This is a genomic window from Streptomyces lacaronensis (assembly GCF_047337785.1).
GTDB lineage: Bacteria > Actinomycetota > Actinomycetes > Streptomycetales > Streptomycetaceae > Streptomyces > Streptomyces lycopersici.
Map to the genome: position 1 here is coordinate 1881155 of NZ_JBLHDK010000003.1, position 56039 is coordinate 1937193.

Genomic DNA, 56039 nt, shown 5'->3' on the forward strand with positions numbered 1-56039 from the left:
GCCTCGCTCGTGTCGAACGTCGTGGTCAAGTGGACCGTGGAACGCAAGCGTCCGGTCCTGGACTCGGTGCCCCTGGTGCGCCGGCTGCGCCGACAGCCGTGGACCAGTTCCTTCCCCTCCGGGCACTCGGCCTCGGCCGCCGCCTTCGCCACCGGAGTGGCCCTGGAGTCCTCCCGGTACGGCCTGCTGGTCGCCCCGCTCGCCGCCGCCGTCGCCGCCTCCCGGGTGTACGTGGGCGTCCACTACCCCAGCGATGTGCTGGCCGGTATCGCCCTCGGCACCGGGGCCGCCGCGCTGACCTGCCGCTACTGGCCGCCGCGCCCCGAGGTTCCGGCGCAGGCCCGGCCGCGGATCTCGGCGCCCGCGCTGCCCAAGGGCGACGGTCTGGTCGTCATGGTCAACCAGCGGGCCGGTACGGGAACCCCCACCGGCGCGTTCACGGTCGCCGAGCAGCTGCGGGTGCTGCTGCCCGCCGCGGACATCGTGGAGTGCGGGCCCGACGACGACTTCATGGGCCTGCTCCGGCAGGCCGCCCAGCGCGCCGCCGAGCGGGCCGGGGCGCTGGGCATCTGCGGCGGGGACGGCAGCGTCAACGCGGCCGCCGCGATCGCGGCCGAACGCGGGCTGCCGCTCGCCGTGTTCCCCGGCGGCACCCTCGACCACTTCGCGCTGGACCTCGGCGTACCGGCCCTCGAGGACACCGCGCACGCCGTGACCGAGGGCGACGCGGTGGCCGTGGACCTCGGCCGTGCCACGCCCCTCGTCGGCGGCGGCGAGACCAGCCACTTCGTCAACACCTTCAGCCTCGGCTTCTACCCGGAGCTGGTGCGGATCCGGGAGAGCCTGCAAGGCCGGCTCGGCAAGTGGCCCGCGGCCGCCGTCGCGCTCACCCGGGTGCTGCGCACCGCCCGTCCCATGGAGGTCGAGGTCAACGGGCGGACGCGGCGGCTGTGGATGCTGTTCGCCGGCAACGGCGTCTACTCTCCGGAGGGTTTCGCGCCCGCCTACCGTCAGCAGCTCGACGACGGGCTGCTCGATGTGCGGGCGATCGACGGCGAGGAGCGGCTGGCCCGCACCCGGCTGCTGATCGCGGCGCTCACCGGCACGCTCGGCCGGTCACATGTCTATACGACGCGGCGAATGCGCCAACTGCGCCTGTCCGGCCTCCACAGCGTGGACAGCCGTGCCTACGATGGAGAGGTGGCCGCCGACCCCGCGGAGAAGCTGCTCATCGACAAGTGGCCGGGGGCGCTCACCGTCTACCGCCCCGCCGAGCCGCAGAACGAGTTGCTCCAAAGGGCCCGTACGGCGGCCGCCAAGGCACCCCATCGGTGGAGGGCCTACTACGCAAGTAGTACGCACAAGTCTGTGCTCAAGGACGACGACGGGGGCACACCCCACCGTCAAGGATGAGGGCATGGACGAAGACCGATCGGCCCAGGGGGCCGCGACGTGACCTCCCTCGCGCTGTCTGTGCTGCTGGCCCTGGCCTCGGCGGTCTGCTACGCCGCCGGAGCCATACTCCAGGAGCATGTCGCGGCCACGACGCCGCGCCTCGCGTCCGCTCCGCTGCGGCGCGGGAGTTGGTGGACCGCGGTGACCCTCAACGGGACGGGCGCGGTCCTCCATGTGATCGCCCTGGCCTACGGCCCGCTGAGCGTGGTGCAACCCCTAGGGGCTCTCACGATCGTCTTCGCCCTGCCGATGGCGGCCGTGTTCGTCCGCCGCCGGGTCGGCGCGGCCGGCTGGCGGGGCGCGCTGCTCGCCACCGTGGGGCTCGCCGGGCTGCTCTCGCTGACCGGCTCCTCGCGGGCCCAGGCACTGGCCGAGCGGGACGGCTTCTGGCTGATCGTGATCACGGTCTCCGCCATCGCCGTGCTGATCGGGGCGGCCCGTGTGATGCGGTCGCCCGGGATCCGCAGTGTGCTGCTGGCGGCGGCCGCGGGGACGGCCTTCGGCGTCTCGTCGGTGGTCACCAAGAACGTGGCCGTGGAGTGGACCTGGGACGCGTGGCAGGACGCCCTGCCCGGCCTGGTCACGATCGGGCTGCTGGCCTCGGGCGGGGTACTGCTGTCCCAGGCGTCGTACCGGGGCGCCGGACTGGCCTCGCCGCTGGCGACGGCGACCGTGGTCAACCCCGTGGTCGCCACCGCCGTCGGCCTCGCCGCGCTGGGCGAGCACTTCCGGCACGGCGCGCCCGGCACGCTGCTCGCGCTGGTGGCGGCCCTCGTCGCGAGCACCGGCCTGGTGATGCTGACGGTGCACAACGCCGAGGCGGAGGCCGAAGCGGAGGCGGCGGCCAAGGGCGCCGAGGCCGCGGTCATGGAGCAGCCGGACGCCCACGGCCACGACGGGCATGATGCCGCGGGTGGAGCCGGTGGAACCGGCGGGCCGGAGGTTCCGGAGGGGCCCGGCGGACCCGGCCCGCACGAGGTGCCGGTCGGCCCCGACGTGCCCGCCGAGCCCGGCCCCTCGCTCCGTCTCCCCCACCCGATCCCCCGCCAGCCCACGGGCGACGAGGAGTCCGACCCCCACCTGTCCGACCCCCACCTGTCCAACCCCCACCTGTCCGACCCTCGTCTGCCCGACCGCGGCGAGGCCGTCCTTCAGCACCACGCCTAGCGGGCGTCCGGCGGACCACGCGGCGGAGCCGCGGATCGGCGCTTTCCCCTCCCCGCCCCTTCCCGATACCAAGGGCTCCGCCCCTGGACCCCGGGGTCCGGGGCGGAGCCCCCACCCGGCGGAGCCGCGAATCGATGCTGTCAGCCGGCCTCGCCCGCCTCCTGGCCGCTGAAGGCGCCGCCCTGACGGTCGATGACATCACCCCGGACAGGCGGAGGATCGACGATGAGCTCGGCGCCGGCTGGCGGGCGCCCACCGTCAACGGCCTGCTGGAGACGGCGCAACGCCTCGGCCAGACCCCGGCACAGGCGGCCGACGAGCCGGCCGCCCGCCGCCCGAGCGCCGCCTCGCCCCCGGTCGGCCCACCCGCACCGGGCGGTCGATGACGCTGGTCACCAGGGCGCGCCGGGCCGTCCCTGTCCGAGCAGTTCCACCAGTCCCGAGAGGCCCTCATGGCCATGTCCGTCGGCGACCCGGCGGGCCATGAGGTGGCCGATCGGGGCGATCAGTTCGGGGCTGATGCCCTGGTCCCGCGCGGAGCCGGTGAAGTTGACGAACGCGGCCGACTGCATGGCGAGGCTGGAGACCACCCCCACGGCGTGGTCACCGGAGTCGATCTGCCGCGCGTAGCCGTCCACCGCGCCGGACATGGCGGTCAGCCAGCGCCCCACCAGTGGGGCGACATCGGTCGCCGCCACACCGTCCGACCGTACGAGGGCGTAGGCGTGCAGCACGCCGGAGAACATCCCGTACATCGCGCTGAGCAGGGCGATGTCGTACAGCGGGGCACGGCCGGGGTCGTCGCCGAGGTGATGGCTCTCGCCGAAGAGGTCCAGCACACCCCGGTGGTCCGCGAAGGCGGCGGGCGAGCCGCTGTAGAGGAGGAAGGCGGCGGGCGTCCCGATCACCGGCGGGACGGCCATGATGCCGCCGTCGAGGTACTGGGCACCGTGTCCGGCCGCCCACGCGGCCAGCTCACGGGCCTGCCGCGGAGTGCCGTTGGTGAGGTTGACGACGGCCTTGCCGGACAGGGCGTCCCCGAGGGGGGCCAGCACCTGCCGTACGGAGTCGTAGTCGAGCAGACAGACCACCACCAGGGGGCTCGCCGCGACGGCCTCACCGGCCGTGGCGGCGGTCAGCGCGCCCTCGGCGGCGAGCGCCTCGGCCTTGGCCGCCGTACGGTTCCACACCGTCGTCCGGTGCCCGGCCCGCAGAAGGGCGCGGGCCAGGGCGGTGCCCATGTCGCCGAGGCCCAGCACCGTCACGGGGGATTGGCTCATTTCGATTGCTCCAGGGGGTTCGATACCGCTTGGTCGTAGGGGTCCGGCGCGCCGATCACAGGCTCGTTCGCCAGCGGTAGTGTGGGCAAGTACGCACTAAATAGTGCGTACTTACCTTGAGGTCAGTGGGGGCGGGCGGGGCTTTGGGAAAGCAGCCTTATGTCTGCGGTCTGGACGCGGCCGTGGATGTGATCGACGGGAAGTGGAAAGTCCTGATCATCTGGGCGCTCAATCACCAACGGTGCCGCTTCGGGGAGCTGCGGCGGCTGGTTCCGGGGGTGACCGAGAAGGTGCTGACGCAGCAGCTGAGGGAGTTGGAGGCGGACGGGATCGTCCACCGGGAGAGCTACGACGTGAAGCCGCCGAAGGTGGAGTACTCGCTGACCGAGCTGGGCGACGAGCTGAATACGGCGCTGGGCCCGCTGGGCGCGTGGGGCAGGCGACGGATGGCGGCGCTGGAGGAGGCGCGGCAGGGCTGACTGCCCTGCGGAAACTCTTTTCCAACCGGCCCTCCGCGGGGTAGGGGTGTGGAGTTCACCCCGCTCACTTGGAGGCCCCGTGACCGACAGCGCTCCCCGGAGCCAACCACGCACTCCCTGGCGAGCCGTCTTCGGCGGCTCGATCGGAAATCTCGTCGAGTGGTACGACTGGTTCGTCTACGCCAGTTTCGCCACCTACTTCGCCGGAGCCTTCTTCCCCAAGGGCAACGACACGGCGCAACTCCTCAACACCGCCGGGATCTTCGCGGTGGGCTTCTTCATGCGTCCCGTCGGCGGCTGGCTACTGGGCCGGTTCGCCGACCGGCGCGGCCGCAAGGCGGCGCTCACCCTGACGGTGACGCTGATGTCGGCCAGCGCGCTGCTCATCGCCATCGCCCCGACCTATGACCAGGTCGGCTACTTCGGCGCGTTCGTGCTGCTGGTGGCGCGGCTGCTGCAAGGACTGTCGGTGGGCGGTGAGTACGCGGCCAGCGCCACCTATCTCACCGAGGCGTCCCGGCCCGGCGGCCGCGGTTTCGTCTCCAGCTTCCAGTATGTGTCGATGACGGCGGGTCAGCTGATCGGCCTCGGTCTGCAGATCCTGCTGCAGCACACCATGTCCGATGACGCGCTGCACTCCTACGGCTGGCGCATTCCGTTCGTCGTCGGCGCCGTGGGCGCGGCCGTGGTCTTCTGGCTGCGGCGCAATCTGCTGGAGACCGAGGTCTACACCGAGGAGGAGGACCACCAGGACCAGGCGCGGGGGACGATCGCCGAGCTGCTGCGCCACCGCAAGGAGGCGGCGCTGGTCATCGCGCTGACCATGGGCGGCACGGTCGCGTACTACACGTACACCACCTATCTCACCAAGTACCTGTCGAACACGGCAGGGATGAGCAAGTCCGACGCCTCGCTGGTGAGCTTCTGTGCTCTGTTCCTGTTCATGCTGTTGCAGCCGCTGGCCGGATCGCTCTCGGACCGGATCGGGCGCCGTCCGCTGCTGATCACCTTCGGCATCGGCTCGATGCTCGGCACCGTCCCCATCATGACCGCGCTCTCGCACGCCGACAGCTTCGCCGGGGCGCTGCTGCTCTCGCTCGCGGCGCTGGTCATCGTCACCGGCTACACCTCGATCAACGCCGTGGTGAAGGCGGAGCTGTTCCCCACCCATGTCCGGGCGCTCGGGGTGGCCCTGCCGTACGCCCTGGCCAACGCGCTGTTCGGCGGCACGGCCGAGTATGTGGCGCTGTGGTTCAAGAAGGGCGGTGTGGAGTCCGGGTACTACTGGTACGTCTCGGCGTGTGCCGCGGTCTCGCTCGTCGTCTACCTCACCATGCGGGAGACCCGGGACGCCGCCCTCTCCCGTAGCCGCGCCGACGACCCGGCCGCCCCGGGGAAGCAGCGTACGACGGCGGTGTGACGGGCCGAGGGGCCGGTCCCGGCGTCAACGGCCGACGGTCACGCTCATCTGGGCCCAGACCACCCGTCCGCCGTTCACGCCCGGCCGGTCCCCCCACGCGTCGGCCAGGGCGCGGACCAGCGCGAGTCCGCGCCCGCACTCATCCTCCAGACCGGCCTCCCGCGGCGTGGGGACGGCCGGTCCGCCGCCCTGGTCGGCGACCTCGATATAGAGCATCCGCCGCTCATGGGCGCGCAGCACACAGAGGATCTGCTCGCTTCCGGTGTGCACCAGGGCATTGGTGAACAGTTCGGACACCACCAGCTCGGCGGCCTCGCAGACATCCTCCGTAAAGCCCCACTCCGGCGCCCGGGACCGCACCCGGTGCCGGGCGATCGCGACCGAGGCACCTCTGGCGGGCAGCTGGAACCTCTCCTGACGGAGGGCGGAGTCAACGCTCCCGGAGCTCGGGTGGTGGGCCATCGTCGAGCGCTGACGCAATGCCACGGCCATGTGCCTTCCGTCCGTCCTACCTGTGGGGCGTGAATGCCGTACGTGAATGCCGCAAGTGCGCGACACAGCAGCCACGTTGGACTGGTCACACCTGTCACTATCGTTGTTGCGAGCATCAGTTGGCAAGGCGCGATCTGCAAAATGCAGAATAGCCAGAGCACTCTGTTGCCCTCATCTCGTACGTGGCACACTGATCCTGACAAGACCGTCCCAGGAGGTACGACGTGGGTGAAGCGCGATCTGCCCCGACCGTCGGGCAGATGGTCCTCGGCATGCGGCTGAGGGACCTTCGCGAAAAAGCCGGCGTCAGTTACGACGTGGCTGCCAGGGCGCTGCACGTCAACCAGACCACGGTGCGCAGGATGGAGAAGGCCGAAGTCGGCCTGAAACTCCCCTACGTCGAGAAGCTGCTGCAGACCTACGGCGCCGAGCAGCAGGAGATCGACTCCTTCCTCGCACTCGCCGAGGAGGCCAACCGGCCAGGCTGGTGGCACCGGTTCCGCGATGTGCTGCCGGACTGGTTCAGCCTCTATGTGAGCCTCGAGGGCGCCGCGAGCCGGATCCGCGCCTATGAGCCGCACTTCATACCCGGACTGCTGCAGACCGAGGACTACGCCCGCGCGCTGCTCTCCATCGGCTTCCCGCACGGATCCGACCAGGAGATCGAGCGCCGGGTGGCGCTGCGGATGGAGCGCCAGGAGCTGCTCAGCCGCCCGGACGCACCGCATCTGTGGGTCGTGATGGACGAGACGGTGCTCCGTCTGTCCATCGGCGGTCCCGCGGTGATGCGCGCCCAGGTCGACCGTCTGATCGAAGCGGCGCAAAGACCGAACATCACCCTTCAGGTGGTGCCGTTCTCCGCCGGCCCTCACCCGGGCATGGGCGGACCCTTCCAGCTCTTCCGGTTCCAGATCCCGGAACTGCCGGACATCGTCTATGCCGAGGGCCTGACCGGCGCCGGCTATCTCGACCAACGTTCCGATGTGGTCGCCTATCTGGAAGCCCTGGACCGCATGGGCACCCAGGCCACACCGGCGCGGCGGACGGAGAACTTTCTCCGTGGGATTCGCAAGGAGCTCTGACTGTGGATCAGGTACATGTGTACAACGGCATGCCCGCCAAACATCTGGGAACCGAAGGCTGGGCCAAGCCCTGGAGCGGCCCCAACGGCGGTGCCTGCGTGGAGGTCATGCGGCTGAACGACGGGCGGGTGGCCTTGCGTCAGTCGACCGATCCGGACGGCCCCGCCCTGATCTACACCCATCACGAAATCGAGAAGTTCATCCAGGGCGCCAAGGCCGGCGCCGCGGACTTCCTGCTCACACGCCCAGAAAACCTGACCACCTCGGCGGGTACCGCACCGGAACGGAGGGCCGCGTGACCGACAACGGGCTCGCCCCTGACCAGATCGACACCACCAAGCCGCACCCGGCTCGGATGTACGACTTCTACCTCAACGGCAAGGACCACTACGAGGTCGACGCGGAGGCCGCCGGGCGGGTTCTGGAGGTCTATCCGACCGTCCGGCTCAACGCCACCGTCAACCGGGCCTTCATCCACCGCGCCACCCGCTGGCTGGCCCGGGAGGCCGGGATCCGGCAGTTCCTCGACATAGGCACCGGCATACCCACCGAGCCCAACCTCCACCAGGTGGCTCAGGCGGTCGCCCCGGAGGCCCGGGTGGTCTACACCGACTACGACCCCATCGTGCTGGCCTACGCGCAGGCGCTGCTCGTCGGCACCCCCGAGGGCCGTACGGCCTATGTGCAGTCGGATGTGCGCGATCCCCAGCGGATCATGAGCGCTCCCGAGCTGCATGAGACGCTGGACCTGGACCAGCCGGTGGCGATCTCCGTGAACGCGCTCTTCCACTTCATTCCGGAGGAGGACAAGCCGTACGAGATCATCCGCGAGCTGATGGCGCCGCTGGTCCCGGGCAGCTTTCTGATGCTGACCCACTCCACGCATGACTTCTCCGAGGAGACCTGGCGGAACGTCATCCAGGTCTACAAGGAGAGCGGGATCTCCTTCACCACCCGCTCCCAGAGCGAGGTCAGGGCCTTCTTCGACGGTCTGGAGCTGATCGACCCGGGTGTGTCGGAGCCCCACCACTGGAATCCGGACCCCGAGGACCGGCCGGAGGACATCCGCAGCGCGGACATCAACATGTGGGCGGGAGTGGCCCGCAAGCCGTGACGCCCGCGGCGGGGTGTTCGCCGGTGCGGGTGTCCACGACGACGGTCGGCTCGTCGGCCCCGGGTCCAGGGGCGGAGCCGCGCGGCCGCCGGGCACCCCGTAGCGGCGGCGGCACGCAGGATGGCCGGGGCTCGTGGCGTGGTGTCATGGCGCCTCGGTGGCCTCGCCGACCGTGAAACCCAGTATCGCGCCCCCGCCCGGACGCGGCCGGGCGAAGACGGTGCCGCCGTGTGCGAGGGCGACCTCGCGCACGATGGCCAGGCCCAGCCCCGAACCGGGCAGGCTACGGGCGCCGGGCGCGCGGTAGAAGCGGTCGAAGACCCGTCCGCGGTCCTCCTCGGCGATGCCCGGACCCCGGTCGAGGACCTCCACCCGGCGGCCGCTGATCACCACCTCGACGGGCTCGGTACCGCCCTGGTCGAACTTGGCGGCGTTCTCCACCAGGTTGGAGACCGCGCGCTGCAGGGTGGCCGGGTGACCCGTGAGCCGGGTGTCGCCCTCGGCCCGTACGGTGATCTCCCGGCCGGTCCGGCGCCGGGCGAGGGTCACGGCGGTGGTGGCCACCTCCTCCAGCGAGACCTCGGTACGGGGTTCGTCGTCCCGCTGCCCGGCCGCCAGGTCCACCAGCTCGTTGACGAGATCGGTCAGCTCCCGGGTCTCCCCCGCCAGATCGGCCAGCAGATCCTCGCGCGCGGGCCCCGGCAGCTCCTCGAAGCGGCGCAGCAGGGAGATGTTGGTGCGCAGCGAGGTGAGCGGGGTGCGCAGCTCGTGCCCGGCGTCCTGGACCAGCCGCCGCTGGTCGTCCTTGGAGCGCGCGAGCTGTCCGAGCATGCCGTCGAAGGCCCGGCCGAGGCGGCCCACCTCGTCGTCCCCGGCGACCGGCACCGCCACCTCCATCCGGCCGGTGGCGGCCACGCTCTCGGCGACCCGGGTCAGCCGCACCAGCCGCCGGGTGATCCGCCCGGCCAGCCACCAGCCGGCCAGTCCGGCGGCCAGGATGACGGCGACCACGAACAGCGCGGTGCGCTTCTGGAGCTCGCGCAGCAGATCCTCGGTGTCACTGATCTGCTGGGCCACCTGGATCGCGCCGGTGCCGTCGCCCACCGCGACCGTGGCCATCCGGTACTGCTCCCCGCCGATGCCGATCTCGCGCCGTACGACGGTGCCCGGGGTGCCGGAGGCGGCGGTCGTCCGGTCGTCGTCGACGACCGGCAGCGGGGGCTTGCCCGCGTCGTAGACCGTGCCCCGGCCGTTGATCACCTGGACGTCCATCCGGCTGATCCGGCGCAGATCGTCCCGCAGGTCGTACGGTACGGGCACGACGGACTCCGAGGGGTACTGCCGCAGGATCACCTTCTCGCTGCGGACCTCGCCGCGCAGATCGCGGATGATGTCGTCGAACGCCGACTGCTGGTCCACCCGCACCAGCCCGGCGGCCGCGTCATAGCTGAGCCCGCCGACCAGGAGGGTGACCACGGTGGCCGCCGCCGAGAACGACAGGGCGAAGGTGGTCCGCAGACTGGGCCGGCCACGGCGGAGCGGGGGGAGCCGCACCATCACTCCTCCCGCAGGCTGTATCCGACCCCGCGCACCGTGTGGATCAGCGGGGCGCGCCCCTCCGGATCGACCTTGCGGCGCAGATAGCCGATGTAGACGGCAAGGTTCTTCGAGCCGGGGCCGAAGTCGTAGCCCCAGATGCGGGCGTAGATGGTGGTGTGGTCCAGGACGATGCCCGCGTTGCGGGCCAGCAGCTCCAGCAGGTCGAACTCGGTGCGGGTCAGCTCCAGCTCCGTACCGCCGCGCCAGACCCGCCGGGCCGAGGAGTCCAGGCGCAGATCGGCGACCTCCAGCACCCCGTCGATGGCGGTGTCCTCCGGCGCGGCCGGTTCGGCGGGGGCGGCACGGCGCAGCAGCGCGCGCAGCCGGGCGAAGACCTCCTCGATCTCGAAGGGCTTGGCCACATAGTCGTCCGCGCCGGCGTCCAGCCCCTCGATCCGCTCGGCGGTCTCGACCCGCGCGGTGAGCATGAGGATGGGGGTGCGGTCCCCCTCGGCGCGCAGCACCCGGCACACCTGGAGCCCGTCCACGCCCGGCATCATCACGTCCAGCACGACCACGTCCGGGCGCTCTCGGTGGATGGCCGCCAGCGCCTCTATCCCGTCGGACACGGCGGTGACGCGGTACCCCTCCAGGGTCAGGGCGCGTTCCAGGGCCTGGCGGATGGCACGGTCGTCCTCGGCGAGCAGCACGGTGTTGGTCACACCCCGAGTCTGCCAAGGCCACAGCGGTGCCCGCGGCGGGCGGGGGTCCTGAGCGGGGCTTCTTACCCCGCTCTCACCTTCTTCACGCGGTGGACTTACCGGGCCTCGACAAGGTGTCGAGCAGCTTCCGGGGGAAACTCGCCCCGGGGACGCACCCGGCCGGAGAAAATACCGCATGAAGATCGCATTCCTGCTGCACAACGCCTACGGGATCGGCGGAACGATCCGGACGACCATGAACCTCGCGACGGCGCTCGCCGACCGCCATGAGGTCGAGATCGTCTCGATGATGCGGCACCGCGAGACGCCCCGATTCGCCCTCGACCCGCGGGTGCGGCTGATCCCCCTGGTGGACACGCGTCCGGAGAGCGCGGACGCGAAGGACCCGCTGTTCTTCGAGGCCAGCCGGGACTTTCCGGCCGCCGAGAAGCGGATCAAGCAGTACAACCGGCTGATGGACACGCGGGCCGCGGAGTATCTGCGCGGCTGCGACGCCGATGTGATCGTCGGCACCCGGCCGGGGGTGAACGTCTACATCTCCCGCTTCGCCCCGCGTCGCGCCCTGCGCATCGCCCAGGAGCATCTGCGGTACGAGGCGCACAGCAAGAAGCTGCGGGCGGAGCTGGCCCCGTTCTACCGGGTGCTGGACGCCGTGGTCACCACGACGGAGGCGGACGCCGCGGTCTACCGCAAGAAGATGCCGATGCCGGGGGTGCGGACCCTGGCGATACCCAACAGCGTCCCCGAGCCCGACGTGGCCCCCTCCGAGGGCACCGAGCCGGTGATCGCCGCGGCCGGGCGGCTGGTCCGCGGCAAGCGCTTCGACCTGCTTCTCGACGCCTTCGCCGAGATCTCGGCGAAGTTCCCGGCCTGGCGGCTGCGGATCTACGGCGGGGGCGCGGAGAAGGAGCGGCTCGCGGAGCATATCGAGCGGCTGGGCCTGTCCGGGAGCGCGGAGCTGATGGGGCCCCGCTCCCCCATCGAGGCGGAGTTCGCCAGGGCGTCGCTGGTCGCGGTCGCCTCGGACGCCGAGTCGTTCGGGATGACGATCGTGGAGGCCATGCGCTGCGGGGTGCCGGTGGTGAGCACCGACTGCCCGCTCGGCCCCGCCGAGATCATCAAGGACGGGGTCACCGGGCGGCTCGTCCCCACCGGGGACAAGCACGCGCTGGCGAGCGCCCTGATGGAGCTGATGGGCGACGCCCCGGCCCGGCGGGCGATGGGCGCGGCCGCCCTGGAGCGCTCCCGGATCTATGACCCGGAGCCGATCGCGCGGCGCTACGACCAGCTCTTCGAGGAACTGCGCGCGAGCCGGTTCGCCCGCTTCTGGGAGCGCTACCGGACCGCCGCCCGCGCCCGCCTGCGGCGGCTGGCCCGGCGCTTCGGCTTCTCGCCCGGCCGCCGCACCCCGGCGGCGGGCCACAAGGCGAGCGCCTGACCCCGGGCCGGACCGCGGGGGCGGGGCGCTGGGGTGCGCGCCCCGCCGCCCGGCAGTGCCCCGTCGTCACCAGGACGTCGGGGCGTAGTCCTTGAGGAAGCAGCCGAAGAGGTCCTCGCCCTGCTCGCCCCGGACGATCGGGTCGTAGACCCGCGCGGCGCCGTCCACCAGGTCGAGGGGGGCGTGGAAGCCCTCGGCCGCCAGCCGCATCTTGTCCGGGTGCGGGCGCTCGTCGGTGATCCACCCGGTGTCGACGCTCGTCATCAGGATGGCGTCGGACTCGAACATCTCGCGTGCGCTGGTGCGGGTCAGCATGTTCAGCGCGGCCTTGGCCATATTGGTGTGCGGATGGCCCGCGCCCTTGTAGCCCCGGCCGAACTTGCCCTCCATCGCGGAGACGTTGACCACGTACTTGCGCCGGGCGGGCGAGGCGGCCATCGCCGGGCGCAACCGGCTCACCAGGATGAACGGCGCCGTCTCATTGCACAGCTGGACCTCGAGCATCTCGACCGGGTCCACCTCGTTGACCCGCTGCACCCAGGTGTTGCTCGGGTCCAGGTCCGGCACCAGCCCGCCCGCGTCGATCGCGGTCCCGGCCTCGATCCGGGCCGGTGAGGCGGAGCCACGGTTGAGGGCGAGGGCGGTGAGGTCCTGCGGGGTGAGGGCGCCGTCCCGGGGCGCGCGGGGCGCCGGCAGGCCCGCCTGGGCTCCGCTGCCGAAGGCGCCGAGGACCATGGACTCGGGGAGCTCACCGGCGGGGAGCGGCGCCGACTCGCCCGCTATCAGCTCCGCGTACGCCTGCGGGGTGCGGCGGACGGTCTGGGCGGCGTTGTTGATCAGTACGTCCAGCGGGCCCGCGGCGCTCACCGCGTCGGCCAGCGCGATGACCTGGGCCGGGTCGCGCAGATCGAGGCCGACGACCTTGAGCCGGTGCAGCCACTCCCCGCTGTCCGGCATGGCCTTGAAGCGGCGGATGGCGTCGACCGGGAAGCGGGTGGTGATGGTGGTGTGCGCGCCGTCACGCAGCAGCCGCAGCGCGATATACATGCCGATCTTCGCCCGGCCGCCGGTGAGCAGGGCACGGCGCCCGGTGAGATCGGTGCGGGCGTCGCGGCGGGCCCGGTTCTCGGCGGCGCAGTCGCGGCACAGCTGGTGGTAGAAGGCGTCGACCTCGACATACCGGGTCTTGCAGACGTAGCAGGAGCGGGGGCGCTTCAGGATGCCCGCGATCTCCGTGGTGACGGAGCTGGTGAGCGCGCGGCCCAGCGTCTCGTCGTCGATCCGGTCGGCGGCGCCGGTGGCGGTGGCCTCGGTCACGGCCTTGTCGTTCGCGGTCTTCGCGGCCCGGCGCTCCTGGCGCCTGCGCTGCTTCACGCTGCGATAGATCCCGGAGGTGGCCCGGCGGACCATGATCGCGTCGGGGTGGTCGACCGGCAGCCGGTCGAGTTCCGCGAGGACGCTCAGACAGGTCGCCAGCCGCTCCGGGTCGATGCCCGGCTCCTCGGCCGGGGCACGCTCGGCCCGGCCTTCGTCAATCACCGTCATCGCCGCTGCCGCTTTCTGGTTCGCCTGTTCCCCTGGACAACGGCGAAACTTTACGGAAGCGGGAGCGTATGCGCCAAACCGCGCCCGGCCTCACCCTCCGGGCTTGCGGTACGCATAGCCGCCGGTCGGCGGCGAGGTGCCCGCTCCGGCCGGGTGCCCGGGGTCCGTTGTCAGCGCGCGGATCACACCGTGGTCCGGGGAGAGCGCACAGGCCGGATCGGTGCGGGCGGCGTCGCCAGTCAGGGCGTACGCCTGGCAGCGGCAGCCGCCGAAGTCCTCCGCGCGGCGGGAGCAGGTACGGCAGGGCTCGCGCATCCAGTCCTCGCCCCGGTAGCGGTTGAAGGCGCCCGAGTGGTCCCAGATCCACTCCAGGGGGTGGTCGCGGACGTTGGGCGGGTCCAGGTCCGGCAGGCTCGCGGCGGCGGGGCAGGGCAGCACGGTGCCGTCGGGCGCGACGGTCAGCGAGACCGCGCCCCACCCGCCCATGCAGGGCTTGGCCACGCCGTCGAAGTAGTCGGGCACGACCCACACCAGGTCGGTGGCGCCGCCCAGCCGGTCCCGCCACCGCTGGACCGTGTCCCGCGCCCGGCCGAGCTGGTCGCGGGTGGGCAGCAGGGCCTCCCGGTTGCGCAGCGCCCAGCCGTAGAACTGGGTGTTGGCCAGCTCGATCCGGTCGGCGCCCCAGTCCAGGCCGCGTCGGATGATGGCGTCGAGCGCGTCGAGGTTGTCGCGGTGCAGGACGACGTTGATCCCGAGCGGCAGTCCGGCCGCGCGCACCAGCGCGGCGGCCCGTTCCTTGGCGGCGTACGAGCGGTGTCCGGCGATCCGGTCGGAGGCGGCCGGGTCGGCGTGTTGCAGGGACAGCTGGACACTGCGCAGCCCGGCGGCGGTCAGCGTGGCCAGCCGGGCGCCGTCCAGGCCCACTCCGCTGGTGACGAGCTGGGTGTAGATCCCGGCGGACTCGGCGGCGGTGACGATCTCGGCGAGATCGCCGCGCAACAGCGGTTCCCCGCCGGAGAGATGGGTGTGCACCACGCCCAGCTCCCCCGCCTGGCGCAGCACCTCCGTCCACTCGGCGGTGGACAGCTCACGGGAGCGGCGGACCAGCTCCAGCGGGTTGGAGCAGTAGGGGCAGTGCAGCGGGCAGCCGTGGGTGAGCTCGGCGAGCAGGGCCCAGGGGCGGGGCGCGGCGGTCATCGGACCCAGCCCTCCCCGCGCATCCGGTCGAGGAAGGCGGGGACGTCCTCGGCGACGGGCGCGCCGGGGAAGCGGCTCTGAAGTTCCGCCACGATGGCGTCCAGGTCGCGGTCGCCGTCGCACAGCCGCAGGATCTTCGCGGCACTGCCGCGCAGCACCACCACCCGCTCGGGCAGCACCAGCAGATCGGCGTCCCGCACCCGGTCGTGGCGCAGGCTCACGGCGGGGGACAGCGCGGGCCGCCATCCGGCCGGGGTGGGCGGGGTGCCGGGGCCGGTCATGCGCCCTCCCCGGGGCCGTCCTTGGCGTCGCCTCCCAGGCCGTCCTTGGTGTCGGCGTGGTCGACCGCGTCCAGCAGCGACCACAGCACATCGCATTTGAAGGCGAGCGCCGCCACCGCGCGGTCCTCGTCCTCGGGGGTCCGTGCCCAGGTCAGGACCAGGTCGAGGGCCTCGGTGCTGTCCCGGCGCCCCTGGTCGACCCGGTTGCGGAAGTAGGCCAGGCCCTCGCGCTCGATCCAGGGGTAGTACCGCTCGAAGGCGTCGATCCGGGTGAGCATGATGCCGGGCGCGGACAGCTCGGTGAGCGAGGCCGCGACGGCTTCCAGGGGCCCGCGCAGCCGGCAGAAGTTGACATAGCCGTCGACCGCGAGCCGTACCCCTGGCACCACTTCATCACCCGACAGCAGCCGGTCCCGGTGCAGCCCCGCGGCCTCGCCGAGCCGCAGCCATCGCTCGATGCCGCCCTCGCCGTCGGTGGCGCCGTCGTGGTCCTGGATGCGCCGCAGCCACATCCGGCGCAGCCGTGAGGTGTCGAGCTTGGCGGTGATCAGCGCGTCCTTGACGGGGATATGGCGCTGGTAGTGGAAGCGGTTGAGGATCCAGCGGCGCAGTTCGGCGGGGGAGAGCTCGCCCGCGTGCATCCGTACGTTGAAGGGGTGGCGGTCGTGGTAGCGCTCCTGCGCGACCGCGCGCAACCGCTCCTCGAGCCGTGTCCGTGGGGTGCTCACAGGTCGATCACCATTCCGTCGGCGGCCACCTCGACGCCCAGCCTCGCCAAGCCCGAGTGCTGGGGCGCGGCCGGGTCGTTGAGGGGGTTGGTGTTGTTGAGGTGGGTGTACAGGGTGCGCGCTCCGAGTGCGGCGAGCCGGTGCGCCGTGCCATCCGGTCCATCGATCGGCAGATGGCCCATGGCGGTGGCGGTACGCGAGCCGAAGCCGCTGGTCAGGGGCTCGTCATCGGACCAGAAGGTGCCGTCGACGATCACGCAGTCGGCTTCTTCGGCGGCGAGTCGGAAGGCGTCGGGCCAGGCGGCGAGCGCGGGGGCGTAGAGGAGGGAGCGGCCGGTGGCGCGGTCGGTCAGCCGGAGGGCGACCACCCAGGCGTCGTCGTCCGGGGCGCCCCGTCCGGCCGCGTAGCGGGGGCGTTTGGCGGAGACGGGGACGGCGCCGACGGCGATGGGTGAGCCCTCGGCGAGCGGCCGGTCCCCCGGGCCGAGCGGGCGCCAGTCCAGCCGGGCGTAGGGGGTGAGGATCTCGCCCAGGTGGAGCCCGGTCAGCAGGGCGTGCCGCACCGGGGCGGTGGCCACGATCTCGATGCCGTCCGCCTCGCGCAGCCGGGCGATGCCGAGGGTGTGGTCGAGTTCGGCGTCGGTGAGGATCACCCCGGCCAGCGGGGTCCGGCGCGGTTCGGGCCCGGGGTGCAGTTCGGGACAGTCCTCGACCTGGTCGCCGAGGTCGGGGGTGGCGTTGACCAGATACCAGCGGCCTTCGTCGGCCTGGACGGCGAGCGAGGCATGGCGGCGGCGCCGCCCCGGGTGGGCGCGTGCCCCGGAGCATCCGGGGCACGCGCAGTTCCACTGGGGTACGCCGCCACCCGCCGCGGTGCCGAGCACGCGCACGCGCATGGCGGGGAGCTCAGCGGGCGTTCAGCGAGTAGGCGGTGACCTCCAGCGCGGTCTCCACGACCACGTAGTCGGGAGTCTGCCAGGCGGTCTCGCCGGCCTCCGTACGGGTGCGGTCCGCCGCCTCGGGCGCCGTGCGCGGTGTGGTGTCGTTCATGGCTTCGGCCTGCCTTCCATCTCGGTGGGGGATGAATCAACGGGACGGGGCGGACGGGCCGTCAGCGGGCGGTCCGGATCCGCGGTGCCCCGCCGTCGGTGGTGGTGCGGCCGCTCCCGGGGTAGGAGGATCCGACCCGCACCTCGTCCAGCAGCAGCTTGCGATAGTGCTTGGTGTCGGTGGCCGCGGCCCAGGTGCTGTTCACCGTGAGCCGGACATAGCGCTTGGTGGTGGCGGGGATGTCGATGAACCGCACACCGCGGGCGCTGGGCAGCGTTCCGGAGGCGACCGGGCTGCCCCAGTCGCGTCCGTTGTCGGAGACGTGCACCTGGTAGTCGCGGATGCGGGCGGACTGCTCGGTGTCGGAGCGGGCGTAGGAGACCGACCACTCCCGCTGGTTCACGGCCAGATAGCGGATGCTCTTGGCGGAGCGCAGATCGAGGGTGACCGAGGCGGGCAGGGTGGTGTCGTTGTCCCAGTACGTCCGCGGATCGCCGTCGAGTACGGCGGAGGCGGGGTGGCCGCTCGCGGAGACGCTGGCGCTCGCGGTGAGGGAGCCCGGCGGGACGATGCCCTGACGGCCGTCGGTGCGGACCGCGAGGACGGTGTCGTACGGATCCCAGTCGGTGATGCCGGAGATGGTGATCCGGCCGTCGCCCTGGCGGAAGTCGAGCTTCTTCCCGGTGCGGTAGTCGGTGACGCCGGTCGCCTTGTAACCGTTGTCCCGCAACGTCAGCGTGGCGCCCGAGGGCCGGGTGAGGACGTGGACGAAGTGGCGGTCGGGGTCGGTCGTGCTCACCGTGGTCACCCCGTGGGCGCCGTCGTTCCAGGCGCCGGGCTGGAGCCCGCCGTAGGAGTAGCCACCGCCCTCGGTGCCGCCCAGCGAGCCCCAGATTTTGTCGAGATAGGTCTTGGCGTAGTTGTTGAACGCCTCCTGTTTGCTGGGGAAGCGCCCGTTCACCTGGGCGGTCTCGGCCATGAGGGATTTGACGGAGGATCCGGAGTCGCTGATCAGCCGGCCGAGGGTGAGTCCCTGGTCCACCGCCGAATCGGTGCCGCTGTACCACCAGGCCCCGCTGCTGGGCAGCTTGAAGCAGGCCTCGGTGAGCCGGGGCTGTGGGGCCCAGATGGCCTGGGGGTAGTCATAGGCCGGGGTCATCCCGGTCTTCTGCTCATTGCTGACCGTGTCCATGATCGGCGTGTCTTCGTTGTTGTTGCTCAGCAGCCAGCCGGGGCGGTCGGCGCGGATCTTCTCGTAGAGCCCGTGGTCGATCCAGTAGTCGTTGTCGTTGTCGATCCAGAACCCGGACAGCTCGGGGTACTTCCGCATCACTTCCACGAAGTTGTCGTAGGAGTACTCGCCGAAGCCTTCGCGCGTGGTCAGGTCGACGTCATGGCCCTTGTGGGCCGAGTAGGCGGCCGAGTCGAGCCATTCATGGCCGCCCTCGGCGTGCCACTGGGGATCGTCGGTCATATAGAGCATGACCTTCAGCCCCTGGGCGCTCGCCGCGTCGATCAGCTCGCCGAGGAAGTCCCGCTTGGTGGAGCAGCTTCCGGGGATCGCGGACGGCCAGGCCCGCGCATAGCCCAGACGGCTGTGGAAGGAGGCGAGCACCAGATAGGAGGCGTGCAGCTTCTTGGCCTCGGCCACCCAGTAGTCGGCGTTCCAGCCACCGTCGGTGACCGCCTTCTCCCAGGCGGAGCAGCTGGTGTAGCCGGGCGAGGTGCGCATGCCCCAGTGCAGGAAGAGCCCCGCCTGGGACTGGCGCAGCCACTGCTGCCGGGGGTTGGTGACCTCGGCCCGCGCCGGGGTGGGACCGGTGAGGGCGAGGGTGACGACGGCCGACAGCACGGCGGTCAGCCAGGCGCCGGGGCGGCGGCGCGATCTGCGGCCCATGAGGGCTCCTTCTCGGGGGCGTACGGTCATGTGCCGTTCTGTTGCAGCGTCACCGGCTGTTGGTGTCCGGTCAATAAGCGTGCGTCAAAAATCCTCCGATCTCTCCAGCCGTACATTCTCTGTGCGATGCCCAGAAAAAAGGGGAATCCGCTGGCAGTTGGCCATTTTTCGCCGACCGCCACCCATGCCACCACCTCTTTGGTCCACACCATTCCTTGACTCATCGCGCCACACCTCCTACCTTCCGCGATGCACTGTCCGCGTTCAAAGGAGATGGTCATGCAAAGATCCACACGATCACGCAGTCTTCGCTCCTGCCTCGCGGCCGTCACCGCGGCCACCACGGTCGCCGCCGGCGCCCTCACCGTGAGCATCACCACCGCGGCGCCGCAGGCCGTCGCACTGGACAACGGCCTGGCCCGTACGCCCCCCATGGGCTTCAACAACTGGAACGCCACGCACTGCGACGCCTCGTTCAACGAGTCCATGGTCAAAGGCGTCGCCGACGCGTTCATCTCACTCGGCCTCAAGGACGTGGGCTACACCTACGTCAACATCGACGACTGCTGGGCCGAGCCCAGCCGGGACGCGAGCGGCAATCTGGTGCCCAACCGCACCCGCTTCCCGAACGGCATCAAGGCCGTGGCGGACTATGTGCACGCCAAGGGGCTGAAGTTCGGGATCTACACCAGCGCCGGCACCAAGACCTGCAACGCGGCGAACGGATTCCCGGGCGGACTGGACCACGAGAAGCAGGACGCCAAGCAGTTCGCCTCCTGGGGCGTGGACTACCTCAAGTACGACAACTGCAACAACCAGGGCGTCGACGCCCAGAAGCGCTACAAGGCCATGCGCGACGCGCTCGCCGCCACCGGCCGCCCGATCCTCTACTCGCTGTGCGAATGGGGCCAGACCACTCCCAAGGTATGGACCTGGGGCGAGCCGGTCGGCAACTCCTGGCGCACCACCGGCGACATCAGCGACAAGTGGTCCAGCATGATCGACAAGCTGCACATCAACGACGACCTGGCGCAGTACGCGGGCCCCGGCCACTGGAACGACCCCGACATGCTGGAGGTCGGCAACGGCGGGATGACGGCCACCGAGTACCGCACCCACTTCAGCCTGTGGGCGATGATGGCGGCGCCACTGCTGATCGGCAGCGACGTCCGGAACGCCTCCGCGACCACCCAGTCGATCCTGAAGAACACTGACATCATCGCGCTCGACCAGGACACTCTGGGCAAACAGGCCACCATCGTCTCCTCCAGTGGCGGGAAGACCGTGTACACCAAGCAACTGGCGAACGGCGACCGCGCGGTGGCACTGCTCAACGAGAACTCGTCCAGCAAGACGATCTCGACGACGGCGAGCGCGATCGGCCTCGGCGGCTCGTCCTCGTACCGCCTGAAGGACCTGTGGTCGAAGGCCACCTCCACCACGAGCGGCTCGATCAGCGCCTCGGTGCCCGCGCACGGCACGGTCGTCTACCGGGTCTCCCGTGGCTGACCTGTTGACGCATTAGGAAGCCTTCCTTACAGTCCCCCCATGTGAACAAGGATCAGACAGGAGAATCCTTGATGGAGCGTTCACCGCTCTTACCGCGCACCGCCCTCGCTCTCTCGGCGACGGCCGCGCTGATCGCCCCGGCCGCGGTCGCCTACGGTGCCGAGCGGTCCCCGCAGGCGCCGGCCGCGTCCTGGAGCCTGAAGTGGAGCCCCGCATCGGGGGCGAGCGTCGCCGACGCCTTCGAGGGCGCCGAGGACGACCGCGCCGACTCCCATCCCGGTGTCACCCATATCTACCCCTACGAGGGCGGTTTCCGTACCGACATCCACTACCCCAAGGACGTCGACACCAGCACCGACCGTCAGCGCCAAGAGGTCAGGGGCATGGAGCAGAACGGCTCCGCCGTCAAGATCCTCAAGAACGAGACCTGGCGGATCCAGTACCAGATGTATGTGCCGGACACCCTCGACGCGACCACCAGTTTCACCCACATCATGCAGATCAAGGTGGGGGACGTGGCCGCCCCGCTGTTCACCATGTCGCTGCACCAGCACAGCGACGGCCCGAAGGTCGAGATCCGGACCTCGGACGACGACGGCAACCTCACCGAGGCCGGGGCCGCCGACATGAAGCCGCTCCAGGGCAAGTGGAGCGATGTGTCGGTCGAGGTCAAGGCGGCCGACTCGGGCGCGTACGCCGACTGGTCGGTGACCACCGACGGCAGACAAGTCGCCTCGTACCGGCGCACCGGCCTGGACCTGTGGCGCGGCAAGAACTATCTGCGGCCCAAGTGGGGCATCTACCGGAGCCTGAACAGCACCGGTCTCCAGACCACGTACCTGCTCACCCGGAACTTCAAGGCATACAAGCTCCAGTAGGAGGGCGCGCGATGAAGAGCTATCGGAACACCCTGGTGGCCGCGGCCGCCACCACCGCACTCGCCGCGGGGCTGCTGCTCACTCAGACCGGCACCGGCAGCGCCGCGACCTCGGCGGCCGACTCGGCCCCGTCGGACATCAAGACCGTCTCGTCCGGCTGGAGCATCCCCTGGGGGCTCAGCTGGCTGCCCGACGGGTCGGCTCTGATCACCGAGCGCGACTCGTTCAAGCTCTACAAGCTCACTCAGTCGGGCACCAAGACCCAGGTGGGCACGGTGCCCAATGTGGTGACCACCGGCGGTGAGGGCGGGCTGCTGGGCATCGCGGTCTCCCCGAACTGGAACACCGACCACGCCATCTACCTGATGCACACCGCGTCCGACGGCAACCGCATCGCCCGGATGACCTACGACGGCTCCTCGCTCGGCGGCTACAAGGCGCTCGTCACCGGCATCAAGAAGAACAAGTACCACAACGGCGGACGCCTCAAGTTCGGCCCGGACGGCTATCTCTACGCCACCACCGGCGAGGCGCAGACACCCGACCTCGCCCAGGACAAGAACTCCCTCAACGGGAAGATCCTGCGGATGACCACGGACGGCAAACCCGCCCCGGGCAATCCGTTCGGCACGCTCGTCTACTCCTACGGCCACCGCAATCCGCAGGGCATCACCTGGGACCCCCAGGGCCGGCTGTGGGAGGCCGAGTTCGGCAACAGCAAGTACGACGAGCTCAACCTCATCGAACCGGGCAAGAACTACGGCTGGCCGATCTGCGAGGGCGAGTGCTCCACCTCGGGGATGACCAGCCCCAAGCGCCAGTGGGCGACCGGCGACGCCTCGCCCAGCGGGGTCACCTACGCCGACGGCGCGATGTACCTGGCCGCGCTGCGCGGTGAGCGGCTGTGGCGGATCCCGGTCGACGGCACGAGCGCGGGCACCCCGAAGGCGTACTACACCAGCTCCTACGGGCGGCTGCGCACCGTGGAGACCGTACCGGGCAAGAACACGCTGTGGCTGTCCACGACGAACGCGGACAACAACGGCGGGGAGCCGGACGGCGCGGACAAGGTGTTCCAGGTCGAGCTGAAGTAGCGCCTTCGCGGGCGCGGGTGCGTACGGTCGCGGTCCGCCGGACCGCGACCGTACGCCCGGGTCAGTGCGCGAGCCGCTCGTTCATCAGCAGGAAGGCGCCCAGACCGTGGAGGTCGTTCGTATTGCGCTTGCGGCCGAGGTAGTAGGCCAGGTCCCCGACGTTGGTGCCCTCGCTGATGTCGGTGATGTCCGTCAGCCCGTCGGAGCCGACCGACACCTTCTTCAGCACGCCCTGATAGCCCCTGCGGGCCGCCGAGGCGTAGCCGCCGCCGCTGATCCAGCCGTGTTCCAGGGCGGCGTCCAGCATCAGGGTGTACATGCTGGAGGCGGAGGTCTCGGTCCAGTTGCCGGGGTCGCTCGCCTTGTCGACGACCTGGAACCAGCGGCCGGTGGCCGGGTCCTGGTAGCGCGCGAAGCCCTTCGCCAAGTGCCGTACGTTGTCGATCAGTTCGGCGCGGCGCGGGTGTTCCGCGGGAAGCAGTTCCAGCACCTCGACATGGGTCATCGCGGTCCAGCCGATGGCCCGTGCCCAGAAGTGGGCGGAGGTGCCGGTGGTGGGGTCGGGCTTCCAGGGGGCGTCGCCGTCGGCGTCGTAGGCGTGGTAGATCAGCCCGTTGGCCGCCTTGAGGTGGCGGAAGTACACCGAGAGGTTCCTGGTGACCTCCTCGTAAGCGAACGTCTCGTCGCCGTAGGCGATGCCGTAGCGCAGCAGGAACGGCTGGGCCATGAAGACCCCGTCGCCCCACAGTTCGTTGGTCTTGCCGGTGGCGTGCCACATCCCGCCGTCGGCGGTGCGCGGATAGGTGGTGATCCGGTCCCGGATCTGGTCGGCGGCGGTCCGGTAGCGCGGATCGCCGGTCTCCTGGTGGAGGATCAGCAGCAGATTGCCGGACTGCATCGCGTCCAGGTTGTCGAAGCTCCGGCTCATATGGCCGTCGGCGTCGACGAAGTTGTCCACCCACCCCTTGATGTACGCCAGGTAGGAGGGCTCCTTGACCCGCTGGTAGACGCGGTAGGCGCCCAGCAGGAAGAGCCCTTGGGTATAGCCCCAGCCGCCGAGGGTCTTGGGGTCCGGTTTGCGGGCGATGGTGGAGTCCACCACCGCCCGGGACCAGTCGGCGGGCGCCGCGTCGGCGCCCGCCGTCGGGAGGAGAAGGCCGCCGGTGATGCCCAGTGTGCTCGTGAGCAGGGTTCTGCGACTGACCACTGCAAGCTCCCCTTTTCTTTAGCGCTCGGTTCGCCTCCGGGGCGCCTGTGCCTCCCCCAGCTACCGCTGGGAGGTGCCCCCTGTCGACGGTCGACGTGCTCGGTCGCCCACGCGGCGGAGCCGCATATCGATCACGGCCCTCGCTCCCTGTGCGCGACTCCCTTTCGACAGCGACGCGCCCCTTCGGCTCACTCGCGACGGGTGTCGCGTACACGCCAAGAGTACCGCGAATACCGACGAACGCTCCGTACCGGGGCGAAAGTGGAGGAAAGTTGAGGATCCGCCGTCCCCGTCAGCAGTCCGGCCACCAGTCGGCCGGTGGCGGGCGCGAGCATCAGCCCGAGCATGTTGTGGCCGGTGGCCAGCAGTACCCGGGGATGGCCGGGCACCGGGCCGATCAGCGGCAGCCCGTCGGGGGTCATGGGCCGCGGCCCCACCCACTCCTCCTGGCGGTCGTCCCAGTCGGCATGGCGCAGATACGGGCGCGCGGCGGCCACGATGGCCTCGACGCGCCGCTGCCGGAACCGGTCGGCGTCGCGCTCGAACTCCATCGTCCCGGCGACCCGGACCCGCTTGCCCATCGGCGTGAGCACCACCTTTGCCGCGCCGAGGTGGACCAGGCGGGAGGGCGGCGGTTCGGCCGCCACCGAGAAGCTGTAGCCCTTGCCCGCCACCAGGTCGATGTCCCCGCCGAGCCCCCGCACCAGCTCCCGCGAGCCGATGCCCGCCGCGATGACCACCGTGTCGGCGCGGAAGGTGCCCGCCGAGGTCCTGACCTCGGTCCGGCCGGAGCGGTCCACGACGGCTGAGACACGCGCGCCCGCGACCAGCTCCACCCCGTCGCTCCGCAGCCGCTCGGCGAGCCGGTCCACGAAGAGCGAGGGGTCCAGGGACCACTGACGCTCCACCACGAACCCCGCCCGCGCGCCCTCGGTGAGCGAGGGCTCCGCCGCCGCGAGGCGGGCCCCCTCCAGCACACCGCCGGGCGCGATGGGCGCGCCCAGCCGGCGGAAGGCGGCGAGCGCCTCGGCGGCGTGCTCCCGGGAGGGGAAGGCGAACAGGAAGCCGTCCTAGTGCGCCTCCCCGTCCACACCGGCCGCCTCCAGCTCCTCGAAGAGCCCGAAGGTGCCCCTCGCGAGCGCGCCGAGGGCGGCGGCCCCCCGCGCGTAGTGCCGCGAGGTGGCCCGCATCCCGAACCCGACCAGGAACCGCAGCAGTTCGGCACCGGCCGGGGGTGGATCGCCAGCGCGCCGTCCCGGCGGTGCAGCCCGCGCAGCGCCGTACCGATGACACCGGGCGCGGCCAGCGGTTCGACCAGGTCGGGGCAGACCTCCCCGGCGTTGCCGCGGGACGCGCCGCTGCCCAGCCGGTCGCGTTCGAGGACGGTGACCCGCAGCCCGGCGCCACTGAGGTAGTGGGCACAGGCCAGGCCGACGACTCCGCCGCCGACGATCGTGACCGTGGAGGGCGGGGTGTCCGGAAAGGTCATGAGGGCTCCTTCACCGCGGGGGACGGTGGGGTCGAAGAGGTCTCACGGCGGGCGCTCAGCCGCCCGCGGCGGCCGTGGTCCGTATCCGCCGCACTGGCGTCGGCGAGGGTGAGGCCGCTGGTCTCCGGGGCGAGGACGTACGACGTTCCCCAGCCGATGGCGCAGATCACCGCGCCGAGGAGCATGGCCAGCCGGGTGCTGTGGCCGAGGACGACGGGCGCTCCCCAGGTGCCGAGCGCGGCGCCGACGCGGCTGATGCCGGTGGCGAACCCGTTGGCGGTGGCCCGGACCCCGGTCGGGAACAGCTCGGAGGGGTAGATGGCCTGGAGGCACTGGCTGGAGAAGCACGCCACGCCGAAGGCCGCGAAGAGGACGATCACCACGGCCGGTGAGGGGTGGGCGAGGGCGGCGAGGCCGAGCAGGGGGACCGCGGAGAGGCCGAAGCTCCACAGGAGCAGGGTGCGCCGCCCCTTGTTGATGACCAGGATCCCCGAGAGCGAGCCGAGCACGGAGAAGATCTGCACCACGACCGAACCGAGGTAGGAGTCGTCGCCGTCGGCCAGTCCGAAGGAGGACGGTGTCGGCCTCCAGGTCGTCCAGGCTCGCGTCCGGGCCGAGCATCTGCTTCAGCACGGCCTCCGCCTCCTGGCCCCGGCCCTTGCTGAGCAGCCAGCGCGGTGACTCGGGGGTGCCGAAGCGCAGCAGGAGGATGAGGACGGCGGGTATCGCACTGCTCGCGAGCATCCAGCGCCAGTCGTCGTGGCCGGAGGACAGCATCGCCCAGCCGACGACGTACGCGACGGCCGCGCCGACCGACCACATGGTGACCATGATGACCAGCAGCGGTCCCCGGGAGTTTCGCGGCGCGAACTCGGAGGCGATGGTGCCCGCGATCGCGAAGTCGGCACCGATGGCGATGCCCATGAGGAAGCGCAGCGCGGTGAGCTGCCAGGGATCGGTGACGAAGAACTGGGCCGCGGAGAGCAGGATGAAGGCGGCGATGTCGAAGAGATAGACCTTCTGCCGCCCGACCCGGTCGGTGACATAGCCGAAGACCAGGCCACCGGCGAACATGCCGAGTACTGATCACCGATCCCGGGGCCGTCGTCATCGGCTGTGGCGACCTGGCGCGCGTCGGCACCGTCCACGAGGCGTCCCTGGAGGTGGTGCGCACCGGGCGGCCCGCCACCCACAGCGCCGAGCAGGCGGGCCGGATGCGGGGCGTACGGCCCGGGATGAGCCTGCCGATCACCGTCGGGGAGGAGGTGATCGGCACCGTCTGTCTGACCGGAGTGCCCGAGGAGGTGCACCGCTTCGGCCTGGTGGTGCGGCGGCAGACCGAGATCCTGCTGGAGGAGGCGGCGCTGCTGCGCTCGCGGATGCTCCATGAGCGGGCGGTCGACGACTTCGTCCGGGACATCGCGCTCTACGACCCCGAGGTGGTCGGCCCGGAGGCGGTGGCCGCCCGCGCGGTCGAGCTGGGGCTCTCGCCCGGGGTGGCCCGGAGCGCGGTGCTGCTGGAGGTGCGCTCGGCGGGCGCACCGGACCGGGCGGACGAGGGCCCCGCGCCGGTGTCCCGGCTGACGGTGCTGCGGACGGTGCGGGAGGTGTTCCGCGACCGCCAGGACGTGGCGGGCGAGCAGACCGCGGGGCGGTACGCGGTGCTGGCCGCCGCGTACGAGGGGCGCGCGGCCCCGGAGCGGCTTCCCGAACGGTGCGAGCATCTGCTCGCGCTGCTGGCGGAGCGCCATGGACTGGACGGCCGGATGGCCGTCGGCGGGCCGGCGACCGGGGCGGCCGGGATGCACGACTCCTATCGCGACGCGGCGACGGCGCTGCGCACCGGACCGGCGGTCTTCCCCGGCGAGCGGGTCTTCATCGCCTCGGAGCTGCGGGTGCCGCATCTGCTCGGGTCGATACCGCCCCACGACCGGACCCGGTTCACCGAGTGCGTACTGGGACGGCTGCGCGAGCAGCCGGACTGGCCGACGCTCCGGGAGACGCTGATCGGCTGGGCGGAAGGCGGTCTGTCGCTGGTCCGGGTCGCCGAACGGCTGCACATCCACCGGAACACCCTGCTGTACCGGCTGGAGAAGATCGGGAAGTTGTCGGGCCGCCGGGTGCGCGAGCCCGGCCAGGCCATCGAGATGTATCTCGCCTCCCTCGCCGACACCCTTCGGGAGGGGGCCAGGTGACGTAGGCGGTCTCCGCTACGTGGCCGAAACCGGACGCCTCGGCGGGCGGGCCGACCCCCTCGACGCCCCCGCCGGTCGTGTCAACCACCGACCGGCATAAGCCACCGTCACACCCCGTATGCGATCGGGACAACGCGTCACCACAAGACGGTCCGCAGGCAATAGTCTCGGCGTACAGGACGTGGCCGAGGAGGCGCCCATGGGGACCGGGGAACGCGAGCAGGCATACGCACGAGCACGGCAGGAGGCCGAGCGGCTCACCGCGAACGGCATCCAGGCCATCGCGCTGACCTGGGTGGACAACGCGGGCCTGACCCGGGTGAAGTCCGTGCCCACAGCGCGGCTGCCCCATGCCGCGCGGCGCGGGGTCGGGATGTCCCCCGTCTTCGACGTCTATCTCGTGGACGACTCCATGACCACCAGCCGCCATGTCGGCGGCCCGGACGGGGATCTGCGGCTCCTCCCCGACCTGGACCGGCTCACCCCGCTGGCCGCGCAGCCCGGCTGGGCCTGGGCCCCGGTCGACCGGTACGACCAGCGGGGCCGGGCGCACCCCGTCTGCCAGCGGCTGTTCGCCCGGCGGATGGCCGAGCGGGCGCGGGAGCGGGGGCTGACCGTGCGCATGGGGTTCGAGACCGAGTGGGTCGTCACCACGGGCGACCCGGACCAGGACCCGCCGCGGTACCCCACCGCGGGCCCGGCCTACGGCATGGCGCGGGTGGTCGACCTCGCCGACTACCTCGCCGATCTGCTCGGCGCGCTGGACGCGCAGCAGGCCGAGGTGCACCAGCTCCACCCCGAGTACTCCCCCGGGCAGTTCGAGGTGTCCCTGGCGCCCGCCGATCCGGTCGGCGCCGCCGATCTGGCCGTACTGGTGCGGGAGACGATCCGGGCGTGCTCCGGGCGCGCCGGTCTCAACCCGATGTTCGGCCCGGTGGTGGACCCGGGTGGGGTCGGCAACGGGGCCCATCTCCATATGAGCCTGTGGCAGGGCGACCGCAATCTGTGCCGGGACGGCGACGGGCCCAACGGCATGACCGCGACGGCCGAGGCGTTCCTCGCCGGGGTGCTGCGCGAGCTGCCCGCACTGCTCGCCATCGGCGCCCCCACCCCCGCGAGCTACCTCCGGCTCGAACCCTCCCGCTGGGCCGGGGCGTACCAGTGCTGGGGCCTGGAGAACCGGGAGGCCGCGGTGCGCTTCATCACCGGCGCGCCGGACGACCCGGGCGCCTCCAACGCCGAGATCAAGTCCTTCGATCCGGCGGCCAACCCCTATCTGGTGGCGGGCGCGGTCATCGCCGCGGGCCTCGGCGGGATGGACTCCGGGCTCTCGCTGCCCCCTCCCGTCTCCGGGGACCCGGCCGTCGAGGGGCGTGAGCGGCGGCTGCCCACCTCGCTGCTGACGGCGCTGGAGCACTTCGAGGACTCGACCGTGCTGCGTGAGGCGCTGGGCGATCCGCTCTTCGAGTCCATCGCCGCGGTGCGCCGGGCGGAGTCCGCCCTGTTCGAGAAGTCGTCCCCGCGCGAGATCGCCATCGCGACCCGGAGGCGGTACTGACCGATGGAGGCCGCCGAGCAGACGGATCCGACCGAGCCGCCGCTGCCGCCCCTGGTGGACCACCACTGCCATGGGGTGGCCCGCGCCGAGCTGGGCTCGGCCGAATTCGAGGCGTTCCTGACCGAATCCGACGCGCCCGCCGCGCTCGGCACCACCTTCTTCGACAGCCAGCTGGGGTTCGCGGTGCGCCGCTGGTGTCCGCCGCTGCTGGACCTCGAGCCGCACTGCCCGCCCGCCCCCTACCTCGCCCGGCGGCGCGAGCTGGGCGCGCGGGAGGTGAACCGGCGGCTGCTGAGCGCCGCCGGGATCAGCGAGTTCCTGGTGGACACCGGGCTGCCGGGCAATCTGACCACCCCTCAGGAGCTGGCCCTCGCGGCGGGCGGCACCGCCCATGAGATCGTCCGGCTGGAGCAGCTGGCGGAACGGATCGCGGACACCTCGCTGACCGCCGATGACTTCCTGGCGGGGATGGCGGACGGCCTCCGGGAGGCGGCCCGTACGGCGGCCGGTTTCAAGTCGGTGGCCGCCTACCGCTACGGCCTGCACTTCGAGCCCGATCCGCCGGGCCCCGGCGCCGTCCACACCGCCGCCGAACACTGGCTCGCCCGGCGCGCCCAGGGCGGCACCGCCGCCGCCCGGGTCAGCGACCCCGTGCTGCTGCGCCATCTGCTGTGGTCGGCCGCGTACACCGGGCTGCCGCTGCAACTGCACACCGGGTTCGGCGATCCCGATCTGCGGCTGGACCGCTGCGATCCGCTCGCCCTCACCGACTTCATCCGCGCCGTGCGCCCCACGGGCTGCACGCTGATCCTGCTGCACGGCTATCCGTACCACCGCGGCGCCGCCTATCTGGCCGCCGTCTTCCCGCATGTGTACGCCGATGTGGGGCTGGCCCTGTCGCACACCGGGGCGCGGGCCGGGGCCGTACTCGCCGAGATGCTGGAGCTCGCCCCGTTCGGCAAGGTGCTCTTCTCGACCGACGCCTACGGGCTGCCCGAACTGTATGTGGTGGGGGCGCGGCTCTTCCGGGAGGCGCTGACCGGGCTGCTGACCCACTGGGTGGCGGAGGGCGCCTGGTCGCGCCGCGACGCCCGCCGGGTGGCCGCACTGCTGGGCGCGGACAACGCCCGCCGCGTCTACGGCCTGGGCACCCCGGCCCCCCGCAAGGGATAGCCGACCCAGCCCTCACACCCCACCACAACGGCCCGCCCGGCCTTGCCCCCGAGCACAACGGGACACCGCCCTTCGCGGGTGCGGGGTCAGACGCCCATTCGCCCGGCCCCGCCCCGCGTCCAGACCGCGACGCGCCCAAAGGCCCCGCCCCCGCCCGGCGGCCGACCGGGCGCGCACCCGTACGCGCCCGAAGGCAGGGCCCAGAACGCGGCAGCCAACGCGAGCGACGCGTGGCACTCCGTCACCTGGCACATTACGGGGCCAGAGCCCCGGCTCCGCCGCCTCACCAGCACACTTCCGGCAACCGACCGGGCGCCGGCGCGCACGTCCGGGGCTAGCGGCCGACGCGAGACGCGGGGGACGCCCGGTCCCGGGGCGCCGCGCGCGTACGTGGCGGACCGGGGCCTATGCCGAGCGCTGAGCGCATACGCAGTACCGTGCCCGGAACGTACTCGACCGTAACCGGAGGAGATCGCATGCGGATCGCCGGCACCACCGTCCTGCTCACCGGGGCCACCGGCGGCATCGGCCAGACACTGGCCCGCGCGTTCGCGGCCAAGGGCGCCAAGCTGCTGCTCACCGGGCGCCGTGAGGAGGTGCTGCGGCCGCTGGCCGAGCGGCTGGGCGGCCGGGCGATCGTCGCCGATCTGGCCGAACGGTCCGATGTGGAGCGGCTCGTCGAGGAGGCGGCGGAGGCCCGGATCGTCATCGCCAACGCCGCGCTGCCCTCCAGCGGCCCGGTCCTGGACTACCGGCCCGAGGAGCTGGACCGCGCCCTCGACGTCAATCTGCGCGCGCCGATCCTGCTGTCGCGGCTGATGGCGCCGCGCATGGTGGAGGCGGGCTCCGGCCATCTGGTGATGATCGGCTCGCTGTCGGGCCGTACGGCCTCCCCCGGCGCGGCGCTCTACAACGCGGCCAAGTTCGGGCTGCGCGGCTTCACCCTCGGGCTGCGGCAGGATCTGCACGGCACGGGGGTCGGGGTCTCGCTGGTGCAGCCCGGATTCGTGGGCGACGCCGGGATGTTCGCCGACGCGGGCACGTCCCTGCCCACCGGGGTCCGTACGATCTCCTCCCGGCGGGTGGCGGCCGCGACGATCCGGGCGATCGAGCGGAACCGTGCCGAGGTGAACGTGGCCCCGCTGGAGCTGCGCCTGGGCAGCGCCATCGGCGGGCTGTTCCCGAGCATCGCCGAGCGGGCCCAGCGGGGCGCGGGCGCGGGCGAGACGTCCCGTCAGCTCGCCGACGGGCAGCGCGACAAGCGATAGCTCGCCGGCGGGCAGCGCGACAAGCGACAGCGCCCCGCGCGCGCCCGCACGCCACGGCCCTGTGCGCGGGCGGTGTCCTTGGCCGGTCCGTCAATGACCCGCCCGCGCACGGGTCATTGACACCGCCCACCCCTCGTGTCAAAGTTTCGCGACCCTGGTCGACAACGTTGTCAGACGGAGGTGCGTCCCATGCGGTCGCTGATCGGTGGAATCCGTGCGCGCGCTGCGGGCACGGTCGCGGGCGTGATGGCGGCGGCGCTGCTGGGCGGCGGTCTGCTGGGCCCACCGGGCGCCGCGGCCGCCCCCTCGGCCGCGTCCCCTCCGGCCGACCCCACCTCGCTGGTCCATCCGTTCGTGGGCACCGAGAACTTCGGCAACACCTTCCCCGGGGCGAGCGCACCGTTCGGCATGGTCCAGGTCAGCCCGGACACCGGCGGCCAGGGCGGCTACGACTACGACCAGAACACCATCCACGGCTTCAGCCAGACCCATCTGTCGGGGGTCGGCTGCGGGGTGGCGGGCGAGCTGCCCATCATGCCCACGACCGGCGCGGTCAGCGACGTCGACCCGGACCACTACCGCTCCACCTACAGCCATGACGACGAGGAGGCCACCCCGGGCTACTACCGGGTGGGCCTGAAGTCCTACGGCGTCGACGCGGAGCTGACCGCCACTCAGCGCACCGGCTGGCAGCGCTACACCTTCCCGGCCACCGGCGCGGCCAATGTGCTGTTCAACACCGGCAAGGCCAATCAGAAGGTCTTCGGCTCCGAGGTCCGCGTGGTCGGTGACCGGACCGTCGAGGGCCGGGTGGAGGCCGGGAACTTCTGCGCCGGGAAGGACCGGCACACCGTCTACTTCACCGCCACCTTCGACCGCCCCTTCGCCTCCTACGGCACCTGGCGCGGCACCACCCCCTCCCCCGGCTCCCGCGAGGCGGCCGGCGAGGGCGGCAACGGCGCCTGGGCCACCTTCGACGCGACCCAGGACCGGGATGTCGTGGTCAAGGTCGGGCTGTCGTACACCGGCCCCGAGGGCGCCCGCAAGAACCTCACGGCCGAGACCGGCGACTCCTACGACTTCGACGCCACCCGCGCCGCGCTCCACGACACCTGGCGGAAGAAGCTCGACGCGATCCGGGTCGGCGGCGGCACCGAGGAGCGGCGGCGCGCCTTCTACACCGCGCTGTACCACTCCCAGCTGCACCCCAATGTGGCGGGCGACGTGGACGGCCGCTACACGGGCTTCGACGGCGCGACCCACACCGCCTCCGGCTACACCCCGTACCAGAACTTCTCGCTGTGGGACACCTACCGGCCGCAGAACCAGCTGCTGGAGATGGTGGAACCGGGGGTGGCCCGCGATGTCGCGCTGTCGGTGGTCGCCATCGGCCGGGACGGCGGCTGGCTGCCGCGCTGGGCGCTGGCCAACAGCGAGACCAACATCATGACCGGTGACCCGGTGACCCCCTTCCTCGTCGAGGCGTGGTCCAAGGGGCTGCTGGCCGGGCACGAGGACGAGGCGTACGCGCTGCTGAAGAAGAACGCCACCAGCACCCCGCCCGCCGACTCGCCCTACAACGGCCGCTCCGGAGTGGACTATTACCGCGAGCTGGGCTACGTCCCCTCGGGGCTGAAGCTCGGCACCGACTGCGCCGACAAGGGCGGCGACAACGACTGTGTCCACCCCGCCTCGGCCACCCTGGAGTACTCGGCCGCGGACGCCGCGCTCGCCCTGATGGCGCGCGGGCTCGGACACCGCGCCGACGCCCGGATGTTCGCCGAGCGCGGCCAGACCTACCGCACGCTGTGGGACGCCTCGATCGGGCAGTTCCGGCCGCGCACGGCCGACGGCGCGTGGGTGACCCCGTACGACCCGGTGGAGGCGGGCCGGCAGTTCCACGAGGGCGGCGCCTACCAGTACCAGTGGCTGGTGCCGCAGGACCCGGCCGGGCTCGTGGGGCTGATGGGCGGCAGGAGCGCCACCGAGAAACGGCTGGACGACTTCTTCGCCTACGGCAAGCTGCTCACCGACCCGGCGGGCACCGCCCGTAAGGACTGGATCTCCGCCCCGTACGACTACTACGGCAAGCCCACCTACAACCCCAACAACGAGCCCGATCTGCACGCTCCATACATGTATCTGTGGGCGGGCGCGCCCGCGAAGGCGGCGACCGTGGTGCGGGCGGCGATGACCCTGTTCACCACCGGGCCGGACGGGATGACCGGCAATGACGACCTCGGCACCATGTCGGCCTGGTACGTCTTCTCCTCGCTGGGCCTGTACCCGACGATGAGCGGCGGGGACTTCCTCGCCCTGTCCAGCCCGCAGTTCTCCTCGGCCGTGGTCCGCATCGGGACTTACGGCACCCGGCAGGGCGGCACGCTCACGGTCACCGCGCCGGGCGCGAGCGACGCCAAGCGGTATGTCCGGAGTGTGTCGCTGAACGGCCGGAACGTGGCGCGGACTTGGCTGGACTGGGACCAAGTGGCCCACGGCGGGAAACTGGCCCATCGGCTGTCCACCGAGCCGTCGTCCTGGGGCACCGGCCGGGGCGCGGAACCGCCGTCGGTGGGCGCCACCCGCAAGGGCTGATACCGGCCGGTTGTGGTGTAGGTTCTATGGCCCGCCTGGACACACGGGCCATGGGGGATGTGGTCGAGCGAGGGAGCGGTGTCCATGCGTGCTGTGGTGTTCGACGACTTCGGGCGCCGGCCCGAGGTCCGGAGCGTCGAGGACCCCGCTCCCTCCCCGCGCGGCGCGGTGATCCGCGTCGAGGCCACCGGACTGTGCCGCAGCGACTGGCACGGCTGGATGGGGCACGACCCGGACATCCGGCTGCCGCATGTCCCCGGCCATGAGCTGGCGGGGGTGATAGAGGAGGTCGGCCCCGACGTCCTCAACTGGCGCCCGGGGCAGCGGGTCACCGTGCCGTTCGTATGCGCCTGCGGGCGCTGTGCCGCCTGTGCGGAAGGCGCCCAGCAGGTGTGCGAGCGGCAGACGCAGCCGGGGTTCACCCACTGGGGCTCGTTCGCCGAGTACGTGGGGATCGGACACGCCGATGTGAACCTGGTCGGGATACGCAACGAGCTGTCGTTCACCACCGCCGCCGGTCTGGGCTGCCGCTTCGCGACCGCCTTCCGCGCCGTCGTCGCCCAGGGCCGGGTGGCCCCGGGCGAGTGGGTCGCGGTGCACGGCTGCGGTGGGGTGGGGCTCTCCGCGGTGATGATCGCCGCCGCGGCCGGGGCCCGGGTGGTCGCGGTGGACATCTCACCGCAGGCGCTCGCCCTCGCCGCCCGGTTCGGCGCGGCGGTGTGTGTGGACGTGGCGTCCACCCTGGGCTCGGTGGCGGAGGCGGTCGCGGACGCGACGGGCGGCGGCGCCCATGTCTCGCTCGACGCGCTGGGCTCCCCGCGGACCTGCGCGGCGTCCATCAAGAGCCTGCGCCGCCACGGCCGCCATGTCCAGGTCGGGCTGCTGCCCCCGGCCGCCGGGACCCCGATGATCCCGATGGACCGGGTCATCGCGCTGGAGCTGCGGCTGCTGGGCAGCCATGGCATGGCCGCCCACGACTACGGTCCGATGATGGAGATGGTCGAGGCCGGTTCGCTGCGGCCGGATCTGCTGGTCACCGATGTGATCGGGCTGGACGCGGCCCCGGAGGCGCTGTCCACGATGGCGTCCGGCGGCAGGGGCGGGGTCACGGTCGTCGAACCGCACCGCCCGCCCCTGGCGGGGAGCTGACGGGCCGCCCTGGCGCGGTTCCTACGGCACCCACACCGTTCCGCCCGTCACCCGGATCCGGTCCCCCGCCGCCGGATCGGAGGCGATGTGCGGGACGTTGGCCTGGGTCAGCTCGGGGGCGTGCCCCGGCTCACCGCCGCGCGGCACCGTGCGCACCACCTGGCTGGGCGGCAGTTCGGCCCGCCCCTGGAGCCGCTCCCACATCAGGTCCAGGGCCTGCTGGTAGTAGTAGCCGAGCGGGACGTAGCGGTTGTCGAACCCGGCGGCCTGGGAGTCGCTGTGGTGGGCGTGGGTGATCTCGGCGTAGCTGACGGTGCCCGGCCCGTGGTCCGCGCGCGAGGTGAGCCCCAGATACGGCCGCGAGCTGTGGTTGACCGGCACCCTGGTGTCGTCGCGGCCCTGCACGATGAGCGTCGGCCTGCCGTGCAGATCGCCGTCGCGCCGGGTCGCGTCCAGGCCCTCGGCGAGCCGTGCCGCCCAGTCCCGCTCGGCGCGCGGCGCACCGGGCCGGGGGAAGGCGAGCCGGTAGACGCAACGCTCTCCCCGCAGGTTGTAGTCGTGCTCACCGCCGGGTCCGACGGAGCGGGCGTCGGCCACGGGTCCGCCGGGCGAGTTCTCGTCGATCAGCACGCCCGGGGCGGGCGCCCGGCCGGAGCTGGTGCCGAAGGCCCCGGCCAGCTCCGCCGTGCGGTACGGCGCGGGGGAACCGGAGGAGTCGGTACGGGCCCAGCCGTAGCCGCACAGCCCGTCGGCGACCGAGGCGCGGGCGAGGCTCATCGCGTAGGAGGCGGGCGTCTGCGGGTCGTAGTGCGAGACCTGGAGATACCCGGACTGGGGCTGGAATCCGGCGCGTACCAGGGCCTCCTGGGCGAGGCGCGGGAGTCCGTCGGGGCCCGCTCGCTCGGCGTCCCGGCGCGGGATCAGCCGGGGGTCGTCGCCGACGAGGGCGGCGCAGCGGCGGCGGGCGGCGGGCACGTCCAGGCCCGGATAGCCGGGCGCGGTGGGCTCGGTGAGCGCGGCGCACGGCTGGAGGAGTGAGGCCAGCGCGTTGTACCGGATCAGGGGCAGTCCGGCCGCGGGTACGGCCCGCCCGCCCTGGCGGACCCGGATTCCGTCCAGTGGGGCGAGGTTCATCTGCGGTTCGGAGGCCACGACCGCGTCGACGAGCCCGGTGCGGTCGGCCTCGCCCGCGGCGACGGCCGCGCCGCCGCCGTTGGAGACCCCGGTGGCCAGGACCGTGGTGGAGGCGGGGGTGTAACCCGCCGGGGGCGCTCCGTCGCGCCAGTCGCGGTTCAGCACGGCGAGGGCGAGCCGTATCGAGCGCAGCACATCGCGCCCCCAGGTGGCCTGCGGGTTCATCCCCGAATGGGCCATCTTGTAGGCGACGCGGTACGGGTGCTCCGCGTCGAAGCGGGCGCGCTCGGCGTCGCTCAGCCCGGCGTCGAAGGCGGTGCGGCCGCGCAGTTCCGCGCGCGGACCGGTCGTTCCGTCGTAGCCCATGACGGTGCCCGAGTGCAGATCGTCGAAGGCCGGGCCCATCCCCTTGTCGGTGTAGGCGACCGCGCAGCGGTGGTGCAGACCCCAGGCCCCGGCGGTGCCGACCATGCTGTAGACGCCGCCGAGCCCGGTGGCGGGCGCGGCGACGACGCACGGCCGGGCGCGGTCGATGTCGTCCGGGACCTGCACGACGAAGCTGACGCTGCGGGCGCCGCTGCCCGCCACGGCCCGGTATTCAACCCCCGCGACCTTCCCGTCGCCGGGCACGGGGCGGCCCCGGTCCACATCGGGTCCGTAGAGCCGCCCGAGGCCGCCGCCGGATCCGGCGGACAGCCCGGCCGAACCCCAGACGGCCTGGCGGCGCAGCTCGGCGGCGGTGGGCCGATCGGGGTCGGCGGCCCGCGGCATGGGCCCGCGCAGCCCGGTGAAGCCGAGTCCGGCGGTGAGCAGATCGTCGCTCCGCCCGTCGTACCGCCGCTCGGTCAGCTCGCTGATGAACGAGGGAAGCGCCGGGCGGGCGGACGGGGTGCGGTCGGCGGCGTGGGCGAGCGGGGAGACGAGGGCCGCGGTGAGGGCGAGGGCCAGGGACAGGGCGGGCAGGCGGCCGGCGGATGGCATGGGCGGTCCTACCTTTCAAGGCATGGGTCTGACCTGGTCATTCGTACGTCTTTGGGCCCGGCACGATGTCGGGAGCCGCACCCATGGCAGGGTGACGATCGCCCACCCACGGGCCGGTACCCTCACGCTCGATCTCGAACGGTTTCCCGTGCCCTCCGCACCGGGACAGTAGCTGGTGGTCTACTCCGCAGAGGCGGGCAGCCGGTCGCACGAGGCACTGCATCTGCTCGCGGAATCAGCCGACTGACAAGTTGCCATTTCGATTGCACTGGTGTGGAGGCCGACGGGGGTGATCGGGGCGATCACCCTGGACACGACCAATCCGGCTGCCTGACCGGATGGTCTACGACGGCGGGCCAACCGCGTCGTCGGTGCGCGACCGGTACCTGTGGTCTCAGGGTTCCGCGCGCAGGGCCGCACCGGCTTGTCGGGTGAGCCAGTGTTCGGCTTGGTCGAAGGTCCAGCCGCTGTCGTCGACCAACGTGAAGAAGCCCGCGTAGCCGAAGTAGAACCACAGCACGTCGGTCGCCTGCTCCACCGTGCAGTCGGGGTGCAGGCCGCCGACCTCGTCCACCCGCCTGGCGAGGGCGGCGACTGCCTCCCGGTACCGCCCGGTCGCGACGCGCAGACCCTCGGCGACCGCGGCGTGGTGCGGGGCGGTGACCAGCACCACCCGCATGATGTCCCCGTACTCCTCGCGCATGCTCCGCACGGTGGCGGCCGCGTTCCGCAGAATCTCGTCCGCGTCTGTGAGTTCCGCCCAGCGGCGGCGTGTCTCCTCGACGATCGGGGCCTGGCTCCACAGGTCGACGAGCGTGCTGATCAACCCCTGCTTGCCGCCGCCGACCGCGTAGACGGTCGCGGGCGCGACCCTGGCGGTTTTGGCGATGTCCTCGACGGTGGTTGCGAAGTATCCCTGCTGGGCGAACAGTTGGCGGGCGGCGTCGACGATGGCGGCACGGGTGGCTTCCGCGTACTCGGCTCGGCGGCTCGTGGGCGATGACGTCATGGCCTGGTGAGCATAGCGGTTAAGCCGAGTTCAGAGCGTTCAGTTGTTCATCAGAGATTGACTCTGATGAACAGAGCCATATTCTGAACGCATCAACTACCCATCTCCGAGGCAAAGGCAGCTCGTGACCACATCGACGGACAAACGGATCGACCGCCTGGTCGACACCCTTCGCCGCACGATCGACGACGGCCAGGTCGTCACCTCCGGGTCCGCCTACGACGCCGGCGTGAACGTGTGGAACGGCGCGGTCGCACACCGCCCCGACGTGGTCGTCCGCTGCGCCACCCCCGCCGACGCCCGGGCGGCAGTCCTGGCCGCCCGGGAGCACGGCGTCCCGCTCTCGGTGCGCGGCGGCGGACATGACTGGGCCGGCCGGGCGCTGACCGACGGCGGCCTGACCATTGACCTGTCCGGCATGCGCGCAGTGCGGGTGGACCCGCACACAGCGGTGGCCGAGGTGGCCGGAGGAGCGACCGGCGCCGACCTCGCCCGCGCTGCCCAGCTCTTCGACCTGACCGCGGCGACCGGCACCGTCGGCACCGTCGGCATGGCGGGCCTGAGCCTCGGCGGCGGCTACGGGCCGTTGAGCGGCCGGTTCGGGCTCGCGCTGGACAACGTGCTGTCCGCGGACGTGGTGCTCGCCGACGGCTCACTGGTCACGGCCGACGCCGAGCGGGAGCCGGAGTTGCTGTGGGCGCTGCGCGGCGGCGGGGGCAATTTCGGCCTGGTCACCGCGATGCGCGTCCAGCTCCACCGGACGCCGACGCTCCTGTCCGGCCAAATCCTGTTCCCCTGGGCGCAGGCGTCCGCGGTGCTGGCCCGGCTGGCGGAGTTCGTGCCCGAAGGGCCCGACGAGCTGACCGTGCAGTGCGGCGTCCTCGCCGGCCCGGACGGAGCGCCCGCCGTGTTCGTCATGCCGACGTGGAGCGGCGACGACGCCCCGGCCGGCGAGGAAACGCTGGCGCGGCTCACCGCCCTTGGTGAGCCTCTGGTCGCTCAACTCGGCCCCACCACCGGTCACGACATGCTGGCGAGCACCGACGCGATGTTCCCGTACGGCAAGCACGTCGAGATCCGCACGCGGACCGTCCCCGCGCTCACTTCCGCTGTGCGGGCAGCCCTCCTCGACGCAGGTGACACTCTGACTTCGCCGCTGTCCGCCGTCTCCCTGCACAGTCTGCACGGCATCGCGTCCCGGATACCCGCGACGTACACGGCATTCGGAAACCGCACCCCCCACCTCATGGTGGAGACCATCGCCCGCTGGGAACCGGGCGACCCCCGGGAGCCGGAACACCGCGCATGGGCACGTGACGTGTCCGCAGTGCTGGAATCCGAGGCGATGCCGGGCGGTTACCCCAACCTGCTAGGGCCCGACGAGACGCAGCAGATCGCACACGCTTACGGACCGAACACCGAACGGCTGCTCGCGGCGAAGCACCGATTCGACCCTCATGGGGTGTTCCGCGCCATTCCCCTGCCGACCCCGTCCGTCTGAGGTCCGCGTCTTGTCCTTGCCGACCATCGCTTCGGGCTCCGCGATAACCGGTTGTGAGCCTGCCTCTGGAACCCAGCGGCTCCGACACCGGCGACGGAGCACCACGTGGAGGGGACGGGCAGACCGTGAACAGCACTGGAGCGAAGGCCGACGGGTCGCGCGGTGCGTTCCCCCTGGACTCAGCTCGGGCGCCGGGCCACGCACCTTCGACGCCTTACGGCACGTATGACGGACGCAGGTCGGCGATGTCTTCCCACTGCCGACCTTCAGTCCGGCCACGATCGGTGACCTCCGGGTCAAAGGCCGCGCCGCCAAGGTGCACGACGCGGCCATCGTGCTGATCTCCTTCAAGATCTTCGTCGTTCTCGAAGGATCAGCCGGTGGCCGTCTTTCTATCCGGGCCCTCACCCCGACGCCGAGGAAAACCCCCGGATCAGGCGGAACCCGGTACACCACCTCCAAGGACGCAACCTTTCGTCCTCGCCAAGCGCGAGGACGGTGGCCAGCGGGCCTGCCGGACACTATGGAGGTGTACCGGTCGGCATGTCTGGTGGCGCTGGGGGTCGACCAACCGGATGAGCGTTGGGAGGCCTGCCCGGTGCCGGAGCTGTTCCGCTGACATCCAAGGCTGACATCAATGCCCCCGGACAGCGGAGAATCACAGGAGCCACGGGTGACACCGGTGCACGAGGCGGGACCCGATCAGGCCGAGGAGAGATCGAACGCCTCGAGCGGGTGTCGCATGTTCGAACCCTGCCGGAGGCACCAGCCAAAACGCCCCGGCCCGATCACGGTCCCGGGCGTTCGACTTCCACTTCTTGCCATCGAGGGCTGTCACTGGTGGGAGTGGCGCAAACCATGGTGATGTCACCACCGGACATGCCGTTTTCCGCCGTGTCGTGTTCCGGACGAGGGTCCAGCCCGCCCCAACTGAGCACGTCCATGAACCGGTCGCGGAAACCCAGGATCATCGAGCCGTCGCGGGCGAAGTGTCGAGCTCAGGGAACGCGGGCCCAGGCGGCGGCCAGTTCGGGGCTCCAGCACATCGCACCTGCCTCCTTGAGCTCACGGGCTATCCGCTCGGCCACCGTATCGATGTCCACCTCGGCTTCGGTGACCTGGCCGTGCGCCAGCACCGCGGGGAGGAGGCTACGGACACAGCGCTCCATGTACTCCGGCATGACCGATTCGGCGGAGCCCGCCGACCCGGTGGTGGCCGCGCCCTCTACGGACAGGCCGGCATCACGCAGGATCGACGCGGTCTGCTCGCCGAGGTCCGGCGTGAGACCGGCAGCGCGCAGCGCATCGATCACCCAGCCCATGCTCCTGGTGACCACCGGGGTCGGCGGCACGGAGCGGGTGCGGGTGAGATTGCACTCCTGGAAGGACACCACGCCACCCGTGCGGACCAGTCGGGACAGAGCGTCGTATGGTCGCGGCCGGCTTCTCGAGGTGGAGCAGGATCAGCCTGCCGACCACCGCGTCGACCTGCTCGTCCAGCCGCAGGTCGGTCAGGTCCGCCTCGAGGTACGACACGTTGGTCAGGCCGGCGTCGGTGGCGCGGGCGCGGGCCGACTCCAGGATGGTCGGGTTCATGTCGACGCCGATCACCGCGCCGTCCGGCCCGACCGACTCGGCGAGCAGCATGCTCACGTCGCCCGTGCCGCAGCCGACGTCCAACACCCGCATGCCCGAGGTGATCCCAGCCAGGCGGAACAGGTACGCGCTGTGCGGAGCGAGGATATGCGCCTGAAGCTGGAGCCGCTCGGTCTCGGCGGACGTACGGCCCATCACATAGCCGTCGGTCGTGTCCCCACCCGTCCTGCCGCGGTGACAACCCCGTAGGAACGACCTGAGCGGTTGGAGCCGCAGGACAACAAAGTCAACGGGGCGGCCGGCCCTGTGCCGTGAGCTGGCGTCAGCATCGATGACGCGCGTGGCACACGACGGTTGCCGAGAAGGGTAGACATTGCACAACCTCCGTGAGGCATTGGCGGTTCCTTCCGGGTCAGAGCGGCAGGGCGCCCGTCGCGAGGGCGGCGGCGGTCATCACGAGCGTCGTCCCGAAGGCCCAGCGGAAGAGGAAGCGCTGGTGCTCCCCGAGCTGTACGCCGCTCATGCTCAGCAGGATGAAGGTCGCGGCGGTGAGCGGGCTCAGCGGGAAGCCCGTGGTCATCTGGCCGAGGACGGCGGCGCGGGCGATCTCGGCGTGGTCGGTGCCGAAGGCGTCGGCGGTCCCGGCGAGCACCGGCAGCACCCCGAAGTAGTAGGCGTCCGGGGTGAGGACGAGGCTCAGCGGCATGCTGGTGACGGCCACGAGCACGGGCAGATGTCCGCCGAGCCCGTCGGGGATGATGTCGACCAGCGCCTCGGCCATCTTCCCGATCATCCCGGTGCCGCCGAGGATGCCGGTGAACACCCCGGCCGCGAAGATCATGGTGACGACGAGCACCACGCTCTTGCCGTGCTTCTCCAGCAACTCCTGCTGGTCCTCCCAGCGGGGGTGGTTGACCAGCAGCGCGAGGACGAAGGCGAAGACGAAGAGCACGGGCAGCGGCATGGCCTCCAGCACCAGGCAGACCAGCAGGGCCACGGTGAGCAGCAGATTGAAGACGGTGAGCGCGACACCGGGGCGGGCGGCGACCCGGGGTGTGCCGGGGCCGTCCCCGACCGCCACCTCGGCCCGCGGCGCGGGCTCGAGCGCGCCGAGCCGCCGCCGCTCTCGGCGTCCGATGAGATAGGCGGCGAGCAGCACCCAGGCGATACCGGCGGCGAGGGCGGGCAGCAGCGGTGTGATGATGTCGGAGGTGTCGATCTTCAGGGCCGCCGCGGCGCGGGCCGTCGGCCCGCCCCACGGGATCATGTTCATCACGCCCGCGCCCAGGCCGACCACCCCGGCGAGCACCAGCCGGCTCATCCCCAGCCGCTGATAGACGGGGAGCAGCGCGGAGACGGTGATGAGGAAGGTGGAGGCGCCGTCGCCGTCGAGCGCGACGCACACGGTCAGCACGGCGGTGCCGACCGTGATCCGCACCGGGTCGTTCTTGGCGGCGCGCAGAATGCCGCGGATCAGCGGTTCGAAGAGGCCCGCGTCGATCATCAGGCTGAAGTAGAGCACCGCGAAGGCGATCATGATGCCGGTCGGGGCGACCTTGGACAGCCCGTCGAGGGCCATCGGGCCCAAGTCGTCGCCGTATCCGCCGATGACCGCGGTGGCCACGGGCGTGAGGACGAGGGCCACCAGCACCGAGACCCGTTTGGTCATGGTGAGCAGCAGGAAGCCGCCGATCGTGCAGAATCCCAGTGCTGCCAGCATGGCCGCTCGCTTCCTCGTCCGGTCGGGTGTTGCCGAAGAGTTTCCGAGCGGTGAAAGATCCGCGTCCAGCATTGAACACAGATCTATCCATGCGTTTCGCGCAACAGTTCCCCTGCCCGGCCGCCGCGCCTACGCTCACGGACCATGGACGTCACCCTGCGCCAGCTGACCGCGTACGCCGCGGTCGCGCGCGCCGTGAGCTTCACCGCGGCCGCCGCCGAACTGCATGTGTCCCAGTCGTCGCTGAGCCGTGCGGTCGCCGATCTGGAACGGACGCTGGGGATGCGGCTGCTGGAGCGGGACACCCGCAATGTGCGGCTCACCCCGGCGGGCGCCGAGGCGCTGCGCATCGCCGACCAGATCCTCTCCGCACACCGGGCGGGCCTGGCCCAGCTGGGGCGCTACGGCGCCGGTGAGCGCGGTGCGGTGGCCCTGGCGACCCTGCCCTCGGTCGCGGCCGTGCTGCTGCCGCCGGTGATCTCCGCCTTCCGCGCACGGCGCCCGGAGATGACCGTACGGCTGCTGGACGGGCTGGAGCGCTCGGTGCTGGACCGGGTGATCGACGGGGACGCCGACTTCGCGGTCAGCACGGTGGCCCGGCGCGCCCCGGGCATCACGCTGCGGCCGCTGGTGCGGGACCGCTTCGACGCGGTGCTCCCGGAGCACCATCCGCTGGCCGGGCGGGCGGAGGTGACCTGGGAGGAGCTGGGGCGGGAGCCGTTCCTCGCGGTGGGCACCGACTCCAGCGTGCGCCGGATGACCGACGCGGCCTTCGCCCAGGCCGGGATGGAGGCGAACCCGGCGGCCGAGGCGTCGAACGTGGCCACGGTGGGCGGTCTCGTGGCGGCCGGGCTCGGCGTCTCCGCGCTGCCCGCCCTGGTCCATCCGCTGGTGGGGCCGGGTCGGCTGGTGCGGCGCCCGCTGGTGGGGCCGGTGGTGGAGCGCCGGCTGTACGTCGTCCTGCCGACGCGCCGCACGCTTCCGCCGGGGGCGCGCCGCTTCCTGGAGCAGCTGGAGGAGTTCCGCTCCGCGGCGGATGCCTTGCCGGCGGGGGTGGTGTGGGAGGAGGCGGGCGAGGACCGGTGAAACCCGGGGGCGCACCGCTGGGCGGCGATCCTTGCGAGATCCGCATGAATTGATCCCCTTTCATTGCTGGACGCGCATACGCCCCGCCCCGCAGCCTGGCCGCATGGAGGACCAGACCAGCACAGGGCAGGGACAGCTCACAGGGCTGAAGGTGGTGGAGTTCGCGCATGTGGTGGCGGGCCCCCTCGCCGGAGGGATGCTCGCCGACCAGGGCGCGGACGTCGTGCACGTGGAGCCGCCGGGTTCCGGTGACGCGGCGCGGGCGATGGGCCCGCGGCGCGACGGCGTACCGCTGTGGTTCAAGGTGGCGGGCCGCAACAAGCGCTCGGTGACCCTGGATCTGCACCACGAGGAGGGCCGGGAGGTCGCCCGGGAGCTGATCGCCTGGGCCGATGTGGTGATCGTGACGCTCCGGGCGGGCCGACTGCGCGCCTGGGGCCTGGACTGGGAGGCCGTCCACGCGCTGAACCCCACCGCGATCCTGCTCCAGATCTCCGGTTTCGGCGCCACCTCCTCGCGGGCCGACGCCCCCGGCTTCGGGAAGATGGGCGAGGCCCGCAGCGGGGTCGTCCATCTGACCGGCTTCCCCGACGGCCCGCCCGTGCACACCGGCTTCTCGCACGGGGACGCGGTCACCGGGCTGATGGGCGCGTTCGCGGTCCTGGCCGCGCTGCACCGCCGGGACACCGATCCGGACTCCTTCGACGGCGAGTGGATCGACCTGGCGCTGTTCGAGCCGCTGTACCGCCTGGTGGAATGGCAGATCATCGCGTACGACCAGCTCGGTACGGCCCCCGAGCGGGCGGGCAACCAGCTGGCCGTCGCCCCGGCCGCCGTCATCAACACCTACCGCAGCGCCGACGGCGACTGGCTCACCGTCACCTCCGCCACGACCCGGTCGGTGCGCAATGTGGTGCGGCTGCTGGGCCTGCCCGACGAGGAGTTCACCACCGTGGAGCAGCAGCACGCGGGGCGCGAGCGGCTCGACGCGGCGCTGCGGGAGTGGGTGGCGGCGCGCCCGGCGGCCGAGTGCCTGGCCGCGTTCGAGCGGGCCGAGGTGGTGGCCTCGCGAGTGTTCACCGCCGCCGACATCGTCGCCGACCCGGTCTACGCCGAACGCGAGGACATCATCTCGGTGGACGACCCCGACCTCGGCCCGGTGCGGATGCAGGCGGTGATCCCGCGCTTCCACCGCTCCCCCGGCGCGGTGTGGCGGACCGGCCCCGCGCTCGGCGCGGACAACGCGCTGGTCTACGGGGAGTGGCTGGGCATCGACGGCGGACGGCTGGCGAAGCTGGAGGCAGAGGGTGTCATCTGAGTCACCTGACGGCGTGCCGGGCGCGGCCGGCGTGACCGCGCACCGCGTCCCCCTGCGCTCCCTGCTCTTCGTGCCCGGCAGCCGGACCGGCTGGCTGCCCAAGGCGGAGGCGGCGGGCGCCGACGCGGCCATCCTCGACTTGGAGGACGCCGTCCCGGAGGACGGCAAGGCGGCGGCGCGCGAGGCGGTGGCCGAGGCCGTCGACCGGGCGGCCGGGACGCCCCCCGGCCCGATGCGGCTGCTCGTGCGGATCAACGCGCTGGACCGCGCGGCGGGCTGGCAGGGCGCCGACGAGTTGCGGGCGGTCGCCCGTCCCGGGCTCTACGGCATCGTGCTGCCCAAGGTGAGCGGCCCCGAGGACGTGACCACCGCCGACCGGCTGCTGGCCTGGTGCGAGCGCGAACACGGCCTGCCCGAGGGGCATTTCGCCCTGCTGCCGCTGCTGGAGACGGCACGCGGGCTGCGCGAGGCGTACGCGATCGGCCGGGCCGCCGCCCGGATCGCCCACCTGGGCGCGGTGACCGCCCCGGGCGGGGATGTGGAGCGGGCGGTCGGCTACCGCTGGAGCCCGGAGGGCGAGGAGACCCGCGAGCTACGGGCCCGGGTGCTGCTCGACGCCCGCGCCGCGAACCGCCCCCATCCGGTGGCCGGGCTGTGGGCGGATGTGGCGGACCTCGCGGGGCTACGGCTCTTCGCGGAGCAGAACCGTGCGCTGGGGTATGAGGGGATGGCCGTGATCCACCCGTCGCATGTGCCGGTGGTCAACGAGGTGTTCTCGCCGGACGCGGAGGAGCTGGCCCGCTGCCGTCGGCTGATCGCGGCGGTGGAGCGGGCGCAGGCGGAGGGGGCGGGGGCGGTGCGCTTCGAGGGGCGGATGGTGGACGAGGCGATGGCGGCGACGGCCCGCCGGACCCTGGCCCGCCACGGCGGGGGGTGACGGCGGGCGCCTGCTCTTGCGGCGGCCGCAGGGGAGTTGCCCCACCCCGCCCCTTCCCGAAACCAGGGCTCCGCCCTGACCCCGCCGGGGCTCCCGTCCCCGGCCCCGGACCGGTGGCCCCCGGCCACCGTCGGCGCTCCGCCCCCGGGGCGTCCGACGGATCTTGACGCCTGCGGCGGGTTGCTCAACGCCCCGCCCCTTCCCGCAGCATCGATATGCGGCTCAGCCGCGTGGTCCGCCGGACACCGGCCCCATTCCACCCTGCTCAGCGGCGACATTCCCACGGCGGTCGCCGAGTTCAAGCAGACCCCGGGCGACGACCCGCACATCATGCGCGGCGGCGCGTTGATCCAGTCACTCTCCCCGCTGGGCCTCATCGACGCATACCCGCTCTGCGGCCACCCGCTCGTCCTGGGCGCCGGGCGCCGCCTGTTCGCCGACGGCTTCGGTCCCATCGCGTTCGGTCTCGCCGACGCGACCCCGACGGCCACCGGCATCGTCATCGCCACCTGTCGGCCCCTCGGGGAGTAGAACACGGCTCCTCCGAGTCCGGAGCACGGCGAGCGACCGCGCGGTGATCACTACGGTGGAGGCCAGGGCGGCCGCGGCCGCCCAGATGACGAGGGCGGGCCAGATATAGCCGAGCTGGGCCAGGGTTCCCTCGCGGTTCATCAACAGGCCTACCAGGCCGGTCAGTTGGGAGAACAGAACGATCGGGACGGCACAGGGCAGCAGGCGCAAGCCCACGCGCCACAGCGGCCGGTCCGCGGTGCGCCGCGCCCAGCGGCGTGCCCGAACGGCCCCGAGCACGCCCAGGGCGATCGCCGACAGGGTCAGCGCCGCGAGGACGTAGTCGGCCTTCATCGTGAACGGAGTGCGCACCGCCGGCGACTTGCCCTGGGCCAGGTCGACCAGTCCGTCGAGCATGACGGCGGCGTCGTCCCCGGAGATCATGCCGGTGTTGGCCACGATCGCGATGCCGGTCCGGCTGTCGGGCAGCAGCGTCTGGATGGCGTTGTGGGTCAGGAGTTCCCCGGTGTGCCGGATCTGCCGGGGCTCCTCCCCGGACGGGCTCAGGGACCAGCCCATCGCGTACTCGCGGCTCTTCGGCGGGGTGTGCATGACGTCGACGCTCCGGGCGGAGACGACGCGCCGCCCCGCCGCGGACACGCCCTGGTTGTTCTGGGCGATCAGCCACCGGGAGAGGTCGTCCGCCGTGGTGACGACGCCGTGGCCGCCGGCCGCGAACCAGCGGGGGTGGGAGCGCGGGAACAGCATGCCGTAGGCGCGGACGTAGCCCCGGGCGTGATCGGGCATGTCGTCGGTGGTGTCGACCGACTCGGTGTGGGTCATGCCCAGGGGCCGGAACACCTGGGTGGCCAGGTAGTCCGCGAAGGGCCGTCCGCTGACGACCTCGACCAGCCGTGCGGCGACGAAGTAGTTGGGGTTGTGGTAGTTCCACTCGGTGCCCGGCCGCGCGGCGAGCCGGGCGCCGCGCATGTCCGCGACCGCCTCGGTGAGCGTGTGTGGCTGGGGCCGGGTGAGGTCGGGGTAGGCGGAGTCGGCCATGCCCGATGTCTGGTTCAGCAGCTGCCGCACGGTGATCTTCTCGGCCCGCCGGTCGGCCATCGTGAACTCGGGCAGATAGCGATGGGCCGGTGTGTCCAGGTCGACTCGGCCTTCCTCGACCAGCCGCATGACGGCCAGCGCGGTCATGGACTTGGAGAGCGAGGCCACCGGCACCGGTGTCCGCGCGGTCATGCCCTTCCCGGCCGCGGTGTGTCCGTATCCGGCCGCGTGGACGACCCGGTCGCCCCGGGTGACCGCCACCACGGCGCCCGGCAGATCGGTCCGCTCCATATAGGCGTTGACGTAGGCGTCGATCGAGGCGGCGTTCAGCGTGGGGCGGGTTGGGGTGGTGGCGTGCGCGGTCGCCGGGCAGCCCACCGCGGTCGAGGCGATGAGCAGGGCAATCGCCAGGCAAAAGAGACGTCTGTATCCATGGATCGGCATGGCCCTCATCCCACCGGGGGCGGGGCGGGCACCGCATTGGTGTGCGTACGAGATCAGAGGTAGTGCGCGCACTACCGACCGGGGGCGGACGGCTCGCATATCGTCTGCGGGTGCCTTCTCGAACAGCCTGGCAGGCTCTCGCTCAGCATCCGTTGGGGTTCCTGGCCTCGGCCTGGCCCTGGCGGGCGTTGGCCTATCTGCTGTCCGGGGTCGTCTTCGGCGCGATCGCCATGGTCACGCTGCTGACCATGGCCCTGGCCGGGCTGGTGTCACTGATCGTGGGGGTGGGCGCCGTTCTCCTCCTCGCCGTGGCGCTGTCCGGCATCGTCGTCACCCGGATCGAACGCCGGCGGCTGCGGCTGGTGGACCCGGACCCGGCGCCGGATCCGCACCGGGCCCCCGAGCGCCCCGGGCCGCGGGGATGGCTGGAGACCCGGCTGCGGGAGCCCGCGACCTGGCGGGAGCTGAGCTTCACCGCGGTGTCGATGACCGCCCTGTGGTGGATGGATCTGCTCGTCCTGGCTTTCGCCCTCGCCCTGCCCGTCCTGCTCATGACCTCGCCGATGGATGACCCCGGCGCCTGGCCGTGGCTGGTCATCGGCCTGTGCCTGCTGCCCGCGGCGCCGTACACCATCACCGCCTGGGCCGGCGCCCGTGCCGCGCTGACCCGGCTGATCCTGGCGCCGCGCGACGGCGAACTGGGCCGGGAGCTCACCGAGGTCCGGGCCTCCCGGGCGCGTCTGGTGGACGCCTTCGACGCGGAGCGCCGACGGATCGAGCGGGACCTGCACGACGGCGCCCAGCAGCGGCTGGTCTCCATCAACGTCATGCTCGGCCTGGCCGGTCTTGACGCGGAGCCGGGCTCGCCGGTGGCCCGGCAGCTCGCGCTGGCCCAGGGCGAAGTCACCCTCGCCGTGAACGAGTTGCGTGAGCTCAGCCGGGGTGTGCACCCCAAGGCCCTCACCGACCATGGCCTCGCCGCGGCCGTGGACAACCTCACCACCCGCTCCGCCCTGCCGGTCGCCGTCGACATCCGGCTTCCGTACCGCTTGCCCGCCGCCGTGGAGAGCACGGGGTACTTCGTCGTCGCCGAGGCCCTGGCCAACGCCACCAAGCACAGCCGGGCCACCCGGGCCGAGGTCCACGCCCGGCTGGACGCGGATGTCCTGACGCTGACGGTCCGGGACAACGGCGTCGGCGGGGCGGACCCGGCCGCGGGCACCGGTCTTGTCGGCCTGGCCGACCGCGTCGCCGCGGCGGACGGCAGACTGCGGATATCCAGCCCGGCGGGCGGCCCTACACTGCTGCGCGTGGAGCTCCCGTGCCGCTGAACATCGTGCTCGCCGAAGACTCACCGCTGTTGCGGGACGGCCTGGTGAGCGTGCTCACCCGATTCGGCCACCACGTGTCGGCGGCCGTCGGCGACGCCGACGCGCTGATCGCCGCGGCCCATGAGCACGACCCCGACATCGTCATCACCGATGTACGGATGCCCCCGGGCAACGCCGACGACGGTCTCCGCGCCGCGGTCACGCTGCGCGGCCACCGCGCCGGTCTGCCCATTCTGGTGCTCAGCCAGTACATCGAGCAGTCCTACGCCACCCACCTGCTCGACCTGGGCAGCGAGAGCGGCATCGGCTATCTGCTCAAGGACCGGGTCAGCGCCGTCGCCCACTTCGCGAGCGCGGTCGAGCAGGTGGCCGCCGGGGCGACGGTCATGGACCCCGAGGTGGTGCGCCAGCTCCTGCGGCGGCGGCAGGACCCCCTGCGGCGGCTCACGCCCCGGGAGCGCGAGGTTCTCTCCCTCATGGCCGAGGGACGCTCCAACGCCGAGATCGCCCGCGACCTCTATGTCACCGAGGCCGCGGTCAACAAGCACGTCAGCTCCATCCTCCAGAAGCTCGATCTCCGCCTGGACGGCCACGGACACCGGCGCGTCCTCGCGGTGCTCACCTATCTGCGCGCATGACCGTCTGTCCGCGCGCCTGACCGTCCGACGCCCCGGCGTCGAGGAGGAGCTTCGCGGCCACCGTCGTCCCGTCGGTGGGCATCGTGCCCGCCACGGCCTTCGCCCGCGCCCGGGTCTCGGGGGTCAGGGCCGATTTCAGGGCGGCCGACAGGGAGCCGAGGGTCGGGGCCGGACCGTCGTGTGCCGCGCCGATGCCCAGCTCGGCCACCCGGGCGGCCCAGTGCGGCTGGTCCGCGATCTGGGGGACCACCACCTGAGGCGCACCCGCACGGGCGGCCGTCGTCGTGGTGCCCGCGCCACCGTGGTGGATCACGGCAGCCACCCGGCCGAACAGCGCCTGATGGTTGACCTCGCCGACGGCGAGGCAGTCGTCCCGGTCGTCGACCGGGGCCAGTCCGGCCCAGCCGCGGGCGAGGAGCACGCGGCGGCCCCGCGCGCGGACCGCCTCGACGGCCACCCGGGCGAGATCGGTCGAGGTGTGCATGGCCATGCTGCCGAAGCCCACGTACACCGGAGGTTCACCGGCGTCCAGGAACGCCTCCAGCTCATCCGGGAGCGGACGTTCGTCCGGCAGGATCCACGCGCCGGTCTGTACGAGGTCGAGTTCCGTCATGTCCTGCCACGGGCCCAGGACCGGGTCCGCCGCCAGCAACGCCCGGTCGGTGAAGACGTAGTCGCGGACGTTGTCCACCGGCGGCAGGCCGATCGCCGCCCGGTGGCGGTTCTCCGCCTCGCCGTACAGCTCGTTCACGCGCTGGGCGTCCTGCTCCCACAGCACCTTGAGGTCGGTCTCGTCCTTCGGGGACGGCGTGCCGGGCCGCCTTCCCGGAGGGAAGTGCCGCGAGGGCAGTCCGAACGGATGGAAGCACGCAAACACATAACGGATGCCCAGCTTCTCGGCCACCGAGCGGGCGCCGGCCGGCATCAGGCCGGTCGCGAGGAGTACGTCACTTCCCTCGGCCGCCGCGGTGAGTGTGTCGAACCGCGCGGCGACCAGCTCGGGCGCGAGCCGGAACGCGGCCGCCGCCGACGGCGGACGCTCGCCGGTCACCACCGAGCGCACCGTCGGGCCGAGCGGCACCAGCTCCACGCCGACACCGGCGAGCAGCGCCGCGAACTCCTCGTCCGGCGGGGCGCACACCCGCGCCTCCGCGCCGAGTTCCCGCAGCCGCACCGCGAGTCCCGCCAGCGGTTCGACGTCCCCGCGCGACCCCCATGACGACAACACCACACGCATATCGCAATCCCCCCGTTTCCCCAGGTCCTGGCATCGGCCGCCCATCCTGAGGCACACCCCGGGTCTTGCCGCAAGCCCCCCGGTGCGCTATAGGTTGATAGTGGCAGGGAGGAGTAGCTCCCTGCCTTTGCTGTTTCGTCGGGCCGGCTTCGCTGTTTCGTCGGGCCAGGCCCATCGGGTCAGGGCTGCCGGGTCAGGGCTGTCGGCCCAGGCCTGTCGAGTCAGGCCCGGCGGGCCAGGTCCGCCAGGCCAGGCTCGTCAGTCCAGGTCCGCCGGATCGAGCCCGCTCAACCGCTCGGGGTCGGCCAGGATGTCGATCGCCACGATCCGGCCGTCCGCGACCGTGAAGGCCAGCACCGAGTACGGCCGCCCCTCCCGCGAACTGACCACGCCCACGGCCCCGTTGACGAGCGCGGGCCGGGCGTGCAGTCCCGGGCCGCTGAGGCGGGAGAAGGTGAGCGCCTGGTCCGCCACGGCCGCGGCGCCGTGCACCTCGCGCGCGGCGGGGGCGGGCGCGGGGCCGTAGTCGGCGCGCAGCACGACATCCGGGTCGAGCACGGCGATCAGCCCCTTGAAGTCGCCCTCGCGCGCGGCGGCGAGGAAGGCGCCCACGACCTCGCGCTGCCGGGCGAGGTCCGCGTCGGGGACCGGGGCCGCTCCCCGCACCCGGCGGCGGGCACGGCTGGCGAGCTGACGGGCGGCGGCCGGGGTGCGGTCGACGATGGGGGCGATCTCGTCGAACGGCACGGCGAACAGATCGTGCAGTACGAAGGCCAGCCGTTCGGCGGGGGCCAGCGTCTCCAGGACGACCAGCAGGGCGAGGCCGACCGAATCGGCGAGCAGCGCCTGGTCCTCGGGGCCGGGTCCGCTCGCACGGCTGACGACCGGGTCGGGGAGGCGCACCCCCAGGGGCTCCTCGCGCCGGGCGGTGCGCGAGCGCAGCATGTCCAGGCAGACCCGGCCGACGACGGTGGTCAGCCAGCCGCCCAGGTTCTCCACCGCGCCGGTGTCGGAGCGGCTGAGCCGCAGCCATGCCTCCTGGACGGCGTCGTCCGCCTCGCTCAGCGAGCCGAGCATGCGGTAGGCCACCGCGCGCAGATGGCCGCGGTGGGCCTCGAAGCCCTCCGCCAGAAGGTGGTTCTCGTTCATCGGTCACATCCCCTTGTCCGGACCGCACCGTCGCAGGCCACATCGTGCTGACGGATGGGCCGGGCGCGATGTGACAGAGGGGCTGGACGGACCGTGCCACCCGTCCAGTCCCTTGACGCACTGCGATCACACCATTACACATTTTGGGAGCGCTCCCACGCCTCCCACTCCCCAGGAGGGTCCCTCATGTCCCTGCCCCTGTTACGCCGTCCGCGCGGTGCGACGCGGACCGCCACCGCACTGCTCACCGGTGCGCTGCTGCTGGTCGCGGCCCAGTCCGCGCCCGCCGGAGCGGACTCCCCCGCCGCGCCCTCGGCCTCCGCCGCACCCTCCGCCGTCCAGGTCAATCAGCTGGGATATCTGCCGGACGGCCCCAAACGCGCCACCGTCGTCAGCGCGAGCACCACCGCCCTGCCCTGGCAACTGCGCGACGCCGCGGGGCGGACGGCCGCCTCGGGCACCACCGCCGTACGGGGCGCGGACGCCGCCTCCGGGCAGTCGGCCCATCTGGTGGACTTCTCCTCGTACCAGGGGACGGGCACCGGCTATACACTCACCGTGGACGGGCGGAGCAGCCACCCCTTCGACATCCGCGCGAACCTCTACGAGGGCTTGCGCGCGGACGCGATGTCCTTCTTCTACCAGCAGCGCAGCGGTATCCCCATCGAGGCGTCGCTCGCCGGCGCCGCGTACGCACGCCCGGCGGGCCATCTGGGCGTCGCCCCCAACCGGGGCGACACCGCCGTGCCCTGCGTCAGCGGGGTGTGCGACGACACCCGGGATGTCCGCGGCGGCTGGTACGACGCCGGTGACCAGGGCAAATACGTGGTCAACGGCGGCCTCGCGGTCTGGCAGCTGGTCAACTCCTTCGAGCGCGCGAAGCGTACGGGGCACGCGGCCGCGCTCGGGGATTCCACGCTGCGCGTCCCCGAACGCGGCAACCGGATCCCCGATGTGCTCGACGAGGCGCGCTGGGAGCTGGAGTTCCTGATGCGCATGCAGATCCCGGAGGGCGAACCCCGGGCGGGCATGGCCTTCCACAAGGTCCATGACGCCGCCTGGACCGGGCTGCCCACCCGGCCGGAGCAGGACGCCGAGCCGCGTGAGCTGCACGCGCCGTCCACCGCCGCCACCCTCAACCTGGCCGCCGCGGCGGCCCAGTGCGCCCGCGTCTACGCGCCGTACGACGCCGCCTTCGCCGCCCGCTGCCTGGACTCCGCGCGCCGCGCCTGGGCCGCCGCGCGGGCCAACCCCGATGTGCTCGCGCCGGCCTCCGACTCCACCGGCGGCGGGGCGTACGAGGACAGCGAGGTGGGCGACGAGTTCTACTGGGCGGCGGCCGAGCTGTACGCGACCACCGGGGAGGCACGGTACCGGGACGCGGTCACCTCCTCGCCGTACCACACCGCGAGCGACGTGTTCACCCCGGGCGGCTTCAACTGGCAGGACACCGGGCCCCTCGGGCGGATCGTCCTGGCCACGGTCCCCAACGGCCTGCCCGCCACCGACCGCGCCCGCGTCCGCGCCTCCGTGGTGTCCGCGGCCGACGCCCGCTTGAGCACGATGGCCGGTCAGGGCTACGCGGTACCGCTGCCGGCGGACGGCTACGTATGGGGCTCCAACGGCCAGGTGGCCAACAACGGGACCGTCATGGCCGTCGCCTACGAACTCACCAAGCAGCGGCGGTACCGCACCGGGGCGCTGGAGACGCTGGACTATCTGCTCGGCCGGAACGCGCTCGGCCAGTCGTATGTCACCGGCTACGGCGAGCACGCATCGCAGAACCAGCACCACCGCTTCTGGGCGCACCAGTACGACGCCTCGCTGCCGAACCCGCCCGCCGGATCGATCGCGGGCGGCGCGAACTCGGGGCTGCAGGATCCGGTGGCGCAGGAGAAGCTCCCGGGCTGCGCGCCCGCGGCGTGCTACGTCGACGACATCGGCTCGTACTCCACGAACGAGGTGGCGATCAACTGGAACGCGCCGCTGGCGTGGTTGGCCGCGTTCGCCGCGGAACGCGGCTGACCGGGCGGGCGAGGGGCCTCCCGGCCCCTCGCCCCACCCGCTTCCGCTCACCTCACCGGGGCAGCTGCGCCTCGATCGCCGCGACCACGTCGTCCGCCTCCGGCTCGGTCCGCGGCCGGAACCGGCCCACGACCTCACCGTCCGGCGAGATCAGGAACTTCTCGAAGTTCCACTGCACATCCCCCGCCTCGCCCTGCGCGTCCGGCGTCCCCGTCAGCTCGGCGTAGAGCGGATGCCGCTGCTCGCCGTTGACATCGGTCTTCTCCAGCAGCGGGAAGGACACCCCGTAGGTCGTCGAGCAGAACGTCTGGATCTCCTCGCTCGTCCCCGGCTCCTGCCCCGCGAACTGGTTGCACGGAACCCCCAGCACGGTGAACCCGCGCCCGGCATAGCGCTGCTGCAGCCGCTCGAGCCCCTCGTACTGCGGGGTCAGACCGCACTTGGACGCCACATTGACCACCAGCAGCGCCGCACCCCGATGCTCACCGAGCGAGGTCGGCTCGCCGGTGAGGGTGCGCAGGGGGATGTCGTACAGGCTCATGGGATCTACCGCCTTCGTCGTTCGATGGGTGAGCCCAAATCTATGTGGTTCCGGGCCCGTGATGCCGGATCACGATATGAACACCGAACACACACAACCTCTTCACTTTTCAACCGGCGCGGCTAGGGTCGGTTCCTCGCGTATCACTCAAGGGGGGACCATGTCCTGGAATAACCAGCCATCACCGGCGCCGAGACGGCCGCGATGGGCACGCAAGCGCGTCGCCGTCCCGGTCGCGGCCATCCTGCTCTTCGCCGGAGTCGGCATAGGGTCGGCCCAGGGCGACGACACGAAGTCGTCCGACGGCGACAAGCCCACGCCCAAGGTGACGGTCACCGTCACGGCCAAGCCCGCCCGGGTGAAGGACACGGCCGAACCGGCCCCCACCGTGACGGTCACCAAGACCGTCACCGCGAAGCCGAAGGCTTCGCCGAAGCCGAAGGCTTCGCCGAAGCCGAAGAGGAGCCAGGAGGCACCGGCCGGAACGGCCGTCTTCAAGGTGTGGGGCAGCGCCCCCTCGGGGGTGGACATCACCTACGGCAGCGATGGCGAGAACCTCGACGGCAGCGGTCTGCCGCTGACCAGGAAGCTCAAGGTCAAGGACGACGCGCTCTACTACCAGGTCAGCGCGCAGCTCATGGGCGGCGGCGACATCCGTTGCTCCGTCACGATCGACGGCGAGACGAAGACCGGACACGCCCGCGGCGGCTACAACATCTGCTCGGCGCAGCTGAACGGCGATTTCACAGGCGGCTGGGACTGACGAGATGGGGGCGGGCCGCAGGCCCGCCCCCATCGGTCACCGAGTACCGCCTACTCCGG

Annotated in this window: 50 protein-coding genes and 5 pseudogenes (2 of these 55 running past the window's edge); 28 read left to right on the forward strand and 27 right to left on the reverse strand. The window is 72.1% G+C overall.

The annotated features are described in order from the left end of the window. The 3 genes from ACMTAK_RS08175 to ACMTAK_RS08185 all read left to right on the forward strand — a co-directional run. Positions 1 to 1413: the 3' portion of a bifunctional phosphatase PAP2/diacylglycerol kinase family protein gene (locus ACMTAK_RS08175; protein WP_413805566.1), read on the forward strand. It extends 204 nt beyond the left edge of the window; only the last 1413 of its 1617 coding nucleotides appear in the window; the start codon falls outside the window, past its left edge; its stop codon occupies positions 1411 to 1413. 39 nt (positions 1414 to 1452) lie between these two features. Further along, positions 1453 to 2622, forward strand: a complete 1170-nt coding sequence (locus ACMTAK_RS08180) for a DMT family transporter (RefSeq protein ID WP_413805567.1) — start codon at positions 1453 to 1455, stop codon at positions 2620 to 2622. Positions 2623 to 2756: 134 nt separating this feature from the next. Next, positions 2757 to 3008 (forward strand): hypothetical protein, encoded by a 252-nt coding sequence (locus tag ACMTAK_RS08185; RefSeq protein ID WP_413805568.1) that lies wholly within the window; start codon positions 2757 to 2759, stop codon positions 3006 to 3008. A 6-nt stretch (positions 3009 to 3014) separates the two neighbouring features. Here the strand turns inward: ACMTAK_RS08185 and ACMTAK_RS08190 are convergent, their stop codons facing one another. Further along, entirely contained in the window at positions 3015 to 3902 is an 888-nt protein-coding gene (locus tag ACMTAK_RS08190; RefSeq protein ID WP_413805569.1) for an NAD(P)-dependent oxidoreductase, read from the reverse strand. Between the two features lie 143 nt (positions 3903 to 4045). On the opposite strand from ACMTAK_RS08190, the gene ACMTAK_RS08195 reads away from it, so the two are divergent. Both ACMTAK_RS08195 and ACMTAK_RS08200 read left to right on the forward strand, forming a co-directional pair. Further along, positions 4046 to 4381: a winged helix-turn-helix transcriptional regulator gene (locus ACMTAK_RS08195; protein WP_413805570.1), complete on the forward strand. Its 336-nt coding sequence runs from the start codon at positions 4046 to 4048 to the stop codon at positions 4379 to 4381. Positions 4382 to 4460: 79 nt separating this feature from the next. Further along, positions 4461 to 5801 carry an MFS transporter gene (locus ACMTAK_RS08200; RefSeq protein ID WP_413805571.1) on the forward strand — a complete coding sequence of 447 codons (1341 nt, stop codon included), beginning with the start codon at positions 4461 to 4463 and terminating at the stop codon, positions 5799 to 5801. A 24-nt stretch (positions 5802 to 5825) separates the two neighbouring features. On the opposite strand, the gene ACMTAK_RS08205 is transcribed toward ACMTAK_RS08200, so the two are convergent. Continuing rightward, positions 5826 to 6293 (reverse strand): ATP-binding protein, encoded by a 468-nt coding sequence (locus ACMTAK_RS08205; protein WP_413805572.1) that lies wholly within the window; start codon positions 6291 to 6293, stop codon positions 5826 to 5828. 224 nt (positions 6294 to 6517) lie between these two features. Between ACMTAK_RS08205 and ACMTAK_RS08210 the strand changes: the two genes are divergently transcribed. The 3 genes from ACMTAK_RS08210 to ACMTAK_RS08220 are packed head-to-tail and all read left to right on the forward strand — an operon-like array spanning position 6518 to position 8489. Further along, entirely contained in the window at positions 6518 to 7375 is an 858-nt protein-coding gene (locus tag ACMTAK_RS08210) for a helix-turn-helix domain-containing protein (RefSeq protein ID WP_413805573.1), read from the forward strand. 2 nt (positions 7376 to 7377) lie between these two features. Beyond that, positions 7378 to 7674 (forward strand): DUF397 domain-containing protein, encoded by a 297-nt coding sequence (locus tag ACMTAK_RS08215; protein ID WP_020866365.1) that lies wholly within the window; start codon positions 7378 to 7380, stop codon positions 7672 to 7674. Then, complete coding sequence (locus ACMTAK_RS08220; RefSeq protein ID WP_413805574.1) at positions 7671 to 8489, forward strand: SAM-dependent methyltransferase; 819 nt, start codon at positions 7671 to 7673, stop codon at positions 8487 to 8489. The genes ACMTAK_RS08215 and ACMTAK_RS08220 overlap by 4 nt, the downstream gene beginning before the upstream one ends. 144 nt (positions 8490 to 8633) lie before the next feature. On the opposite strand, the gene ACMTAK_RS08225 is transcribed toward ACMTAK_RS08220, so the two are convergent. After that, positions 8634 to 10046, reverse strand: coding sequence for a sensor histidine kinase (locus ACMTAK_RS08225; RefSeq protein ID WP_413805575.1), 1413 nt, complete (start codon positions 10044 to 10046; stop codon positions 8634 to 8636). After that, the gene (locus ACMTAK_RS08230) at positions 10046 to 10750 is read right to left on the reverse strand and encodes a response regulator transcription factor (protein WP_413805576.1); all 705 of its coding nucleotides are present in this window, start codon (positions 10748 to 10750) and stop codon (positions 10046 to 10048) included. Before ACMTAK_RS08230 ends, ACMTAK_RS08225 begins: the two co-directional genes overlap by 1 nt. 175 nt (positions 10751 to 10925) lie before the next feature. Between ACMTAK_RS08230 and ACMTAK_RS08235 the strand changes: the two genes are divergently transcribed. Beyond that, a complete protein-coding gene (locus tag ACMTAK_RS08235; protein WP_413805577.1) occupies positions 10926 to 12188 on the forward strand; it encodes a glycosyltransferase family 4 protein in 1263 nt (420 codons plus the stop codon). Positions 12189 to 12254: 66 nt separating this feature from the next. On the opposite strand, the gene ACMTAK_RS08240 is transcribed toward ACMTAK_RS08235, so the two are convergent. The 8 genes from ACMTAK_RS08240 to ACMTAK_RS08275 form a co-directional block, all read right to left on the reverse strand. Continuing rightward, positions 12255 to 13733, reverse strand: a complete 1479-nt coding sequence (locus tag ACMTAK_RS08240; protein ID WP_413805578.1) for an SDR family NAD(P)-dependent oxidoreductase — start codon at positions 13731 to 13733, stop codon at positions 12255 to 12257. Between the two features lie 90 nt (positions 13734 to 13823). After that, the gene (pqqE, locus tag ACMTAK_RS08245; protein WP_413805579.1) at positions 13824 to 14930 is read right to left on the reverse strand and encodes a pyrroloquinoline quinone biosynthesis protein PqqE; all 1107 of its coding nucleotides are present in this window, start codon (positions 14928 to 14930) and stop codon (positions 13824 to 13826) included. Then, the gene (pqqD, locus tag ACMTAK_RS08250) at positions 14927 to 15211 is read right to left on the reverse strand and encodes a pyrroloquinoline quinone biosynthesis peptide chaperone PqqD (protein WP_413805580.1); all 285 of its coding nucleotides are present in this window, start codon (positions 15209 to 15211) and stop codon (positions 14927 to 14929) included. The genes pqqE and pqqD overlap by 4 nt, the downstream gene beginning before the upstream one ends. Further along, on the reverse strand, positions 15208 to 15939 hold the full coding sequence (gene pqqC, locus ACMTAK_RS08255; protein ID WP_413805581.1) for a pyrroloquinoline-quinone synthase PqqC: 732 nt from the start codon (positions 15937 to 15939) through the stop codon (positions 15208 to 15210). The genes pqqD and pqqC overlap by 4 nt, the downstream gene beginning before the upstream one ends. Next, entirely contained in the window at positions 15936 to 16835 is a 900-nt protein-coding gene (pqqB, locus tag ACMTAK_RS08260) for a pyrroloquinoline quinone biosynthesis protein PqqB (protein ID WP_413805582.1), read from the reverse strand. The genes pqqC and pqqB overlap by 4 nt, the downstream gene beginning before the upstream one ends. Before the next feature lie 10 nt (positions 16836 to 16845). Next, positions 16846 to 16989 (reverse strand): pyrroloquinoline quinone precursor peptide PqqA, encoded by a 144-nt coding sequence (gene pqqA, locus ACMTAK_RS08265; RefSeq protein WP_044567954.1) that lies wholly within the window; start codon positions 16987 to 16989, stop codon positions 16846 to 16848. 61 nt (positions 16990 to 17050) lie between these two features. Continuing rightward, complete coding sequence (locus ACMTAK_RS08270) at positions 17051 to 18886, reverse strand: discoidin domain-containing protein (protein WP_413805583.1); 1836 nt, start codon at positions 18884 to 18886, stop codon at positions 17051 to 17053. A 26-nt stretch (positions 18887 to 18912) separates the two neighbouring features. After that, positions 18913 to 19167, reverse strand: a complete 255-nt coding sequence (locus tag ACMTAK_RS08275) for a hypothetical protein (RefSeq protein WP_413805584.1) — start codon at positions 19165 to 19167, stop codon at positions 18913 to 18915. Between ACMTAK_RS08275 and ACMTAK_RS08280 the strand changes: the two are divergent. The 3 genes and pseudogenes from ACMTAK_RS08280 to ACMTAK_RS08290 all read left to right on the forward strand — a co-directional run. Next, positions 19166 to 20386 (forward strand): annotated as a pseudogene (locus ACMTAK_RS08280) (glycoside hydrolase family 27 protein); the annotation flags it as partial. The gene ACMTAK_RS08275 and the pseudogene ACMTAK_RS08280 sit on opposite strands and share 2 nt — an antisense overlap. Before the next feature lie 80 nt (positions 20387 to 20466). Beyond that, positions 20467 to 21273 (forward strand): hypothetical protein, encoded by an 807-nt coding sequence (locus ACMTAK_RS08285; protein WP_413805585.1) that lies wholly within the window; start codon positions 20467 to 20469, stop codon positions 21271 to 21273. An 11-nt stretch (positions 21274 to 21284) separates the two neighbouring features. Beyond that, a complete protein-coding gene (locus ACMTAK_RS08290; RefSeq protein WP_413805586.1) occupies positions 21285 to 22367 on the forward strand; it encodes a PQQ-dependent sugar dehydrogenase in 1083 nt (360 codons plus the stop codon). Positions 22368 to 22428: 61 nt separating this feature from the next. Here ACMTAK_RS08290 and ACMTAK_RS08295 read toward each other — a convergent pair whose 3' ends face one another. The 5 genes and pseudogenes from ACMTAK_RS08295 to ACMTAK_RS08315 all read right to left on the reverse strand — a co-directional run. Beyond that, positions 22429 to 23574 carry a glycoside hydrolase family 88/105 protein gene (locus tag ACMTAK_RS08295; protein ID WP_413805587.1) on the reverse strand — a complete coding sequence of 382 codons (1146 nt, stop codon included), beginning with the start codon at positions 23572 to 23574 and terminating at the stop codon, positions 22429 to 22431. Between the two features lie 188 nt (positions 23575 to 23762). Beyond that, a complete protein-coding gene (locus ACMTAK_RS08300) occupies positions 23763 to 24635 on the reverse strand; it encodes an NAD(P)/FAD-dependent oxidoreductase (RefSeq protein WP_413812825.1) in 873 nt (290 codons plus the stop codon). A 257-nt stretch (positions 24636 to 24892) separates the two neighbouring features. Then, a pseudogene (locus tag ACMTAK_RS08305) lies at positions 24893 to 25063 on the reverse strand (FAD-dependent oxidoreductase); the annotation flags it as partial. Beyond that, positions 25060 to 25590 carry an MFS transporter gene (locus tag ACMTAK_RS08310; RefSeq protein ID WP_413805588.1) on the reverse strand — a complete coding sequence of 177 codons (531 nt, stop codon included), beginning with the start codon at positions 25588 to 25590 and terminating at the stop codon, positions 25060 to 25062. The gene ACMTAK_RS08310 and the pseudogene ACMTAK_RS08305, both read right to left, overlap by 4 nt. Positions 25591 to 25708: 118 nt before the next feature. Then, positions 25709 to 26137, reverse strand: a pseudogene (locus tag ACMTAK_RS08315) (MFS transporter); the annotation flags it as partial. A gap of 50 nt (positions 26138 to 26187) precedes the next feature. Here ACMTAK_RS08315 and ACMTAK_RS08320 point away from each other — a divergent pair. From ACMTAK_RS08320 to ACMTAK_RS08345, 6 genes are all read left to right on the forward strand, one after another. Next, positions 26188 to 27258, forward strand: a complete 1071-nt coding sequence (locus tag ACMTAK_RS08320; protein WP_413812826.1) for a PucR family transcriptional regulator — start codon at positions 26188 to 26190, stop codon at positions 27256 to 27258. Between the two features lie 199 nt (positions 27259 to 27457). Beyond that, complete coding sequence (locus tag ACMTAK_RS08325) at positions 27458 to 28816, forward strand: glutamine synthetase (protein ID WP_413805589.1); 1359 nt, start codon at positions 27458 to 27460, stop codon at positions 28814 to 28816. Between the two features lie 3 nt (positions 28817 to 28819). Beyond that, positions 28820 to 29989, forward strand: coding sequence for an amidohydrolase family protein (locus ACMTAK_RS08330; RefSeq protein ID WP_413805590.1), 1170 nt, complete (start codon positions 28820 to 28822; stop codon positions 29987 to 29989). Positions 29990 to 30465: 476 nt separating this feature from the next. Beyond that, positions 30466 to 31257 carry an SDR family NAD(P)-dependent oxidoreductase gene (locus tag ACMTAK_RS08335; protein WP_413805591.1) on the forward strand — a complete coding sequence of 264 codons (792 nt, stop codon included), beginning with the start codon at positions 30466 to 30468 and terminating at the stop codon, positions 31255 to 31257. Positions 31258 to 31446: 189 nt separating this feature from the next. After that, positions 31447 to 33852 carry a GH92 family glycosyl hydrolase gene (locus ACMTAK_RS08340; protein WP_413805592.1) on the forward strand — a complete coding sequence of 802 codons (2406 nt, stop codon included), beginning with the start codon at positions 31447 to 31449 and terminating at the stop codon, positions 33850 to 33852. Between the two features lie 84 nt (positions 33853 to 33936). Then, positions 33937 to 35001, forward strand: a complete 1065-nt coding sequence (locus ACMTAK_RS08345) for a zinc-dependent alcohol dehydrogenase family protein (RefSeq protein ID WP_413805593.1) — start codon at positions 33937 to 33939, stop codon at positions 34999 to 35001. A gap of 21 nt (positions 35002 to 35022) precedes the next feature. On the opposite strand, the gene ACMTAK_RS08350 is transcribed toward ACMTAK_RS08345, so the two are convergent. After that, positions 35023 to 37116 (reverse strand): 3-hydroxybutyrate oligomer hydrolase family protein, encoded by a 2094-nt coding sequence (locus ACMTAK_RS08350; RefSeq protein ID WP_413805594.1) that lies wholly within the window; start codon positions 37114 to 37116, stop codon positions 35023 to 35025. Here ACMTAK_RS08350 and ACMTAK_RS08355 point away from each other — a divergent pair. Beyond that, positions 37115 to 37288 carry an MmyB family transcriptional regulator gene (locus ACMTAK_RS08355; protein ID WP_413805595.1) on the forward strand — a complete coding sequence of 58 codons (174 nt, stop codon included), beginning with the start codon at positions 37115 to 37117 and terminating at the stop codon, positions 37286 to 37288. The two genes, ACMTAK_RS08350 and ACMTAK_RS08355, sit on opposite strands and share 2 nt — an antisense overlap. A 222-nt stretch (positions 37289 to 37510) precedes the next feature. Here ACMTAK_RS08355 and ACMTAK_RS08360 read toward each other — a convergent pair whose 3' ends face one another. Further along, positions 37511 to 38125: a TetR/AcrR family transcriptional regulator gene (locus ACMTAK_RS08360; protein ID WP_413805596.1), complete on the reverse strand. Its 615-nt coding sequence runs from the start codon at positions 38123 to 38125 to the stop codon at positions 37511 to 37513. Between the two features lie 124 nt (positions 38126 to 38249). On the opposite strand from ACMTAK_RS08360, the gene ACMTAK_RS08365 reads away from it, so the two are divergent. Next, positions 38250 to 39626: an FAD-binding oxidoreductase gene (locus ACMTAK_RS08365; RefSeq protein WP_413805597.1), complete on the forward strand. Its 1377-nt coding sequence runs from the start codon at positions 38250 to 38252 to the stop codon at positions 39624 to 39626. 998 nt (positions 39627 to 40624) lie between these two features. Here ACMTAK_RS08365 and ACMTAK_RS08370 read toward each other — a convergent pair. The 3 genes and pseudogenes from ACMTAK_RS08370 to ACMTAK_RS08380 form a co-directional block, all read right to left on the reverse strand. Beyond that, entirely contained in the window at positions 40625 to 41017 is a 393-nt protein-coding gene (locus ACMTAK_RS08370) for a hypothetical protein (RefSeq protein ID WP_413813275.1), read from the reverse strand. A gap of 43 nt (positions 41018 to 41060) precedes the next feature. Further along, positions 41061 to 41417, reverse strand: a pseudogene (locus tag ACMTAK_RS08375) (class I SAM-dependent methyltransferase); the annotation flags it as partial. A gap of 217 nt (positions 41418 to 41634) precedes the next feature. Further along, a complete protein-coding gene (locus ACMTAK_RS08380) occupies positions 41635 to 42942 on the reverse strand; it encodes a CitMHS family transporter (protein ID WP_413805598.1) in 1308 nt (435 codons plus the stop codon). Between the two features lie 144 nt (positions 42943 to 43086). On the opposite strand from ACMTAK_RS08380, the gene ACMTAK_RS08385 reads away from it, so the two are divergent. The 4 genes from ACMTAK_RS08385 (at position 43087) to ACMTAK_RS08400 (ending at position 46814) form a co-directional block, all read left to right on the forward strand. After that, complete coding sequence (locus ACMTAK_RS08385) at positions 43087 to 44028, forward strand: LysR family transcriptional regulator (RefSeq protein WP_413805599.1); 942 nt, start codon at positions 43087 to 43089, stop codon at positions 44026 to 44028. A 103-nt stretch (positions 44029 to 44131) separates the two neighbouring features. Continuing rightward, positions 44132 to 45346: a CaiB/BaiF CoA transferase family protein gene (locus ACMTAK_RS08390; RefSeq protein ID WP_413805600.1), complete on the forward strand. Its 1215-nt coding sequence runs from the start codon at positions 44132 to 44134 to the stop codon at positions 45344 to 45346. After that, positions 45336 to 46283, forward strand: coding sequence for an HpcH/HpaI aldolase/citrate lyase family protein (locus tag ACMTAK_RS08395; protein ID WP_413805601.1), 948 nt, complete (start codon positions 45336 to 45338; stop codon positions 46281 to 46283). Before ACMTAK_RS08390 ends, ACMTAK_RS08395 begins: the two co-directional genes overlap by 11 nt. Before the next feature lie 330 nt (positions 46284 to 46613). Further along, a complete protein-coding gene (locus ACMTAK_RS08400) occupies positions 46614 to 46814 on the forward strand; it encodes a hypothetical protein (protein WP_413812827.1) in 201 nt (66 codons plus the stop codon). A 438-nt stretch (positions 46815 to 47252) separates the two neighbouring features. Here ACMTAK_RS08400 and ACMTAK_RS08405 read toward each other — a convergent pair. Further along, positions 47253 to 48395, reverse strand: a pseudogene (locus ACMTAK_RS08405) (serine hydrolase domain-containing protein); the annotation flags it as partial. Positions 48396 to 48406: 11 nt separating this feature from the next. Between ACMTAK_RS08405 and ACMTAK_RS08410 the strand changes: the two are divergent. Both ACMTAK_RS08410 and ACMTAK_RS08415 read left to right on the forward strand, forming a co-directional pair. Continuing rightward, positions 48407 to 49627, forward strand: a complete 1221-nt coding sequence (locus tag ACMTAK_RS08410) for a sensor histidine kinase (protein WP_413805602.1) — start codon at positions 48407 to 48409, stop codon at positions 49625 to 49627. Next, entirely contained in the window at positions 49618 to 50265 is a 648-nt protein-coding gene (locus tag ACMTAK_RS08415; protein ID WP_413805603.1) for a response regulator, read from the forward strand. Before ACMTAK_RS08410 ends, ACMTAK_RS08415 begins: the two co-directional genes overlap by 10 nt. Here ACMTAK_RS08415 and ACMTAK_RS08420 read toward each other — a convergent pair. Next, positions 50246 to 51502: a glycosyltransferase gene (locus tag ACMTAK_RS08420; RefSeq protein WP_413805604.1), complete on the reverse strand. Its 1257-nt coding sequence runs from the start codon at positions 51500 to 51502 to the stop codon at positions 50246 to 50248. The genes ACMTAK_RS08415 and ACMTAK_RS08420 overlap by 20 nt on opposite strands. 258 nt (positions 51503 to 51760) lie before the next feature. Further along, positions 51761 to 52651, reverse strand: coding sequence for an RNA polymerase sigma factor SigJ (gene sigJ, locus ACMTAK_RS08425; RefSeq protein WP_413805605.1), 891 nt, complete (start codon positions 52649 to 52651; stop codon positions 51761 to 51763). 186 nt (positions 52652 to 52837) lie between these two features. Here sigJ and ACMTAK_RS08430 point away from each other — a divergent pair, with 186 nt between their 5' ends. After that, on the forward strand, positions 52838 to 54676 hold the full coding sequence (locus ACMTAK_RS08430) for a glycoside hydrolase family 9 protein (protein ID WP_413805606.1): 1839 nt from the start codon (positions 52838 to 52840) through the stop codon (positions 54674 to 54676). A gap of 52 nt (positions 54677 to 54728) precedes the next feature. On the opposite strand, the gene ACMTAK_RS08435 is transcribed toward ACMTAK_RS08430, so the two are convergent. After that, a complete protein-coding gene (locus ACMTAK_RS08435; protein ID WP_037952419.1) occupies positions 54729 to 55217 on the reverse strand; it encodes a glutathione peroxidase in 489 nt (162 codons plus the stop codon). A gap of 160 nt (positions 55218 to 55377) precedes the next feature. Between ACMTAK_RS08435 and ACMTAK_RS08440 the strand changes: the two genes are divergently transcribed. After that, on the forward strand, positions 55378 to 55980 hold the full coding sequence (locus tag ACMTAK_RS08440) for a hypothetical protein (RefSeq protein ID WP_413805607.1): 603 nt from the start codon (positions 55378 to 55380) through the stop codon (positions 55978 to 55980). Positions 55981 to 56030: 50 nt separating this feature from the next. Here the strand turns inward: ACMTAK_RS08440 and ACMTAK_RS08445 are convergent, their stop codons facing one another. Further along, positions 56031 to 56039, reverse strand: partial view of a YceI family protein gene (locus ACMTAK_RS08445; protein WP_413812828.1) — the end only. The gene runs 906 nt beyond the window's last position; 9 of the gene's 915 nt are visible here — the last part of the coding sequence; the start codon falls outside the window, past its right edge; it ends in the stop codon at positions 56031 to 56033.

Excerpts from the sequence above, each read along its gene's own strand:
- ACMTAK_RS08360 (WP_413805596.1), bottom strand. The coding sequence starts at position 38,125 with ATGACGTCATCGCCCACGAGCCGCCGAGCCGAGTACGCGGAAGCCACC.
- ACMTAK_RS08390 (WP_413805600.1), top strand. The coding sequence starts at position 44,132 with ATGGAGGACCAGACCAGCACAGGGCAGGGACAGCTCACAGGGCTGAAG.
- ACMTAK_RS08325 (WP_413805589.1), top strand. The coding sequence starts at position 27,458 with ATGGGGACCGGGGAACGCGAGCAGGCATACGCACGAGCACGGCAGGAG.
- ACMTAK_RS08400 (WP_413812827.1), top strand. The coding sequence starts at position 46,614 with ATGCGCGGCGGCGCGTTGATCCAGTCACTCTCCCCGCTGGGCCTCATC.
- ACMTAK_RS08190 (WP_413805569.1), bottom strand. The coding sequence starts at position 3,902 with ATGAGCCAATCCCCCGTGACGGTGCTGGGCCTCGGCGACATGGGCACC.
- ACMTAK_RS08205 (WP_413805572.1), bottom strand. The coding sequence starts at position 6,293 with ATGGCCGTGGCATTGCGTCAGCGCTCGACGATGGCCCACCACCCGAGC.
- pqqE (WP_413805579.1), bottom strand. The coding sequence starts at position 14,930 with ATGACCGCCGCGCCCCGCCCCTGGGCCCTGCTCGCCGAGCTCACCCAC.
- ACMTAK_RS08240 (WP_413805578.1), bottom strand. The coding sequence starts at position 13,733 with ATGACGGTGATTGACGAAGGCCGGGCCGAGCGTGCCCCGGCCGAGGAG.
- ACMTAK_RS08350 (WP_413805594.1), bottom strand. The coding sequence starts at position 37,116 with ATGCCATCCGCCGGCCGCCTGCCCGCCCTGTCCCTGGCCCTCGCCCTC.
- ACMTAK_RS08380 (WP_413805598.1), bottom strand. The coding sequence starts at position 42,942 with ATGCTGGCAGCACTGGGATTCTGCACGATCGGCGGCTTCCTGCTGCTC.
- ACMTAK_RS08340 (WP_413805592.1), top strand. The coding sequence starts at position 31,447 with ATGCGGTCGCTGATCGGTGGAATCCGTGCGCGCGCTGCGGGCACGGTC.
- ACMTAK_RS08275 (WP_413805584.1), bottom strand. The coding sequence starts at position 19,167 with ATGACCATCTCCTTTGAACGCGGACAGTGCATCGCGGAAGGTAGGAGG.
- ACMTAK_RS08420 (WP_413805604.1), bottom strand. The coding sequence starts at position 51,502 with ATGCGTGTGGTGTTGTCGTCATGGGGGTCGCGCGGGGACGTCGAACCG.
- ACMTAK_RS08270 (WP_413805583.1), bottom strand. The coding sequence starts at position 18,886 with ATGGGCCGCAGATCGCGCCGCCGCCCCGGCGCCTGGCTGACCGCCGTG.
- ACMTAK_RS08235 (WP_413805577.1), top strand. The coding sequence starts at position 10,926 with ATGAAGATCGCATTCCTGCTGCACAACGCCTACGGGATCGGCGGAACG.
- ACMTAK_RS08345 (WP_413805593.1), top strand. The coding sequence starts at position 33,937 with ATGCGTGCTGTGGTGTTCGACGACTTCGGGCGCCGGCCCGAGGTCCGG.
- sigJ (WP_413805605.1), bottom strand. The coding sequence starts at position 52,651 with ATGAACGAGAACCACCTTCTGGCGGAGGGCTTCGAGGCCCACCGCGGC.
- pqqB (WP_413805582.1), bottom strand. The coding sequence starts at position 16,835 with ATGCGCGTGCGCGTGCTCGGCACCGCGGCGGGTGGCGGCGTACCCCAG.
- ACMTAK_RS08355 (WP_413805595.1), top strand. The coding sequence starts at position 37,115 with ATGGGCGGTCCTACCTTTCAAGGCATGGGTCTGACCTGGTCATTCGTA.
- ACMTAK_RS08435 (WP_037952419.1), bottom strand. The coding sequence starts at position 55,217 with ATGAGCCTGTACGACATCCCCCTGCGCACCCTCACCGGCGAGCCGACC.
- pqqA (WP_044567954.1), bottom strand. The coding sequence starts at position 16,989 with ATGAACGACACCACACCGCGCACGGCGCCCGAGGCGGCGGACCGCACC.
- ACMTAK_RS08285 (WP_413805585.1), top strand. The coding sequence starts at position 20,467 with ATGGAGCGTTCACCGCTCTTACCGCGCACCGCCCTCGCTCTCTCGGCG.
- ACMTAK_RS08330 (WP_413805590.1), top strand. The coding sequence starts at position 28,820 with ATGGAGGCCGCCGAGCAGACGGATCCGACCGAGCCGCCGCTGCCGCCC.
- ACMTAK_RS08225 (WP_413805575.1), bottom strand. The coding sequence starts at position 10,046 with ATGGTGCGGCTCCCCCCGCTCCGCCGTGGCCGGCCCAGTCTGCGGACC.
- pqqD (WP_413805580.1), bottom strand. The coding sequence starts at position 15,211 with ATGACCGGCCCCGGCACCCCGCCCACCCCGGCCGGATGGCGGCCCGCG.
- ACMTAK_RS08385 (WP_413805599.1), top strand. The coding sequence starts at position 43,087 with ATGGACGTCACCCTGCGCCAGCTGACCGCGTACGCCGCGGTCGCGCGC.
- ACMTAK_RS08440 (WP_413805607.1), top strand. The coding sequence starts at position 55,378 with ATGTCCTGGAATAACCAGCCATCACCGGCGCCGAGACGGCCGCGATGG.
- ACMTAK_RS08430 (WP_413805606.1), top strand. The coding sequence starts at position 52,838 with ATGTCCCTGCCCCTGTTACGCCGTCCGCGCGGTGCGACGCGGACCGCC.
- ACMTAK_RS08335 (WP_413805591.1), top strand. The coding sequence starts at position 30,466 with ATGCGGATCGCCGGCACCACCGTCCTGCTCACCGGGGCCACCGGCGGC.
- ACMTAK_RS08185 (WP_413805568.1), top strand. The coding sequence starts at position 2,757 with ATGCTGTCAGCCGGCCTCGCCCGCCTCCTGGCCGCTGAAGGCGCCGCC.
- ACMTAK_RS08290 (WP_413805586.1), top strand. The coding sequence starts at position 21,285 with ATGAAGAGCTATCGGAACACCCTGGTGGCCGCGGCCGCCACCACCGCA.